General features: G+C 72.0%; 51 protein-coding genes (2 of these 51 only partly in view). 25 read left to right on the plus strand and 26 right to left on the minus strand.

All coding sequences use genetic code 11. The features are described from left to right. The 3 genes from AC54T1_RS01595 to AC54T1_RS01605 all read left to right on the plus strand — a co-directional run. On the plus strand, positions 1-873 hold the 3' portion of the coding sequence (locus AC54T1_RS01595; RefSeq protein ID WP_496910774.1) for a vWA domain-containing protein. The gene continues 156 nt to the left of window position 1, outside the view; 873 of the gene's 1,029 nt are visible here — the last part of the coding sequence; the start codon falls outside the window, past its left edge; it ends in the stop codon at positions 871-873. Then, complete coding sequence (locus AC54T1_RS01600; RefSeq protein WP_496910775.1) at positions 866-1,951, plus strand: hypothetical protein; 1,086 nt, start codon at positions 866-868, stop codon at positions 1,949-1,951. Before AC54T1_RS01595 ends, AC54T1_RS01600 begins: the two co-directional genes overlap by 8 nt. 72 nt (positions 1,952-2,023) lie before the next feature. After that, complete coding sequence (locus AC54T1_RS01605; protein WP_496910776.1) at positions 2,024-3,412, plus strand: D-arabinono-1,4-lactone oxidase; 1,389 nt, start codon at positions 2,024-2,026, stop codon at positions 3,410-3,412. Positions 3,413-3,492: 80 nt separating this feature from the next. Here AC54T1_RS01605 and AC54T1_RS01610 read toward each other — a convergent pair whose 3' ends face one another. Further along, positions 3,493-4,248, minus strand: coding sequence for a ZIP family metal transporter (locus tag AC54T1_RS01610; RefSeq protein WP_496910777.1), 756 nt, complete (start codon positions 4,246-4,248; stop codon positions 3,493-3,495). A 200-nt stretch (positions 4,249-4,448) separates the two neighbouring features. On the opposite strand from AC54T1_RS01610, the gene AC54T1_RS01615 reads away from it, so the two are divergent. Beyond that, positions 4,449-6,092, plus strand: coding sequence for a methyl-accepting chemotaxis protein (locus AC54T1_RS01615; protein ID WP_496910778.1), 1,644 nt, complete (start codon positions 4,449-4,451; stop codon positions 6,090-6,092). A 23-nt stretch (positions 6,093-6,115) separates the two neighbouring features. Next, positions 6,116-6,637: a GNAT family N-acetyltransferase gene (locus tag AC54T1_RS01620; protein WP_496910779.1), complete on the plus strand. Its 522-nt coding sequence runs from the start codon at positions 6,116-6,118 to the stop codon at positions 6,635-6,637. 13 nt (positions 6,638-6,650) lie between these two features. Here the strand turns inward: AC54T1_RS01620 and nirD are convergent, their stop codons facing one another. The 5 genes from nirD to AC54T1_RS01645 all read right to left on the minus strand — a co-directional run bounded on the left by nirD (position 6,651) and on the right by AC54T1_RS01645 (position 15,321). Beyond that, a complete protein-coding gene (nirD, locus tag AC54T1_RS01625; protein ID WP_484343593.1) occupies positions 6,651-7,094 on the minus strand; it encodes a nitrite reductase small subunit NirD in 444 nt (147 codons plus the stop codon). After that, positions 7,091-9,682 carry a nitrite reductase large subunit NirB gene (gene nirB, locus AC54T1_RS01630; protein WP_496910780.1) on the minus strand — a complete coding sequence of 864 codons (2,592 nt, stop codon included), beginning with the start codon at positions 9,680-9,682 and terminating at the stop codon, positions 7,091-7,093. Before nirB ends, nirD begins: the two co-directional genes overlap by 4 nt. 112 nt (positions 9,683-9,794) lie before the next feature. Beyond that, positions 9,795-11,537 (minus strand): FAD-dependent oxidoreductase, encoded by a 1,743-nt coding sequence (locus tag AC54T1_RS01635; RefSeq protein WP_496910781.1) that lies wholly within the window; start codon positions 11,535-11,537, stop codon positions 9,795-9,797. Then, positions 11,534-13,912 (minus strand): molybdopterin oxidoreductase family protein, encoded by a 2,379-nt coding sequence (locus tag AC54T1_RS01640; RefSeq protein WP_496910782.1) that lies wholly within the window; start codon positions 13,910-13,912, stop codon positions 11,534-11,536. Before AC54T1_RS01640 ends, AC54T1_RS01635 begins: the two co-directional genes overlap by 4 nt. An 11-nt stretch (positions 13,913-13,923) precedes the next feature. After that, positions 13,924-15,321, minus strand: a complete 1,398-nt coding sequence (locus tag AC54T1_RS01645) for an MFS transporter (RefSeq protein WP_496910783.1) — start codon at positions 15,319-15,321, stop codon at positions 13,924-13,926. 317 nt (positions 15,322-15,638) lie between these two features. Here AC54T1_RS01645 and AC54T1_RS01650 point away from each other — a divergent pair, with 317 nt between their 5' ends. Both AC54T1_RS01650 and AC54T1_RS01655 read left to right on the plus strand, forming a co-directional pair. Further along, the gene (locus AC54T1_RS01650; RefSeq protein ID WP_496910784.1) at positions 15,639-16,304 is read left to right on the plus strand and encodes a hypothetical protein; all 666 of its coding nucleotides are present in this window, start codon (positions 15,639-15,641) and stop codon (positions 16,302-16,304) included. After that, on the plus strand, positions 16,301-17,302 hold the full coding sequence (locus AC54T1_RS01655; protein ID WP_496910785.1) for a hypothetical protein: 1,002 nt from the start codon (positions 16,301-16,303) through the stop codon (positions 17,300-17,302). Before AC54T1_RS01650 ends, AC54T1_RS01655 begins: the two co-directional genes overlap by 4 nt. 20 nt (positions 17,303-17,322) lie before the next feature. Here the strand turns inward: AC54T1_RS01655 and AC54T1_RS01660 are convergent, their stop codons facing one another. From AC54T1_RS01660 to AC54T1_RS01700, 9 genes are all read right to left on the minus strand, one after another. Continuing rightward, positions 17,323-19,170 (minus strand): WXG100 family type VII secretion target, encoded by a 1,848-nt coding sequence (locus AC54T1_RS01660; RefSeq protein ID WP_496910786.1) that lies wholly within the window; start codon positions 19,168-19,170, stop codon positions 17,323-17,325. Then, on the minus strand, positions 19,146-19,472 hold the full coding sequence (locus AC54T1_RS01665) for a hypothetical protein (protein WP_484343603.1): 327 nt from the start codon (positions 19,470-19,472) through the stop codon (positions 19,146-19,148). The genes AC54T1_RS01660 and AC54T1_RS01665 overlap by 25 nt, the downstream gene beginning before the upstream one ends. 132 nt (positions 19,473-19,604) lie before the next feature. Further along, on the minus strand, positions 19,605-21,161 hold the full coding sequence (locus tag AC54T1_RS01670; protein WP_496910787.1) for a dihydrolipoamide acetyltransferase family protein: 1,557 nt from the start codon (positions 21,159-21,161) through the stop codon (positions 19,605-19,607). Between the two features lie 65 nt (positions 21,162-21,226). Then, complete coding sequence (locus AC54T1_RS01675; RefSeq protein WP_496910788.1) at positions 21,227-22,309, minus strand: alpha-ketoacid dehydrogenase subunit beta; 1,083 nt, start codon at positions 22,307-22,309, stop codon at positions 21,227-21,229. Next, positions 22,306-23,466, minus strand: coding sequence for a pyruvate dehydrogenase (acetyl-transferring) E1 component subunit alpha (pdhA, locus tag AC54T1_RS01680; protein WP_484343606.1), 1,161 nt, complete (start codon positions 23,464-23,466; stop codon positions 22,306-22,308). The genes AC54T1_RS01675 and pdhA overlap by 4 nt, the downstream gene beginning before the upstream one ends. Positions 23,467-23,673: 207 nt before the next feature. Further along, positions 23,674-24,255: a hypothetical protein gene (locus AC54T1_RS01685; protein WP_484343607.1), complete on the minus strand. Its 582-nt coding sequence runs from the start codon at positions 24,253-24,255 to the stop codon at positions 23,674-23,676. Positions 24,256-24,367: 112 nt separating this feature from the next. Continuing rightward, positions 24,368-25,474: a histidinol-phosphate transaminase gene (gene hisC / locus AC54T1_RS01690; RefSeq protein ID WP_496910789.1), complete on the minus strand. Its 1,107-nt coding sequence runs from the start codon at positions 25,472-25,474 to the stop codon at positions 24,368-24,370. Between the two features lie 57 nt (positions 25,475-25,531). Beyond that, the gene (locus AC54T1_RS01695; RefSeq protein WP_496910790.1) at positions 25,532-27,061 is read right to left on the minus strand and encodes a hypothetical protein; all 1,530 of its coding nucleotides are present in this window, start codon (positions 27,059-27,061) and stop codon (positions 25,532-25,534) included. A 25-nt stretch (positions 27,062-27,086) separates the two neighbouring features. Further along, positions 27,087-27,311, minus strand: a complete 225-nt coding sequence (locus AC54T1_RS01700) for a hypothetical protein (protein WP_496910791.1) — start codon at positions 27,309-27,311, stop codon at positions 27,087-27,089. 160 nt (positions 27,312-27,471) lie between these two features. Here AC54T1_RS01700 and purB point away from each other — a divergent pair, with 160 nt between their 5' ends. The 4 genes from purB to AC54T1_RS01720 all read left to right on the plus strand — a co-directional run bounded on the left by purB (position 27,472) and on the right by AC54T1_RS01720 (position 31,661). Further along, positions 27,472-28,938 (plus strand): adenylosuccinate lyase, encoded by a 1,467-nt coding sequence (purB, locus tag AC54T1_RS01705; protein WP_496910792.1) that lies wholly within the window; start codon positions 27,472-27,474, stop codon positions 28,936-28,938. A 73-nt stretch (positions 28,939-29,011) separates the two neighbouring features. Next, positions 29,012-30,103, plus strand: coding sequence for a trypsin-like serine peptidase (locus tag AC54T1_RS01710; RefSeq protein ID WP_496910793.1), 1,092 nt, complete (start codon positions 29,012-29,014; stop codon positions 30,101-30,103). Continuing rightward, the gene (locus tag AC54T1_RS01715) at positions 30,103-31,050 is read left to right on the plus strand and encodes a hypothetical protein (protein ID WP_484343615.1); all 948 of its coding nucleotides are present in this window, start codon (positions 30,103-30,105) and stop codon (positions 31,048-31,050) included. The genes AC54T1_RS01710 and AC54T1_RS01715 overlap by 1 nt, the downstream gene beginning before the upstream one ends. Next, positions 31,047-31,661: a DUF4333 domain-containing protein gene (locus tag AC54T1_RS01720; RefSeq protein ID WP_496910794.1), complete on the plus strand. Its 615-nt coding sequence runs from the start codon at positions 31,047-31,049 to the stop codon at positions 31,659-31,661. The genes AC54T1_RS01715 and AC54T1_RS01720 overlap by 4 nt, the downstream gene beginning before the upstream one ends. A 71-nt stretch (positions 31,662-31,732) precedes the next feature. Here AC54T1_RS01720 and AC54T1_RS01725 read toward each other — a convergent pair whose 3' ends face one another. After that, entirely contained in the window at positions 31,733-32,305 is a 573-nt protein-coding gene (locus tag AC54T1_RS01725) for a hypothetical protein (RefSeq protein ID WP_496910795.1), read from the minus strand. Between the two features lie 118 nt (positions 32,306-32,423). On the opposite strand from AC54T1_RS01725, the gene AC54T1_RS01730 reads away from it, so the two are divergent. Both AC54T1_RS01730 and AC54T1_RS01735 read left to right on the plus strand, forming a co-directional pair. Beyond that, entirely contained in the window at positions 32,424-34,805 is a 2,382-nt protein-coding gene (locus AC54T1_RS01730) for an ATP-binding cassette domain-containing protein (protein ID WP_496910796.1), read from the plus strand. 14 nt (positions 34,806-34,819) lie between these two features. Further along, on the plus strand, positions 34,820-35,467 hold the full coding sequence (locus AC54T1_RS01735; RefSeq protein ID WP_496910797.1) for a M23 family metallopeptidase: 648 nt from the start codon (positions 34,820-34,822) through the stop codon (positions 35,465-35,467). A gap of 36 nt (positions 35,468-35,503) precedes the next feature. Here the strand turns inward: AC54T1_RS01735 and AC54T1_RS01740 are convergent, their stop codons facing one another. From AC54T1_RS01740 to AC54T1_RS01750, 3 genes are all read right to left on the minus strand, one after another. Then, the gene (locus tag AC54T1_RS01740) at positions 35,504-36,427 is read right to left on the minus strand and encodes a Ppx/GppA family phosphatase (protein WP_496910798.1); all 924 of its coding nucleotides are present in this window, start codon (positions 36,425-36,427) and stop codon (positions 35,504-35,506) included. Between the two features lie 79 nt (positions 36,428-36,506). Further along, entirely contained in the window at positions 36,507-37,319 is an 813-nt protein-coding gene (locus tag AC54T1_RS01745) for an LLM class F420-dependent oxidoreductase (protein WP_496910799.1), read from the minus strand. Between the two features lie 54 nt (positions 37,320-37,373). Continuing rightward, the gene (locus AC54T1_RS01750; RefSeq protein ID WP_496910800.1) at positions 37,374-38,918 is read right to left on the minus strand and encodes a methionine--tRNA ligase; all 1,545 of its coding nucleotides are present in this window, start codon (positions 38,916-38,918) and stop codon (positions 37,374-37,376) included. Between the two features lie 205 nt (positions 38,919-39,123). Here AC54T1_RS01750 and AC54T1_RS01755 point away from each other — a divergent pair, with 205 nt between their 5' ends. Beyond that, a complete protein-coding gene (locus tag AC54T1_RS01755) occupies positions 39,124-39,327 on the plus strand; it encodes a GNAT family N-acetyltransferase (protein WP_496910801.1) in 204 nt (67 codons plus the stop codon). A 3-nt stretch (positions 39,328-39,330) separates the two neighbouring features. Here the strand turns inward: AC54T1_RS01755 and AC54T1_RS01760 are convergent, their stop codons facing one another. Continuing rightward, complete coding sequence (locus tag AC54T1_RS01760) at positions 39,331-40,725, minus strand: glutamyl-tRNA reductase (RefSeq protein ID WP_496910802.1); 1,395 nt, start codon at positions 40,723-40,725, stop codon at positions 39,331-39,333. Positions 40,726-40,782: 57 nt separating this feature from the next. Between AC54T1_RS01760 and hemE the strand changes: the two genes are divergently transcribed. The 4 genes from hemE (at position 40,783) to AC54T1_RS01780 (ending at position 45,425) form a co-directional block, all read left to right on the plus strand. Continuing rightward, the gene (hemE, locus tag AC54T1_RS01765) at positions 40,783-41,844 is read left to right on the plus strand and encodes a uroporphyrinogen decarboxylase (RefSeq protein ID WP_496910803.1); all 1,062 of its coding nucleotides are present in this window, start codon (positions 40,783-40,785) and stop codon (positions 41,842-41,844) included. A 14-nt stretch (positions 41,845-41,858) separates the two neighbouring features. Next, complete coding sequence (locus AC54T1_RS01770) at positions 41,859-43,340, plus strand: protoporphyrinogen/coproporphyrinogen oxidase (protein WP_496910804.1); 1,482 nt, start codon at positions 41,859-41,861, stop codon at positions 43,338-43,340. A gap of 101 nt (positions 43,341-43,441) precedes the next feature. Next, on the plus strand, positions 43,442-44,521 hold the full coding sequence (locus AC54T1_RS01775) for a GGDEF domain-containing protein (RefSeq protein ID WP_496910805.1): 1,080 nt from the start codon (positions 43,442-43,444) through the stop codon (positions 44,519-44,521). A 130-nt stretch (positions 44,522-44,651) separates the two neighbouring features. Then, a complete protein-coding gene (locus AC54T1_RS01780) occupies positions 44,652-45,425 on the plus strand; it encodes an alpha/beta fold hydrolase (RefSeq protein WP_496910806.1) in 774 nt (257 codons plus the stop codon). Here AC54T1_RS01780 and AC54T1_RS01785 read toward each other — a convergent pair. Beyond that, complete coding sequence (locus AC54T1_RS01785; RefSeq protein WP_484343630.1) at positions 45,412-46,089, minus strand: TetR/AcrR family transcriptional regulator; 678 nt, start codon at positions 46,087-46,089, stop codon at positions 45,412-45,414. The two genes, AC54T1_RS01780 and AC54T1_RS01785, sit on opposite strands and share 14 nt — an antisense overlap. A gap of 46 nt (positions 46,090-46,135) precedes the next feature. Between AC54T1_RS01785 and AC54T1_RS01790 the strand changes: the two genes are divergently transcribed. Continuing rightward, the gene (locus AC54T1_RS01790; RefSeq protein ID WP_484343631.1) at positions 46,136-46,966 is read left to right on the plus strand and encodes an alpha/beta fold hydrolase; all 831 of its coding nucleotides are present in this window, start codon (positions 46,136-46,138) and stop codon (positions 46,964-46,966) included. A gap of 2 nt (positions 46,967-46,968) precedes the next feature. Here AC54T1_RS01790 and AC54T1_RS01795 read toward each other — a convergent pair whose 3' ends face one another. Further along, positions 46,969-47,937 carry an NAD-dependent epimerase/dehydratase family protein gene (locus tag AC54T1_RS01795; RefSeq protein ID WP_496910807.1) on the minus strand — a complete coding sequence of 323 codons (969 nt, stop codon included), beginning with the start codon at positions 47,935-47,937 and terminating at the stop codon, positions 46,969-46,971. Between the two features lie 144 nt (positions 47,938-48,081). Here AC54T1_RS01795 and AC54T1_RS01800 point away from each other — a divergent pair, with 144 nt between their 5' ends. The 3 genes from AC54T1_RS01800 (at position 48,082) to AC54T1_RS01810 (ending at position 51,476) form a co-directional block, all read left to right on the plus strand. Then, positions 48,082-48,915, plus strand: a complete 834-nt coding sequence (locus tag AC54T1_RS01800) for an aminoglycoside phosphotransferase family protein (RefSeq protein ID WP_496910808.1) — start codon at positions 48,082-48,084, stop codon at positions 48,913-48,915. 103 nt (positions 48,916-49,018) lie between these two features. Beyond that, positions 49,019-49,921, plus strand: coding sequence for a hydroxymethylbilane synthase (gene hemC, locus AC54T1_RS01805; RefSeq protein ID WP_496911252.1), 903 nt, complete (start codon positions 49,019-49,021; stop codon positions 49,919-49,921). Between the two features lie 43 nt (positions 49,922-49,964). Beyond that, positions 49,965-51,476, plus strand: coding sequence for a SulP family inorganic anion transporter (locus tag AC54T1_RS01810; protein ID WP_496910809.1), 1,512 nt, complete (start codon positions 49,965-49,967; stop codon positions 51,474-51,476). A gap of 9 nt (positions 51,477-51,485) precedes the next feature. On the opposite strand, the gene AC54T1_RS01815 is transcribed toward AC54T1_RS01810, so the two are convergent. After that, positions 51,486-52,901, minus strand: a complete 1,416-nt coding sequence (locus AC54T1_RS01815) for an aminotransferase-like domain-containing protein (protein ID WP_496910810.1) — start codon at positions 52,899-52,901, stop codon at positions 51,486-51,488. Here AC54T1_RS01815 and AC54T1_RS01820 point away from each other — a divergent pair. Then, positions 52,900-53,889 (plus strand): DMT family transporter, encoded by a 990-nt coding sequence (locus tag AC54T1_RS01820; RefSeq protein ID WP_496910811.1) that lies wholly within the window; start codon positions 52,900-52,902, stop codon positions 53,887-53,889. The two genes, AC54T1_RS01815 and AC54T1_RS01820, sit on opposite strands and share 2 nt — an antisense overlap. On the opposite strand, the gene AC54T1_RS01825 is transcribed toward AC54T1_RS01820, so the two are convergent. The 3 genes from AC54T1_RS01825 to AC54T1_RS01835 form a co-directional block, all read right to left on the minus strand. Beyond that, positions 53,804-54,217, minus strand: a complete 414-nt coding sequence (locus AC54T1_RS01825; protein ID WP_496910812.1) for a DUF4262 domain-containing protein — start codon at positions 54,215-54,217, stop codon at positions 53,804-53,806. The genes AC54T1_RS01820 and AC54T1_RS01825 overlap by 86 nt on opposite strands. Positions 54,218-54,416: 199 nt before the next feature. Continuing rightward, a complete protein-coding gene (locus AC54T1_RS01830; protein ID WP_496910813.1) occupies positions 54,417-54,977 on the minus strand; it encodes a GNAT family N-acetyltransferase in 561 nt (186 codons plus the stop codon). Between the two features lie 58 nt (positions 54,978-55,035). Further along, entirely contained in the window at positions 55,036-55,875 is an 840-nt protein-coding gene (locus AC54T1_RS01835) for an SMP-30/gluconolactonase/LRE family protein (protein ID WP_496910814.1), read from the minus strand. A 93-nt stretch (positions 55,876-55,968) separates the two neighbouring features. On the opposite strand from AC54T1_RS01835, the gene AC54T1_RS01840 reads away from it, so the two are divergent. Both AC54T1_RS01840 and AC54T1_RS01845 read left to right on the plus strand, forming a co-directional pair. Beyond that, the gene (locus tag AC54T1_RS01840; protein WP_496910815.1) at positions 55,969-56,160 is read left to right on the plus strand and encodes a hypothetical protein; all 192 of its coding nucleotides are present in this window, start codon (positions 55,969-55,971) and stop codon (positions 56,158-56,160) included. Between the two features lie 49 nt (positions 56,161-56,209). After that, a protein-coding gene (locus AC54T1_RS01845; protein ID WP_496910816.1) for a hypothetical protein crosses the window boundary here: on the plus strand, positions 56,210-56,379 show its beginning. The gene runs 259 nt beyond the window's last position; only the first 170 of its 429 coding nucleotides appear in the window; it begins with the start codon at positions 56,210-56,212; its stop codon lies off the right edge, out of view.

Below are 56,379 nucleotides of genomic sequence, written 5' to 3' on the forward strand. Positions count from 1 at the left end.
GCCGTCCTCGCGTGCATCGGGCTCGCGCCGAGCGTCCCGAGGTCGGGCGTGGACACGTCCGTCACCGCGGTCGACGTCTTCTTCGTCGTCGACCGCACCGGGTCCATGGCCGCCGAGGACTACAACGGCACGGAGCAGCGCCTCGACGGGGTGCGTGCCGACATCCAGAGCCTCACCGCGGACATCCCCGGCGCCCGGTACTCGATCATCTCGTTCGACTCCCAGGCGAGCCGGCAGCTGCCGCTCACCACGGACGCCCGCGCCGTCGTGTCCTGGACCCAGACGCTCGAGCGCGAGGTGACGATCTACTCGCAGGGCTCGCTCATCGACCGGCCCCTCGACGAGCTCTCCCGCGCACTGACCGGCGCCGCCGAGCAGCACCCCTCCAACGTCCGCCTCGTGTTCTTCATGACAGACGGCGAGAACACCGCGGAGGGCAGCCGCCGCTCGTTCGCGGACCTCGAGCCCCTCGTCGACGGAGGCGCCGTGCTCGGGTACGGCACCGAGGAAGGTGGCCGTATGAAGGAGTACGACCCGATCTTCAACAACGGCCAGAGCCCCGAGGGCGACTACATCGTCGACTCCACGCAGCCCGGCGAGCCCGACGCGCTGTCTGTGCTCGACCCGGAAGAGCTGCAGGCCGTGGCGGACGAGCTGGGCGTCGAGTACCTCCAGCGGACGGCGCCGGGCGAGACGGCGGAGATGGTCGCCGACATCGACCCGCAGCAGATCGCGTCAGACGGACGCCGGACGCTCACCTCCTACCAGATGGTCCTCTGGCCGTTCGGCATCGCGCTCGCGCTCCTCCTCGCCCTCGAGGCATGGGCCGCCGGACGGCGGATCGGGCACTCCGTGGGGGTGGAGCATGTCTGAGCAGACCGACCTTCCGTCGAAGGTGTCCCAGCGCGCAGCACAGCGCCCTGACCGCAAGGCTGCGCGCCGTGCCGAGCTCGAGCACCGTGCCGAGGAACGCCGCCGCGTCCTCGAGTACGACCGCGTCGCCCGGCTGCGGGCGGAGCGGCTGCGGCGTCGCAAGCGCCTGTTCTGGTGGACCCTGCCTCTCGTGCTCGTGCTCCTCGGCGGCGCCTGGAAGGCTTTCTCCGTGCCGATCGTCTCGGGCTCGGCGAAGGACGAGTACAGCGCCGGGACGTTCGCCGAGTCGGCGGCGTCGTACCACTGGTTGCAGACGCTCAACGTGGCCGAGCAGTGGAAGGTGCACTTCGCGGAAGGGACCGCGCTGCTGCGCGACAACCAGCTCGAACCCGCGATCGAGGAGCTGTTCCGCGCGCACGACGCCGCGCCCGACGCCCCGGCGGACGTCGCCGAGATCGCGGACGACGAGCAGGTGCCCGTGTGCATCGTCCAGGTCAACCTCGCTGTCGCGCACGAGCTCCAGGGCGACGTGGCGCAAGGGGTGGGCGACGGGCACGTCGACCGGATGAAGCGTGAGCAGCAGGCGCTCGACGCGCTGGGCGACGACGTGCCGGACGACGGGACCGCGCCGGACCCCGAGACGTACAAGGACCTCGCGATCGAGAGCTACACGGAGGCCGAGGAGCTCTACGCCGACGCCAACGAGATGCGGGTCTGGAACGAGTGCCCGGACGACGACGAGGCACGTGACCGGGTGACGGAGAAGGAGACGAGCGCACGGGACAAGCGCGAGGCGCTGGAGAACCCGCCGCCCCCGCCGCAGGACCCCCAGGATCCTCAGGACCCGCAAGAACCCGAGGATCCCCAGGACCCGCAGGACCCGCAGGACCCGCAAGAACCCCAGGACCCGCAGGACCCCCAGGACCCGCAAGAACCCCAGGAGCCGCAGGAGCCACTGACCCCGGAGGAGCGTCGAGCCCGGGAGCTCGAGGAGCGCAACCGTCAGGGTGAGGAGGAGCGGCGGGAGACCGAGGGCTGGCTCGACGACGACGCCGAGTCGCCGCCCCAGCAGTGGTGAGCAGCGCCGCACGGGCGGACGATGACGGGTGACGGGCGACGGCGCCCGTCGAGCGAGGAGGAAGAGGACCTAGTGACGGACACGAGCATGCCCACGGGGACGACGGGGAACGGACCCAGCGGGGACGGCGCCCCCACGGACGGGGCACCGCGGGGCGCGGCTGCGGAGCCCGTCGGTGGGTACAACTGGTCACGGAACCTCGCGTACCGCGCAGCGGCCATCGAGTACCCGACGACGACCGAGCAGGTGCAGGAGATCGTCACCCGTGCGGACAAGGTCCGGGCGCTGGGCAGCCGGCACTGCTTCAACGACATCGCGGACACGACCGGCACGCTGCTGTCCATGGCGAAGTTCGTCTCCGGCGGGGACGGCGGGCTCGACGTCCGCACGACGGACGACGGCCGCACGACTGTCACCGTGGGGGCGGGCGTCAGGTACGGCGACCTCGCGGCGGCTCTGCTCACGCGTGGCCTCGCCGTCCACAACCTCGCGTCCTTGCCGCACATCTCCGTCGGCGGCGCGATCGCCACGGGTACCCACGGGTCGGGTGACGGCAACACGGCCCTCGCCGGCGCGGTCGTCGGGATCGAGCTCGTCACGGGGACGGGCGACGTCATCGCGGTCCGCGAGGGTGACACGGACCTCCCGCTCGAGGCCGCCGTCGTGCACCTCGGTGCGCTCGGCGTCATCACCCGCGTCACCCTCGCCGTCGAGCCCGCGTACGACGTGCGGCAGGACCTCTTCGAAGGGCTGGCGTGGTCGACGCTCGAGCAGGACTTCGACGCGATCACGAGCGCGGCGTACTCCGTGAGCCTGTTCACCCGGTGGGGCGACGAGGGGATCGACCAGGTGTGGCTGAAGTCCCGCACCGACCGACCGTCGCAGGCTCCCCTCGACGCCGGTACGGACTTCCATGGTGCCCGGCCGGCTGTCACCGACCTCCACCCGCTGCCGGGTATCTCCGCCGAGAGCTGCACGCAGCAGCTCGGTGTCCCCGGGCCGTCGCACGAGCGCCTGCCGCACTTCCGGATGGAGTTCACACCCAGCAACGGTGAGGAGCTCCAGACGGAGTACCTCGTCCCCCGGCAGCACGCCCTCGCCGCGATCGCCGCGGTCCGTGGGCTGCGGGAGCACGTCGTGCCGCTCCTGCAGATCACGGAGATCAGGACGATGGCACCGGACGGGCTGTGGCTCAGCCCGTCCGGCCAGCAGGACACCGTCGCCCTGCACTTCACGTGGCTGGACCGCCAGCCCGAGGTCGAGGCCGTCCTGCCTCTCATCGAGGAGGCGCTCGCGCCGTACGACGCCCGCCCGCACTGGGGCAAGCTCTTCACGACGAGCGCCGAGCGTCTCGCCGAGCTGTATCCCCGGCTGGGGGACTTCACCGACCTTGCTGCACGCCTCGACCCCCGCGGTGTGTTCCGCAACGACTACCTCGACCGGCTCCTCCCCCGTCGCTGAGGGACGCCGCGCCGTCGCGACCTGCGGCCCGCGGTCCGGGGACCCGCGACCTGCGACCCGCGGTCCGGGGACCCGCGACCTCAGGTCGCCGGTCCCTGGATCGCGAAGGCGACGAGGAACCCGCAGCTGGCGAGGAGCCCTGTGCTCAGGTGGGTCTCCTCGACGGCCTCCGGCACCATCGTGTCGACGACCATCGTGAGGATCGCGCCCGCCGCGATCGACGTGATGACCGCGATCGTCGTCCCGGAGGCGTTGCCGAGCGCAAGGCTGCCGACGAGGGCGGCTGCGCCGCTGGCGAGCGTGATCCCGCCCCACACGCCGAACACGTAGCGGGCGCTGCGGCCCGACTCCTTCATGCCCGCAGCGCTGGAGAGTCCCTCGGGGAGGTTGGAGATGGCGATGGCGACGAAGACCCCGACGCTCACGCCGTCGCCGTCGAGGAGAGAGATCCCCAGCACGATGGACTCGGGGACGCCGTCGATGAGCGCGCCGATCGCGATCGCGAGCCCGCTGCCGAGCTTCTGGCTCTCCGACGGCTGGAGGGTGCCCGCCCGGTTCCGGTTCTCCGCCCCGCGCCGGGCGAGCACGACGTTGAGCGCGACGAAGGCGACGGCCCCGCCGAGGAACCCGACCGAGGTGGGCAGCAGCCCGCCGTCGATGTCGGCCTTGTCGACGAGGTCGAACGCGACGGCCGAGATGAGGACGCCGGCCCCGAACGCCATGACTCCGGCGACGACACGCTCGGGGATGCGGACCACCCACGCGACGACGGCGCCGAGGAGGAGCGTGGATCCTGCGAGCAGCGCCCAGAGGCCCGATTCCACCCAGACCGGCACGGGACCCCCCTTTCCCGACACACTCTTGCGACCAACGGTGGCCCTGCTCGAGCACTCACGCCACATCTGACGCGGCCGACGCCGCGGCGTTCACCCGCTGAGCCTCCTCAGCCACGCTCCAAAGCCGCCGATAACCCCTGAGAACGACCTCGGACGCCCGCCTCTCCGCGTCGACGACTCCCGCGTACAAGGACATCAGCATGAGCGAGCCCAGATGCACGTCAGTCACCAGAAGTCACCGAGCGAGATCGTGGCGCGACCTGAGCATCGGGAGCCGGATCGGTCTGGCTGTCGGCACACTCGGAGCGGGCCTCGTCGTCGTCAGCGCCATCGCGCTCACGTCGCAGGCGCGCGTGTCTGCCCTCGATGATGCCGTGACCGCAGCCGTCCACACGCAGAACGCCGTCACCGACGCGAAGTACCAGCTGCTGTGGGCGACGAACTGGCAGAACATCACCGCATGGAACGCCCGGGTCGTCGGCGGCGCACAGGCCGCTGCCGAGGCCGGGGACAACGTCACGACGTACCGGGCGGCTGTCGCCGCGTTCGAGAAGGTCTTCCAGATCGACAGGTCCCTCCTCGCCGAGGAGGGCCTGCAGAGCCTCGCCGCCGTCGAGGACCACTGGCCCGCCATGGTGGCCTACAACGATCAGGTCCTCGACCTGTGGGAAGCGGAAGAGCTCGACTCCGGCGACGCCGTCTCGACCGGTGCGAAGTGGGACATCCACGACGTCGTCACCGTCGAGATGGACGAGCTCGTCGCCTCGGTCGAGGACCGTGTCCGGGAGATCACCGCGCAGCGAGACGAGCTGCAGGCCGCGAGCCGCACGACGACCCTCGCTGTCACCGTCGTCGCCCTGCTCGTCGGGTTGGGACTCGCACTCGTCACGGTCCGCGCGATCGTGTCGGGCATCTGGCGGGTCCGGGACGGCCTCCAGCGCATGGCAGCCAACGACCTGAGCGTGCGGGTCGAGGTCACCGGGCATGACGAGACCGGGCAGATGGCCCTGGCGCTCAACGATGCGGCGGCGACCATCGGCGGCACGCTCGCGTCCGTGGCGTCGTCGGCCGCAGCCGTGGCGGCGGCGTCCACCGAGCTGGCGGTGACGTCTGAGCGGATCGCCGATGCAGCCGAGTCCGCATCCGTGCGCTCCAGCGTCGTCTCTGCCGCGGCCCACGACGTGTCGGGGAACGTCGCGACCGTCGCCACGGGTGCGGAGCAGATGGGCGCGTCCATCCTCGCGATCGCGAGGAACACGAACGAGGCGGCCCGCGTCGCGACGCAGGCGGTCACGAGTGCCGCGACCGCGACGTCGATGGTGCGGAAGCTGGGCGAGTCCTCCGCGGAGATCGCTGACGTCATCAAGGTCATCACGTCGATCGCGCAACAGACCAACCTCCTCGCGCTCAACGCGACGATCGAGGCTGCCCGGGCGGGTGAGGCGGGCAAGGGGTTCGCTGCGGTCGCCAACGAGGTCAAGGAGTTCGCCCAGGAGACGGCTCGCGCATCGGAGGACATCTCACGCCGGGTCGCGACCATCACCTCGGACACCGCAGGTGCGGTCTCCGCGATCGACGAGATCTCGTCCACGATCGCGAGCATCGACGACTACCAGGCGACGATCTCCGCCGCCGTGGACGAGCAGACGGCCACGACCACCGCGATGTCCCGCGTCGTCGCGGAGGCGGCCGGTGCGTCCTCGGAGATCGCGCTGACCATCACGGGCGTCTTCGACGCCACGGCCTCGACGACCGAGGCGCTGAGCCACACGCAGGACTCGATCACCGAGCTCGCGGCCCTCGCGACCGGGCTCCGCACCCAGGTCGAGCAGTTCACCTACTGACGCCGCTGGGCTACCGTGGCGCGATGCAGCAGCACCCGCCGCCCGTGACCGTCGTGCGTGCCGGCGAGGACCGCTGGGACGTCGTGCGGGGCGTGCGGCTCGCGGCCCTCGCCGACGCTCCGGACGTCTTCCGGTCGACTCTCGAGGACGAGACGGCGTACGTCGAGGAGCGGTGGCGGTCGTGGCTGCGTGCTGCCGCGATCTACCTCGCACTCTCGGACGGCCGGCCCGTCGGTATGGCTGCCGGGACCGTCGTGGACGGTCGGGCGCACGTCGCCGCCATGTGGGTGGAGCCGCAGTGGCGGGGCGGCGCGGCCGGTGAGGGATTGCTGCGTGCCGTGATCGACTGGGCCCGGACCGGTGGGCACACCGAGCTCGAGCTCCGGGTCATGGCCGACAACCCGCGCGCCACAGGTCTCTACCTCCGGCTGGGGTTCCGCGTCGTGCGGACCCGGCCCCTCCTCGCGGACCCCTCGCGCGACGCGCACAGCATGGTGCTGTCGCTGCGCGGCGCACAGGTCCCACACCCTCAGGCGGCGTCGTAGCGGTCGGCGACCGTCATGCGTCGGACGTCGGCGCCGCCCCGACGAGGACGGTGCGGCCCTCGATGCGCACGGGCCACGTGCGCAGATGCTGGGGCTCGGCGCCGACGGCTTCGAGGCACGTGCCCGTGCGCAGGTCGAAGATCTGCTTGTACATCGGGGAGGCGACGGTGGGGATGTCTCCCCGCGTCCCGACGATCCCCCGGGCCATGATGTACGCGCCGCTGAAGGGGTCGAGCTGCTGCACGGCGTGCACGGTGTCGTCGGCGAGCCGGAACACCGCGACCTGCTCACCCCCGACGAGGGCGGCCGCGCCACGCTCGGGGGCGAGGTCGTCGAGCCGGCACACGACGACCCACGGCGAGGCTGCGGGTGCGCCGGCGATGGTCACCGTGGAGGTTGCTCGGTCATCGGCTGCGGGCGTGGTGGTCGGGTCGTCGAGCTGGGCGTCGAGCGTCATGATCGGACCTCCAGGATGGTGCCGGCGATGAGGACGGCGCCGCTCTCGCGCTCCTCGGGCGTCGCCGGGCGGGCCTGGCCGCGCTCGGGGACGTACGCGAAGGACGGGTCGGGCACGTCGGGGGCGTTGATGAAGGCGCCGAACCGGCGCAGCTTCTCGGGGTCGTCGAGGGTCGCGGCCCACTCGTCCTCGTAGTTGTCCACGTGAGCCGCCATGGCGGCGTCGAGGTCGGCGCAGATGCCGAGCGAGTCCTCCAGGATCACCTGCCGGACGCCGTCGAGACCGCCCTCGACCTCCTCCATCCACGGCGCGGTGCGCTGCAGGCGGTCGGCGGTGCGGACGTAGTACATGAGGTACCGGTCGATGGTCCGCACGAGGGCCTCGGTGTCGAGGTCCTCGGCGAGGAGCTGCGCGTGGCGCGGGGTGAACCCACCGTTGCCGCCGACGTACATGTTCCAACCCTTGTCGGTGGCGATGACGCCGACGTCCTTGCCGCGGGCTTCCGCGCACTCGCGGGCGCACCCGGAGACGCCGAGCTTGATCTTGTGGGGTGAGCGCAGCCCGCGGTACCGGTTCTCCAGCGCGACGGCGAGCCCGACGGAGTCCTGCACACCGAACCGGCACCACGTGGACCCGACGCACGACTTCACGGTCCGCAGCGACTTGCCGTACGCCTGGCCGGACTCGAACCCGGCGTCGACGAGCTTCTTCCAGATCGCGGGCAGCTGGTCCATGCGCGCCCCGAACATGTCGATGCGCTGCCCGCCCGTGATCTTCGTGTAGAGCCCGAACTCCTTCGCGACGGCGCCGATGACGATGAGCCCCTCGGGGGTGATCTCACCGCCCGCGATCCGGGGGACGACGGAGTAGGAGCCGTCCTTCTGCATGTTCGCCATGACGTGGTCGTTGGTGTCCTGCAGTGCGGCCATCTCGCCCGCGAGCACGTGCTCGTGGCCGGTCGAGGCGAGGATGCTCGCGACGACGGGCTTGCAGATGTCGCACCCACGCCCCCGGGTCCCGTGCCGGGCGATGATCTCGCTGAAGGTCCGCAGCCCGGTGACACGGACGGCGTCGAACAGCTGCGCGCGGGACAGGTCGAAGTGCTCGCACAGCGCCTTGGACACCTCGACGCCCGACTTCTCGAGCTCGGTGGTGACGATCTTCTTCACGAGCGGCAGGCAGGACCCGCAGCTCGTGCCCGCCTTGGTGCACGCCTTGACGCCCGGCAGGTCCGTGCACCCGTGCTCGGTGACGGCACCGCGGATGGTGCCGGCGGAGACGTTGTTGCAGGAGCAGACGTTGGCGTCGTCGGGCAGGTCCGCGCCCGCTGCCGGTGCGGAGCCCTCGGGGAGCAGGTAGGCGCCGGGGTCGCCGGCGAGCTCGCGGCCGACGAGCGGGCGCAGGCCCGCGAAGGCGGACGCGTCGCCGACGAACACGCCACCGAGGAGGGTGCGGGCGTCGTCGGACAGCACGAGCTTCTTGTACAGGCCGGCGACGGGGTCGGCGTAGACGAGCTCCATGGCGCCTGCGGTGCGGGCGAACGCGTCACCGAAGCTCGCGACGTCGACGCCCTGGAGCTTGAGCTTGGTTGCCGTGTCGGCGCCGGGGAACGTGGCCTGCCCGCCGAGGAGGCGGTCGGCGACGACCTCGGCCATCGCGTAGCCGGGGGCGACGAGACCGATGCAGCGGCCCTCGATGCACGCGACCTCGCCGACGGCCCAGATGTGCGGGTCCTCGGTGTGGCAGGCCAGGTCGACGACCGCGCCGCCGCGGGCCCCGATCTCGAGCCCCGCGTCGCGGGCGAGCTCGTCACGGGGCCGCACCCCGGTGGCGAGGACGACGACGTCGACGTCGAGCCGCCCGCCGTCGTTGAAGTCGAGCCGGCCGACGTGGCCGGTGCTGCGTGCGGGCTTCATCTCCTTGGTGCCGGTGCTCACCCGGACCGCGATGCCCATGCCGTTGATGAGGCGCTTGAGCGCCTCGCCACCACCGAGGTCGATCTGCGCGTCCATGAGGTGGGTGCCGAACTGGATGACGGTCGGTGCGGCGTCGAGCGCCTTGAGGGCGCCCGCGGCCTCCAGCCCGAGGAGGCCACCGCCGATGACGGCACCCCGCACGGGGCGGTTGAAGCGCTTGCGCTTCTCCTCGACCCAGCCGCGCAGGGCGGCGACGTCGTCGATGGTGCGGTAGACGAAGACGCCGGGGAGGTCGGCGCCGGGGATGGGCGGGACGGCGGCGTTGGAACCGGTGGCCAGGATGAGCTCGTCGTAGTCCCACACGCGGCCGAGGCGGTCGGTGACCTGCTGGGCGTCGCGGTCGATCGCGTCGATCTTGCAGTCGCGGACGATGGCGACGAGGGGGTCGTTCCACAGCTCCGGGTCGCCGAGGTTGAGCTCCTCGGGGTCCCGCGCCGAGAAGTACGACGTGAGTGCCACGCGGTCGTAGGGGTACCGGGGCTCCTCCGCGAAGAGCGTCACACGGTAGGCGCCCTCGGTGTCGCGGGCGCGCAACGCCTCGACGAGCCGCTGGGCGACCATTCCACCGCCGACGACGACGACGTGCTTGCTGGGTGCGAGTTCCTGGGCCATGTCGACAACGGTAGGAACCGCTGATTTCTCCCGGTCACGCCGGGAGTTTCCCTGCCGTAACGGTTCTCTCACTCGTCACGGGGGGTGGGTGTGAGGTGTGCGGCCACGAGGCTCAGGAGGGCAGGAGCTGTGACGCCGCGACGACCGCTGCCGGGTCCGTCGCGACGGGGTCCGCCGTGACGCTGGCTGGCGTCGACGCCGCGAGCCAGTCCGCGATCCCGCAGACGAGGTCGGTGCAGCCGCCGCAGCCGGTGGTCGCCCGGGTGGCCGTCGCGATGTCCTCGACGGAGCGGGCGCCGTGCTGCCAGCAGTCGACGATGTCGCCCTTGCTCACGCCGTTGCAGCGGCAGACCGTGGTGCGGTCGGGCATGTTCGTCGGGTTGGTGGCCGTGGCCGCCGCGGACGCGACGGGCTGCAGCAGCAGGTATGCCGGGTCGGAGGGAACCGGGGTGCGGCGCGTGTAGGCGGCCGTGAGGTCGGCGCCGATCTGTGGCGCACCGACGCACGTCGCACCGACGACGAACCCGTCCGCGACGACGACCTCGACGTGTCGACCTGCTGCGGGGTCGGAGAGCCGGACCGTGCGGTGCCGGGGGTCGTGGGTACGGCGCGCACCGCACACGCCCATCGTCACGACGTCGAGCCCAGCAGCCTTGAGGCGCACGACGTCGGTACCTCGGGCCGCGTCGTCGGGCACGGTGTCCGCGGCCGGGGCAGGCCGCGTCACGACGTTCATGCTCAGCCGCAGCGCCATGCTCGGACGGTCACGGCGCGCGCCGCCGAGGCGGACCCGCCCGGACCGGCTCTCGTCGACGACCCGCACGGTGAGGTGGTCGGCGAGCCGCCTGGACTGGTCCCAGCCCTGGGCGATGAGGCCCGTCGCGCCTTCGGGTGGCTGCGCGCAGTCGCCGACGGCGAAGATCCGGGGGTCGGCCGGGCTGACGAGCTCGCCCGTGACGACGACGCCCCGGTCCACCGGGAGACCGGCGGCCGACGCGATGCCCGACTCCGGGACGGTGCCGCACGCGAGCACCACGAGGCCGGCGTCGATGGTCTCCTCGCACGCTGCGCCGTCGGCGGTGGTCGTGACGACCCGGATGCCGACGACCCGACCGTCGATCACGTGCACCTCCTCGGTGCGCGCACCCGTCCGGTGGGCGACGCCCAGCGCCGCGAGGGTCTGCGCGGCGACCTCACCGGCAGCGGCGTCGAGCTGGCGGTCCATGAGGCTCACTCCCCCGTGGATGACCGTGACGTCCAGGCCCCGGCGCGCGAGCCCGCACGCGGCCTCGAGGCCGAGCACGCCCGCGCCGATGACGACCGCGCTGCGCGCGTTGACGGTCGCCGCGACGATCTCCCGCGCGTCGTCGAGCGTGCGCAGGGCGTGCACCCCGGCGGGGAGAGCACCGAGCGGGTCGAGCCCGGCGATCGCGGGGATCCGCGCCGCCGAACCGGTCGCGAGGACGAGCGCGTCGTAGGGGTGGACGGACCCGTCGGCAGCCAGGACGCAGCGTCCGGCGCGGTCGATGTGCACCGCCTCCGCACCGCGGTGGACCGTCGCGCGCTCGTGCGTGAGGGCGGGCAGCGCGAGGGACGCGACGTCGATCTTGCCCGCGACCACCTCGCTGAGCAGCACCCTGTTGTACGGCTCGTACTCTTCGGCGCCGAGCACGGTGACCCGGAACCGTGCCTCCTCCCCCACGCCGTCCTTCGCGAGCAGGTCCTCGACGAACCGGGACCCGACCATCCCGTTGCCGATGACGACCACGCGGCTGAGCGGTCGGCCCGGCGCGGCGGCCGTGCCGGGCACGGTGCCGGTCTCGGCGACGCCGGGCGCGGGGGTCGGAACGGTCATGAGGGCACCTTCTCGAGGTCGGGGAGAGGTCCGTCGGCCAGGACAGGCGTGCCGGCGGCGCTGACGTCCACGGCGCACACCTTGAACTCGGGCATGCCGGAGATCGGGTCGGTCGCGTCGGTGGTGATCCGGTTGACGCTGCCCGTGCCGCTCCAGTGGAAGGGCATGAACACAGTGTCGGGGCGGATCGTCGTCGTGAGGCGGGCCGCCGCGGTGATGACCCCGCGGGACGACGCGAGACGCACGGACGTGCCGTCGTCGATGCCGAGGCGCTGGGCGAGAACGGGGTGGATCTCGACGAACGCGTCGGGCACCGCGCGGTGCAGCTCGGCCACCCGGTGGGTCTGTGCGCCCGACTGGTAGTGCTGCAGCACGCGCCCGGTGACGAGATAGATCGGGGCGCCGGGTCGCACGTCGTCGCTCGGCCCGACGTGGTCGACGGCGACCATCCGGGCGCGACCGTCCGGCGTCGGGAAGCGCTCGAGGAACAGGCGCGGGGTGCCCGGGTGCAGTGCGGGGGTCGAGCCGACGTCCGTCCGCGCAGCATGGATCGCAACCGTCGCGGAGGCGGGAGGCATCGCGGAGGCCGGAGCCTCTGCGGGGCACGGCCAGAAGAGGTCGGGCTCGGCGTCGAGCCGGGCGTGGCTGAGGCCCGAGTAGTCGGCCGGTCCGCCAGCACTGGCGCGGGCGAGCTCGTCGAACACCTCGGCAGGGTCGGTGCCGAAATGGACGGGTGACCCCATCCGGACCGCGAGGTCGGCGAGGATGTCGAGCTCGGACCGCACGTCGCCGGGCGCGGGCAGGGCGCGGCGTCGACGGATCACCCGGCCCTCGAGCGACGTCATCGTGCCCTCCTCCTCCGCCCACTGGGTCACTGGCAGCACGACGTCGGCCAGCCGCGCGGTCTCGGACGGGACGAAGTCGCAGACGACGAGGAAGTCGAGGGCCTCGAGGTTCGCGACGACCTTCCGGGAGTTGGGCGCGCTGACGACGAGGTTGGACCCGTGGACGAACAGCATCTTCGGGCCCGCGGGCTTCCCGTCCTCCGCCGGCGCGGACAACCGCCGCAGCAGCTCGACGGCGGGCAGCCCCGGACCGGGGATCGTCGCCGGGTCCACGCCCCACACGCGGGCGACGTGCTCGCGCGCCGCCGGGTCGTCGATCTTGCGGTAGCCGGGGAGCTGGTCGGCCTTCTGCCCGTGCTCGCGCCCACCCTGTCCGTTGCCCTGACCGGTGACGGCCCCATATCCGCTGCCCACCCGCCCGGGGAGCCCGAGCGCGAGCGCGAGGTTGATGGCTGCCGTGACGGTCGCGGTGCCCTGCGTCGACTGCTCGACCCCACGGCCCGTGAGGATGTAGGCGCCGGACCCCCCGTGCAGGGGGCTGGCAGCGGCGAGCAGCCGGGCGGTCCGGCGCAGCTCGTCCGCGGCCACCCCGCACACCTGCTCCGCGCGCTCCGGCCACCAGGCCGCGGCGGACCGGCGCACAGCATCCGCCCCGGTGGTCCGCGCCGCGACGTACGCGGCGTCGGCGAGGCCCTCGGCCCACACGACGTGCAGCAGGGCGAGGAGCACGACGAGGTCCGTCCCGGGCACGGCCTGCAGGTGGATGCCGGCGCCGTCCTCGGTGAGCACGGCCGTCGCGCTGCGCCGCGGGTCGACGACGACGAGCCCGCCCCGTTCCCGGGCCCCGGCGAGGTGCTGCACCGACGGCGGCATCGTCTCGGCGAGGTTGCTGCCCAGGAGCAGCACAGCCTGCGCGCCACCGAGGTCGGCGAGCGGGAACGGCAGCCCCCGGTCGACGCCGAACGCCCGGTTGGCGCCCGCGGCCGCGCTCGCCATGCAGAACCGGCCGTTGTAGTCGATGTTCGCGGTCCGCAGGACGGTGCGGGCGAACTTGCCGAGCGCGTACGCCTTCTCGTTGGTCAGCCCCCCGCCGCCGAACACCGCGACCGAGTCCCGGCCGTGCTCCGCGGCGATCTGCTGCGCGCGGGCGGCGACGAGGTCGATCGCCTCGTCCCACGTCGCGGCGTGCAGCTCGCCGTCGGCGCCCCGGACCAGCGGGGTCGTGATCCGGTCCGGGGTGCCCAGCACGCTCGCGCTCGTCCAGCCCTTCTGGCACAGCCCGCCCCGGTTGGTCGGGAAGTCCCGCCCCTGCACGACGACCGGCAGCGGGGCCAGGGTCGCCGTCGTGCCCGGCAGAGGCGTACCCGGCGACGTCTCCGGCGTCGCCGCGCCCGCGGGCGTCGCGCCCGGGAGCGTGCCGGCACCGCCGGCGGGCCGCTCCAGGCTCATGGCGCACTGCAGGGCGCAGTACGGGCAGTGCGTGGAGGTGGGCTCAGCCGGCGGTGCCGCCAGGCGGGACTGCTGGGTCATGGACGATCCGATCAGATGCTCTGCGCCGACATCGCGGAACCGCGCCGCTGGTACACGGCCCAGACGGTGAGGCTCATGACGAGGTAGACGCCGATGAACGCCCACAGCGCCGGCACGAGGCTTCCGGCGAGGTCGTTGGAGACCGCGAACCCGCGCGGGATGAGGAACCCGCCGAACGCGCCGATCGCACCCGCGATGCCGATGCACCCGGCTGCGGCCTTGCGCGCCTTCGCCCGCGCGTCCGCGTCCGTGACACCGACCTGGAACACGGCCGGGATCATCCGGTACGTCGACCCGTTCCCGATACCCGTCGCGACGAACAGCACGAGGAACGAGGCGAGGAACAGCCCGAAGCTGTGGCTGTCCAGGGCCTGGATCGCGCCGAACGCACCGACGGCCATGACGACGAACGCCGCGATCGTCACGCGGGCCCCACCGATCTTGTCGGCGAGGATCCCGCCGTACGGCCGGGCGAGGGACCCGACGAGCGCGCCGAGGAACGCGATGGACAGCGTCACCTCGGGGAACTGGCCCTTGAGCAGCGTCGGGAACGCACCGGCGTACCCGATGAAGGAGCCGAACGTGCCGATGTAGAGGAACGAGATGATCCACGTGTGGCGGTTGCGGGTCGCAGCCGCGAACGACTTGTAGTCGGCGCGGGCCGACGTGAGGTTGTTCATGTACTTCCACGCGAGGAACGCGGCGAGGAGGATGAACGGCACCATCATGAGCCCGGCGCGCTCGAGCGCGATCCCTGCTCCGGCGACGATGACGAGCGGCACGGCGAACTGGACCGCGGCCGTGCCGAGGTTGCCGCCGGCAGCGTTGAGGCCGAGCGCCTTGCCCTTCTCCTTCTCCGGGTAGAAGAAGGAGATGTTGGCCATGGACGACGCGAAGTTGCCACCACCGACGCCGGCGAGCATCGCGATGACGAGCAGCACCCCGAACGACGTCTCCGGCCGCTGCACCGCCCACGCCAGCGAGAGCGTGGGGAGCAGCAGGAGCAGCGCCGAGATGATCGTCCAGTTGCGGCCACCGAAGAGCGGGACGGCGAACGTGTACGGGATGCGCAGCGTCGCACCGACGAGGCTCGGTACAGCGATGAGCCAGAACTGCTGGTCGAGCGTGAGGGCGAAGCCGGCGGCCGCGAGCTGCGGGACGACGATGCTCCACGTCGCCCACACCGCGAACCCGAGGAACTCCGCGAACACCGAGATCCAGAGGTTCCGGGTGGCGATCTTCTTGCCGCCGTCGTTCCAGAACGTCGTGTCTTCCGGGTCCCAGTTGTCGATCCACCGCCCCTTGCGCACGTGCGCGACCGACGTCGTGTGCTGCGGCTCGGACGATACGTCCGTGGCGCTCCGGGTGTCCGACGCCGAGCCCGGCGTGGTCGAGGTGGGAACAGTCATAGCGGCCTCCTGTGAGCGCGGCCCGAGTCGTCGAGCGCTCCCAGCAGGCTATGAAGTGCGTGTTTCGCCCCGATGCGTCGGGGAGTTAATCGACCGTAACCTTCTCGGCACACACCGGAGGCAGGCGTTGTGAGAACGGGACGGTCGTGCCAGGAGGCAGAACATCAAGGATGTCGCGCGGTTCGTGCCCGACATCGGGCCAGCCGGGCGCCGGGGCACGACGGTGCGAGCGCGGACACGATTGTGGGCAGATGTCCCCATAGCGCGGTCCGGGTGCTCATGCGAGGGTAGTGCGCCGCAGCCCGAGAGGAAGTCCCGTGACGCAGGTCCGCACCGCAGTGAAGATCGCGTCCGCCACCCTGGTGTGGGGTGTGCTGATCGCGGGCTGTTCAGGCGACGACGCGGACGACGAGCCGACGACAGTGCAGTCGGGCGGAACCGCACAGTCGCCCACGCAGGAGCCGACGACGGAGGCTCCCGTCGAACCGACGACTCCACCGCCGGTCGACGGCGTCGTCGACCTCAGCGATCCGGCAGCGGGGATCGTCTTCACGAACCTGCCCGACGCAACAGGCCCGGAGGCAGCGGCCGTGAACGCGTACCTGGCCTTCGAGGTCGCGTACTGGGAGTCCCTCAAGGCCAACGTCGTCTCGGATGCCCTCCCGGGGCTCGCGACAGCCAACGCTCTGGATGTCGTGTCCGAACGGGTGGCCTTTCAGACGACGCAGGGCTTCACGTTCGGTGGCACGGCGCGCTCTTCGGTGCGGGTCGACATCATCCAGGAGGATTACGCGTTGATCAGCGCATGCGGCAGCGACGTCGACGTCACTGCGATCTATTCCGATGGGACGGTTCGGGCGTTCGACGGGGAAGCAGCCCCGACGTTCCGCAGGAACGCCGAGCTCGCGGAGCTCGAAGGGACATGGTTCGTGCAGGAGTACTGGATCGACGAGGAAGCCTGCTCCGTCGAGGACGCAGCATGAGCAGCCGTCACCCCTCGCTGGTAGGTCTCCTCATGCTGACGATGGGCGCGGCACTGTCACTGACGTCAGCTCCTGCGGTCGCTGCTGAACCCGCAGGGTCATGTCCCTGGAACGGATGCTCCGACGGCCAGGCGGCTGAGGGTTCGGTCTCGGTCACGGTGAGTGGCACGGGCACGCGCGCGGGCTCGGGAAGCTTCACCGTCGAGACCCAGGCTGTGACCGTGCAACCGACGTGCTGGTTCCAGAAGAGTCCCTGGACAGGCGTGAAGATGGACGAGTTCGCCACGGCCACCGCGAACCATCCCGGAATGACGTACCTGCCGGACGGTGCCGTGTACGGTCCAGATCTCGCGCCGGAGCGGATCGCGGAGTTCGCGACCGACGCCGAGGGCGTCTGGTACTACGCGAAGTGCTCCGGGAGGAACTTCTCGGGGGAGTGGGATGAGTTCGATGCCGTGCGCAACGCGTACCTGGCCAGCAACGACTGGCTCTTCGTCCCCGCCGGTGTGGCGCCGCCCGTCCCCGAGGTCCCGGTCGAGACACTCATGGAGATCGCCTTCAGGCAGGTCGCGCTCCCCGATCCCGAGGTTGAGTGGAATCCGCAGCTGAGGGGCAATGCCGCGACGATCGTCAACATGGACACGTGGGTGTGGTTGGTCGATCCCGCACAAGAGCTCGAGGTCACAGCGACGGCCGGCGCGAACTCGGCGACCGTCTATGCCACCCAGCAGACCATGACGCTGAGCGCTCCGAGCGCTGACACCGCGGTGTGCCAGGGGTCTGGCGTGGAGTGGACCCCTGCCGCGCAGGGCGAGTGCTCGATCGTCTTCACCCGGTCGAGCGCGAACCAACCTGATCTGAGGACACCGCTCACGGTGAGCACAGGATGGGCCACGCGGTGGTCCGGCAACGGGGTCGACCGCGGCGCGCTGGAGCCACAGACCATGACGTCCGTGGTCGGGATCCCGGTCGCGGAGATCCAGACCACCATCACCTGACCGCCATCACCTCACCGCCATCACCTCACCGCCGTCGGCTCCAGCGTGTAGACGTGGCCCTGGGCGTCGAGGATGACTGTCTGCTGCTCCGTCCATGAGACCTCGAGGTCGTACGGCTCCTCGATGTCGCGGGTGAGGAGCTCGCTGGCGCCGTCCTGCCACGACCCGGGCTCGAACGTCTCTCCCGGCTCGATGCGGTCCGTGTACGTGTGCTCGACCTCGAGCGTCACCGCGAAGCGCCCGTCCCCGATCGGGACGACGCTCGTCGAGCCAGCATGGGTGAGATCGCCTGTGTCGTGCTCGAGGTGGGCGGAGTCGGCCGGTCCGGCGACGGCGTCGTGCGTGGGGAGCGCACCGAGCCGGTCTCCCAACGACGGCCTCGCCGCGGGCGCGTCAGCGGGCCCGGCGCTCTGCACGCCGCCGTCCGGCGTGGCGTCTGTGGTGGCCCCGCTCCCGGGCGCCCCCTCGGTCGCTGAGGCGAACTCCCCGACGCTCGCACCGGTCCGGAGGTAGGCACCGACCGCATCACGGCAGGCATCGGTCGACCCTGTCGTGACCCGGTCCTGGAACCCGGGGTCGCTGAGCATGTACTCGGTCCACCGTGCATCGTCCGTGACGGTCCACGTCCCGTCCGAGACGTCACGGACGTCCAGCTGCTCGGTCACCCACCGCGCGTCCGGTGCGGGCGTCTGTTCGCTGCTGTCGACGGATGCGCTGTCCGTCGGCTCCGCGAGCGCCACGGTCTCCGAGACGGACGTCTCGAGCGTGGGCACCTCGGCCTGGAGCTCAGGCACCTCGAGCTCCTCGAACCGCATCTCGGGGCGCGGGGGCGGGACGGATCCACCACCGGGAGCGCCGCCTCCCCCGCCACCATCGGCGGGACCACCCCGGCCCCCGCCGCCACCGACCGGGCCCCCTGGACCCCCACCACCGATGCCGCCAGGGGGCGGCCCCCCAGGTCCGGGCAGCGTCTCGTCGTCGAGCGCACCCCAGGTGCCGTCCACCGCGACGTCGAGCGCTGCGTACGCCTGCTCGGCGGTGGTCTGGAAGGCTGTGCGAGCGGTGACGGCGTCGGCGATGTGACGTTTGAGGTCACCCCTGGCCACGTTGATCGCTTCCACGTCCGCGTCGCGGGTCGCGGCGACCTCCCTCGCGAGCGCGGGGCAGCCGCAGTCGACCGGCACCGGCTCGGACAGTGTCGGCGGAGACCAGGGCGAGTCCGCGCTCTGCCGGTACATCGCTCCGGCTCCCCCGGACGAGTTCCACGGGGGCACAGCCGGTGGGTCGTCCCGGTTGGCCTTGACGTTCCAGTCGATTCCCCGGCACGTCGAGCACGAGGGCATCGGCCGGTAGGCCATGATCCCCTGGAACGTCGCCTCGTTGTTCTCTCCCACGGCCCAGCCCCCGCGACCGACACTGCTGTACTGGATCGGCGACGACGGCGAGTGCATCTGGCCCCCGCTCCGCACGTGCGCGGCAGCATCACCCGCGTCGAGCACCGAGTCGACGAGGTCCCGGATGTACGTGATCGACTGGACGAACGTCGTGTACCCGCCGACCATCGTGTCGAGTGGCGCGACGAGGCTGTGCACGGTCGCGGCGGCAGTCCGGCCCACGGTCCTGAAGGCGTCCGCATCGGTTCCCGACCAGGAGTGCACGGTGTCGTTGACCGTCGTGCGACTGTCGGTCGCGATGGTGGACAGGGTGTCCTTCAAGGACGTGAAGTTCGCAGCGACGGTCCCGATCTGTCCCAGGTCGGCCGTGATGAGGAGCTCCGAGGAGCCGCAGTCCTCGACAGCGACGTCGAGCGCGTTCCAGAGCCGCGCTCCGTCCCAGGGGTTGATCATTCCGGAGAAGAGCGAGGCCATGAGGGCCGCCCTCCTGCCGTCGAGAAGGCGCTCGCGGTCACGTGGTCCTGGTCGCTGTGCGACTGGAGGTTCCGTGTCACGTTGGTCGCGAGGTCGGTGAAGTCCGTGGCCAGCGCGGCGACCCGTGCCGCGACCTCCACCTTGAACGTCCTCGCAGCGGTCGTGGCGGCGGCGTCCCCGTAGTCGCCGACGCCGGGGTCGATGATGTGGACCGCCGCCGCCAGGTCCGTCGCGTGCGACGTGAGCCGCACGGCGGTGTTGGAGACCTCGTCGTACACGAGGCCGATGCCGCTGTCAGTCATTGCTCTGAACCTGTCTCGCGATCACACCGATGGGTATGCCGGGAGTCTAGGACTCGTGCAAATCACCACACACCCTCCGCCATGGGGACGGGTACCTCTCCCCATGGCGGACCGGCGTCGCGCGCTGGGCGCTCACCCCCAGACGAGTCCCTGCGCCGGCTCCTCGAGCACCGCGGCGACGTCCGACAGGAACCGGGCGCCGAGAGCGCCGTCGACGAGGCGGTGGTCGACGCTCAGGGCGAGCTGCGTGATGTACCGCTTCTTGATCTTGCCCTTGTGCACCCACGGCTGCTCCCGGATGGCGCCGAACGCGAGGATCGCGGCCTCGCCGGGGTTGAGGATCGGGGTCCCCGTGTCGATGCCGAAGACACCGACGTTGGTGATGGTGATGGTGCCGTCGCTCATGTTCCCGACGGTCGTCCTGCCTGCCCGCGCCGTCGCGGTGAGCTCGGCGATCGCGTGCGCGAGCGCCTTGAGCCCCAGGCGGTGCGCGTCCTTGATGTTGGGCACGACGAGCCCGCGCGGGGTCGACGCGGCGATACCGAGGTTGACGTAGTGCTTGTAGACGATCTCCTGAGCGTCCTCGTCCCAGCTCGCGTTGACCTCCGGGTGCCGGTTCACCGCGAGGAGCAGCGCCTTCGCCGTGATGAGCAGCGGCGTGACGCGCACGTCCGTGAACTCCCGGTCCTGGCGCAGCCGCTCGACGAGGCGCATCGTCTTCGTCACGTCGACGGTCTGGAAGACGGTGACGTGCGGCGCGGTGAACGCGCTCGAGACCATCGCCTCGGCCGTGCGCTTGCGGACGCTGCGCACCGGCACCCGCGTCTGGCGCCCGTCGGACGAGACCTGGCCGGACGCGAGCCACGGGGCGTCGTCGTCCACGTACGTGGCGAGCACCTTCGGCTGCGCCTGCGCGCTGTAGGCGAGGACGTCCTCGCGGGTGACGATCCCGCCGGGACCCGTCGCGTGGACGCTGGACAGGTCGATGCCCATGTCCCGGGCGAGCTTGCGGACCGGCGGTTTGGCGCGCACCGCGAGCGTGCCGGGACGCGGCGCCACCTGCGTCACGGACTGCACCTGCGTCGGGGCCGGGGCCTTCGCGACCGACGGCTCGACCGGCCCGGGTGCCAACCGTGCCGGACCAGCGGGCGCGACCGGGTGGGTCTCGGCGACAGGCTGGAGAGGTGCGGCGGGCACCGCGCCGGCGGGTGCTGCGTCGGCCGCCGCCGCGTAGGCCGGTGCGGCCTGCTGAGCGCCTGTCGCGGTGTCGGGCTTCGCGTGGCGCGGTCGCCGCTGGCTTCCGGGCGAGGAGACGCCGTACCCGACGAGGACCGCTCCCCCGCCGCTCGCGTCCGCCGCGGCTGCGTGAGCGGGAGCCGACTCCTCCGAGCCGGTGCCCCCGCTGCTCGACGCGCCCGGCTGCTCGGGTGCCGCGGCGCCGTCGGGGTCCGTGTCGATGACGATGATCGGCGCCCCGACCTCGACGACCATGCCGACCGGGGTGAGGATCTCGGAGACGACGCCGGTGTGCGGCGACGGCAGCTCGACGAGCGACTTCGCCGTCTCGATCTCGACGATCGTCTGGTTGACGATGACCCGGTCGCCGACCGCGACGTGCCACGTGACGATCTCGGCCTCGGTGAGGCCCTCGCCGGCATCCGGCATCGTGAACTGCTCGAACGTCGGCATGACACTCCTTCGGCAACGCGGGTCAGGTCAGGCTGTGGGCACACCCGTGGGGGCGTCCCGGATGCTCAGAACGCTAGGGCACGGTCGACGGCGTCGAGCACGCGGTCCAGGCCGGGCAGGTAGTCGTGCTCCACCTTCGACACCGGGTAGGGCATGTGGAACCCGCCGACCCGGAGCACCGGCGCCTCGAGGTCGTAGAAGCAGTGCTCCGTGACGCGTGCCGCGACCTCCGCCCCGGCCCCGAGGAACGTGGGTGCCTCGTGCATGACGACGCAGCGGTGGGTCTTGCGCACGGAGGCGACGAGCGTCTCGGTGTCGAGCGGGGAGATCGACCGCAGGTCCACGACCTCGATGCTCGTGCCCTCCGTCGCTGCTGCCTCCGCGACCTTGAGTGCCGTGCCGACCGTCGGGCCGTACGCGACGAGGGTGAGGTCGGTGCCCTGGCGCGCGACGACGGCGCGGTTGAGCGTCGTCAGGGCCTGGGTACCCTCCGGCGCTCCCGGGTCGGACGACCCACCCGCAGCGGCGTAGGGCCCGGCGGAGAGGTCGACGGCGCCCTTCTCCCAGTAGCGTCCCTTGGGCTCGAAGAACAGCACCGGGTCCGGGGACGCGATGGCCTCCTGGATCATGACGAACGCGTCCTGCGCCGAGCCTGGCGTGACGACCCGCAGCCCGGGGGTGTGCGCGAACAGCACCTCGGGGCTCTCGCTGTGGTGCTCGATCGCCCCGATGCCACCGCCGTACGGCACGCGGATGACGACGGGCAGCGTGAGCCGCCCCTGGGACCGGTAGTGCATCTTCGCCAGCTGCGTCGTGATCTGGTCGAACGCCGGGAAGATGAACCCGTCGAACTGGATCTCGCACACCGGGCGGTACCCGCGCAGCGCCAGGCCGATGGCCGTCCCGACGATCCCCGACTCCGCGAGCGGGGTGTCGACGACGCGGTCCTCCCCGAACTCTCGCTGGAGGCCGTCGGTCACCCGGAACACGCCGCCGAGCGGGCCGATGTCCTCGCCCATGAGCAGGACCTTGGGGTCGCCGGCGAGCGCGGCCCGGAGGCCCTCGTTGATGGCCTTCGCGAACGGCAGCGGCCGGGCGGCCCCCTGCACGCCGCTCGCGCTCGGCGCAGACTCTGTCGTCGCGGTCACCGGTGGCCTCCCTGCGCGTCGGTGAACGACGCCTCGTACTCCGCGAACCACGCCTTCTCCTCGGTGACGAGGGCATGGTCGCTGGCGTAGACGTGCTCGAACATCGAGGCGGACTCCGGCCGACCGAGCGCCTTGACGTACGTCCGGACCTGCTCGCCGAGCGCGGCGGCATCGGCGTCGAGCTGAGCAGCGGCCTCGTCGTCCCACAGCCCCTCGGACTCCAGCAGCGTCCGCATGCGGGTGATCGGGTCGCGCTCGCGCCAGTAGTCCTCCTCGGCGGAGGTGCGGTACCGGGTGGGGTCGTCGGACGTCGTGTGGGCACCCATGCGGTAGGTCACGGCCTCGATGAAGGTGGGCCCACCGCCGGACCGCGCGCGCTCGAGCGCCTCGGCGGTCGCGGCGTAGCAGGCGAGGACGTCGTTGCCGTCGACGCGGATGCTCGGCACACCGAACCCGTCGCCGCGCCGGTAGAGGGGCACCCGGGACTGCTTGGAGGTGGGGACCGAGATGGCCCACTGGTTGTTCTGGCAGAACAGCACGACGGGTGCGTTGTTCACCGCGGCGAAGCCGAGGGCCTCGCTCACGTCACCCTGCGACGTCGCTCCGTCGCCGAAGTACGCGACGACGGCCGCGTCCTTCGTCGGGTCGCCGGTGCCCACGAGACCGTCACGCTGGATGCCCATCGCGTACCCGGTGGCGTGCAGCGTGTGGGAGCCGATGACGAGGGTGTAGAGGTGGAAGTTGTGCGCCTCGGAGTCCCAGCCGCCGTGGTCGATGCCGCGGAACAGGCGAAGCAGGTGCGCCATCTCGACACCCCGGGTGAGCGCGACGCCGTGCTCGCGGTAGGACGGGAAGACCATGTCCTGCGGCGCCAGCACCCGGCCGGAGCCGATCTGCGCGGCTTCCTGCCCGAGCAGCGGCGGGTAGAGGCCGAGCTCACCCTGCCGCTGGAGCGACGTCGCCTCCGTGTCGAACGCCCGCGTGAGGACCATGTCCCGGTACAGGCCGCGCAGGGCGTCGGCGTCGAGGTGGGCGACACGGTCACGGTAGGACGCGTTCGCGTCGGAGGTCACCCGGGTGCCGTCGGGAGCGACGAGCTGGAGCGGCTCGTCCTCGAGGGTCGGTTGGTCGCTCCGGGTCTGCATGAGGTCGGTCATGCTCTCTCCTGCCGGTCCGGACGCGGTCGGCGTCCTGGTGACGGACGGCGCCGACCACTCGGCCGCGCCAACCTACGATGCCGTAGGTTACGCCAGCGTAGGGTACGGAGCCGCCCGTCGGCCAGCACGGCCCCGACAACCGAGCCCGGGGATTGTGCGAGAAACCCACAAGGCGACGACAGGGCGCCGCTGTGCACCGCCGGGACGTCAGGACCGAGGGCCGTACGGGTTGCGCGGTCCCGTGGTCGGTGAGCCCGGACCGTTCTGCCCGCCGTCGCCGTCCTTGCCGAGGTACGGGGCGACCGGCGGGTACGAGGTACCGGACTCGCCGCCGTAGCCGCTGCCGGTCGGAGCGGGACCGTAGGGACCCTGGTAGCCGCCGTCGTAGCTGCCGGCCGAGCCAGCGTCGTACCCGGCCGGGAAGGAGCCGGTGCCGCCGTACGGGTTCGTCCCGCCCGGGCCGGTCACTCCCATGTACGGGCGGGTGTACCCGCTACCTCCGTAGGTGTTCCCCCCGAGCTGGCTCGCCGGGGGGTACGGGCTGCCCGTCGCCTCGAGCAGCGCCTCGCGCGTGAGCGCGAGCTCACGCTCGACCGGCCACTCCTTGAACGCGAAGAGGCACAGGAACACGATGTTCGCGACGGGGACGAGCATGAGGAAGATGTACGGCCACGGGTACCCGGCCTTGGCGACGATCCGGCTGTACACCCAGACCATCGCGACAACGAGGCCGATGTAGAGAGCGCCGAAGAGCACGGCGATGATCGCTGGGAACTGGTCGTTCGACATGAGGTCGTCTCCGTGGGGATGGGCGGGGGTCTGGACCGTCGGCGTCGCCCGACCGGGACCCGCCGGGATCAATCTATCGCCAGGCGGCAGCCGGCACCCCACGACGGGCGATCTATCGCCAGGTGGCAGCCACCTGGAGGAAGAGGTCCGTCGCCTCCGGCTCGCCGATGCTCACACGCATGCCCTCGCCCGCGAACGGGCGGACCATGACGCCTGCGTCCGCGGCGTCGGCCGCGCGGTCCGCGGTCCGCTCACCCAGCTCGAGCCACACGAAGTTCGCCTGGGTGTCAGGCACGTCCCAGCCCTGCGCTCGCAGACCCTCGAGCATCCGCGCGCGCTCGACGACGAGCGCGTCCACCCGGGTGAGGAGCTCCGCCTTCGCGCGCAACGAGGCCAGGGCGGCGCGCTGCGCGACGTCGGACACCCCGAAGGGCGTGGAGGCCGACCGGATCCCCGTGGCCAACCGCTTGCGGGCCACCGCGTATCCCACCCGCAGGCCCGCGAGCCCGTAGGCCTTGGAGAAGGTCCGCAGCACGACGACGTTGGGGTGCGCCGCGAGGGTCGCGAGCCCGTCCACGGGGTCGTCCATGCGGACGAACTCGAGGTAGGCCTCGTCGACGACGACGAGCACGTCGGACGGCACCTGCTCGAGGAAGCGGTCCAGCTCGGACTGTGTGACGGCAGCCCCGGTCGGGTTGTTGGGCGTGCACACGAGCACGACCCGCGTCCGGGGGGTGACGGCTGCGGCCATGGCGTCGAGGTCGAGCCGGCCACCGGCGGCGAGCGGCACGGGGACGCGGGTGCCGCCGGCGACGTCCACGACGATGGGGTACGCCTCGAAGGACCGCCACGGGTAGACGACCTCGTCGCCCGCGTCGACGACGGCCTCGAGGACGTGCGCGAGGACGGCGACCGAGCCGTTGCCGACGACCACCTGGTCAGCGGTGACGGGTCCGTCGTCGGCGAGCGCCGCGTCCGAGAGCCCTGCCGTGAGGTCCCGGGCGATCGCCTCGGTGAGGTCCGTGGCGAACATGTCCGGGTACCGGTTGATGCACGACGCGGCATCGATGATCACCGCCTGCACCGACGCGAGCGGCGGGTACGGGTTCTCGTTCGACGACAGCTTGAAGGCCGCCGCCCCGACCGGAGCGCGGGCGCCGGGGACGTACGCCGGGAGGGCCTTGATGGCGGGGCGGAGGGGGACGCGTCGCGTGGTCACGCCCCACAGTCTCCCACCCCGGCACCGCGCCTCCGCGTCTCCGCAGCCTCCGCGGCGTCACCGCGCGATAAGCGGGGGCCGGGTCACCCGGCGGCCCTCGGGATCGGCTGGGCGTGCGGGTTCGGTCGTGCCCGGTCCGCTCGGGGCCGGGTCCGTGGCGGCGGGCGGTGGCGGTGGTGGCGGCGGGACCGGGGCGCCCGGGCTGAAGTACATCGTCTCGACGTCAGGCGCGGAAGGGGACACGGACCCGAACGACTGCTGCTGGTGGAGGACCGCGCTCTGCTGGTCCACGGCCCGCAGCACCCCCTCGTCGCCGCTGAGCACCGCCTCGTGGAGCACCTGGGCGTGGGTGCGTGGGCTGTGCGCCTCGACGAGGCTGAGTCCTCCCACCTGCGCGCTCACGGTGACGCGGTCGACGGCGTCCGGTGGACCGCTCGCATCGAGGCTCGTCACACCTTCGGAGGTGTTCTCCAGGTGCAGGCTCGGCACCGGCCGGGACGGTGACATGAGCGAGACGGGCGAGCCGTACGTCGTCACGGACCGCAGGTCGTACCGGCGGCGCAGGACGTCGTCGTCGGCGAGCGCCATCGCGACGATCCCGCCCTGGCTGTGCCCGTAGAGACCCACCTGCGCGCCGACGGGGATCCCGGCCTGCTGCATGGCGGACTCGACCATCTGCATGCTGTCGCTCGCGCCGCGGGACATGAGGTCGAGGTTGCCGTCGAGGTCGAACGGGAGGTTCGAGCCCGGGGCCCAGTCCTTGGTCCCAGGGATGAGCACGGCCCAGGTGACTGCGCCGCCCGGTTGGGTGATCTTCTGGATCTCGACCGTGCCGGGCGGGTGCTCACCCGACGCGAGGTCGTCCAGGGCGTACCCCACCTGCACCGGGGACATGAGGGGCGGTTCCATGACGGTCCGCTCGACGAGGTGCCCGGGGCGCAGGTCGAGAGGAGCTCGTCGGGTCCGCGTCACACCGGCGTAGAGCCAGCTCCCCACCCGCAGCACCCCCGCCGCGTCGTCCACGCCGGGGGTGGAGAACGGGTTGCGGAACGGGTTGAGCCTGCCGACGTACGCGCTCACGCCACCGGCAAGGTTGTCCGTCCACGACGTCCCGTCGGACTGCAGGTACCCGATACCCCCGGTGACGACACCCGCGCCGGGGGCCACGCCACCCCCGATGCTGAAGAGCCCGCCCAGGAGGTCGAGGAACCCGCCACCGGCCCGGGCCTCCGCGTCCCCGTAGACGGCAGCCGCGTTCAGCGTCCCCGTCGCGAGGTCGTCGAGGTCGCCCGCGTACAGCCGCAGTGCCGCGACGAGCAGCTCGACACCGTCCTGGGCGTGGGCGAGGTGCAGCGCCGTCATCGGGTCGTGGTCGGGGTCGCCGAAGGAGAAGACCGCCCGCAGCCGGCACAGGACGAGGGCCGCCGTGAGGCTCGCGCACTGCTGGAGGGCGGCGTCGAGCGACGCGGCGGCTGTCCGGACGACGCCGGCCGCGGCCTCCATGTCCGCGGTGTTCGCCGCGATCCCGGAGATGCCCCCGAACACGGTGAACCCCTGCACGTCGGCGGGTGGCGGCTTCTCGCTCATGCGCGTCCGTCCGTGCGGGGTTCCGTCAGGTCCACGCGTGGGTCAGCGACGTCCGGACGGCGTCGATCGCCGTCCCGACGGACAGCAGGTCCGCCCGGACCGTCGTGAGCAGCGCGCGGTAGGTGCTGGCCGACGTCGACTGCCAGTCCACGCCGTACGCCCCGGCGAGGGTCGTCCTCGCAGACTCCACGTCGGCCTCGATCGTGGCGAGGTAGGTCGTCAGGGAGCTGATCTCTGTCGCGAGCGTCATCTCGGGCCTCCGCAGGTGGGGTCTCGGTCATGCGCCCCGACGGTAGGGACACCCTCCAGGAGCACGCCCCGGGGCGGCCGACGATGGGGACACCTCGGGCGCTGCCGCTCGGTGTGGACGGCCTGTTTCCGCGGCTCGTCGCCGTGGAAGAATGCGAGACATGCCCAACAGCCCCCTCGCGCCCGCCTCGACGCGCGCCAGCCTCGCCGAGGTCGTCCCCGCCATCGCCCTCGGCCCGCTCGACGGCCGCTACCGCGCGACGGTCGCCCCGCTCGTCGACCACCTGTCGGAGGCGGCTCTCAACCGCGAGCGGCTGCACGTCGAGGTCGAGTGGCTCATCGCGCTCACCGACGGCACCCCGGACGGGCCCGCCGTCCCCGGCGCCCCGCGCCTCACGGACGCCGACAAGGCGTACCTGCGCGGGGTCGTCAACGACTTCGCGGCGTCCGGCATCTGCGAGATGGCCGAGATCGAGCGGGAGACGGTGCACGACGTCAAGGCCGTCGAGTACTACCTCAAGCGCCGCCTCGCCGCGGCCCCCGGCCTGCTCGGGGAGGACACCGTGCTGCCCGGCGTCGGCGAGCTCGTGCACTTCGCGTGCACGAGCGAGGACGTCAACAACCTCTCGTACGCGCTCATGGTCAAGGGCGCCGTCGAGCAGGTGTGGCTGCCCGCCGCCCGGGCCCTCGTCGAGCAGATCGCGGACATGGCCCGCGAGCACGCGGCCGTGCCGATGCTCAGCCGCACCCACGGCCAACCCGCCACGCCGACGACCCTCGGCAAGGAGCTCGCCGTCCTCGCGCACCGGCTCGGACGCCAGGTGCGCCGCATCGAGCACGCCGAGTACCTCGGCAAGATGAACGGAGCCACCGGCACGTACGGCGCGCACGTCGTCGCGGTCCCCGGCACCGACTGGCCCGCGTTCTCCAAGGCGTTCGTCGAGGGCCTCGGGCTCACCTGGAACCCCCTGACGACGCAGATCGAGTCCCACGACTGGCAGTCCGAGCTCTACGCCGACATCGCGCGGTTCAACCGGATCCTGCACAACCTCGCCACCGACGTGTGGACGTACATCTCCCTCGGGTTCTTCAAGCAGATCCCCGTCCCCGGCGCGACCGGCTCCTCGACGATGCCGCACAAGGTCAACCCCATCCGGTTCGAGAACGCCGAGGCCAACCTCGAGATCTCCTGCGCGCTCCTCGACACGCTGTCCGCGACGCTCGTCACGAGCCGCATGCAGCGCGACCTCACGGACTCCACGACGCAGCGCAACATCGGCCCCGCGTTCGGCCACTCCCTCCTCGCGATCGACAACGTGCGGCGCGGCCTCACGGCGCTCGCCGTGAGCGAGGACGTGCTCGGCGCGGACCTCGACGGCAACTGGGAGGTCCTCGGCGAGGCCATCCAGTCCGCGATGCGCGCCGCGTCGGTGGCGGGCGTCGAGGGCATGGAGAACCCGTACGAGCGCCTCAAGGAGCTCACGCGCGGCCAGCGGATCACCGGTGAGGACCTGCGCACCTTCGTCGCCGGTCTCGGGCTTCCCGACGACGTCGCCGCCCGCCTCGCAGCCATGACCCCCGGGACGTACGTCGGCCTGGCGGAGCAGCTCGTCGCCGAGTACCTGTAACCCCGCCCAGGTCGCCCCGACCGGGGACCGGTCCCCATACGCGGGGGCGGACGATGCATGGCATATTCTCCGCATGCTCACTCGACCGTCCGCGCACCGTCGCGCTCGCCGTCGGCGCCGCGGTCCGGTCGCCGTCGTCGCCGGTGCGGCTGCCCTGCTCGTCCTCGTGGGCTGCGCCGCCCCCGTCGCCGGCTCGGCCGTCCCCGGTGCGCCGTCCTCGAAGCTCGCCCCCGCGATCGACTCCGACACCGTGTCCCTGCGGCACGACTACGAGGACTCCCCGCAGGAGGTCAACGACTACTGGACGGACGACCGCAAGGACAAAGCGACGCCCAAGAACACCACCCCGGGCGACGGCGGTACCGTCGACGGCTCCCCCGACGCCGCGACAGGCGTCGTCGTGGACCCGACGAGCGGGCCCGTCAACCCGGACGGCCCGCAGCTGCCCGAGTCGGACCTGGGCGACCCGTTCGCGGCGACCGGCCTGGCGACCTCGACCCAGGGACGGCTCTACATCCAGTTCGCCGACGGGGACTACGTGTGCTCGGCGACGGTCGTCAACTCGGTCTCCCGGAGCGTCGTGGCCACCGCGGCGCACTGCCTGTGGGACTTCAGCGGCGGCACCGGGTGGGGCACCAAGGTCATGTTCGTCCCGAACGACGCGGACAACGGCGCCGTCGCACCGTACGGGATCTGGGCCGCGGAGTCCGCCCACGGCCCGCAGGAGTTCGCCGACGGCGCGACGGTCGACGACTCCGGCCGGATCTCCGGTGACGGCTGGTCCTACGACTTCGCGTTCCTGTCCATGGCGCCCGACGACCAGGGCCGGGAGATCCAGGACGTCACGGGCGGTCAGGGCATCGCGTTCGGCGTCCCCGCGGAGGAGCTCGTCGTCATCGGCTACCCCTCCGCCGACCCTTTCGACGGCCTCTCCCAGCGGTACTGCACGAGTGACGACTGGTACTCCTCGGTCCGCGGCTCCTACGGCATCGCCTGCGACATGACGCAGGGTGCGTCGGGCGGCGGATGGCTCACCAACTACGACCCCACGAGCGGCGCTGGCTACGTCGTGGCGACGACGTCGTTCCGGGGCGACTACATGATCGGGGCGATGCCTCTGGGCGAACGGGCCCTGCAGGTCTTCACCGAGGCAGGAGGCCTGTGATGCGCAACCGGACCGCGCGTACCGCGACGGTGCTCCTCGCGGTGGCGGCGCTCACGACGGCCTGCGCGGGCGAGGCCGTCCCGGGCGAGGCGTACCCGGACTGGCAGTACGTCGACGACCGCAGCATCGAGGCGTTCGACCGGCAGATGGCGTTGCTCGCGAGCTCCATCGAGGCGTCCAGCCCCTTCCGCACGGACTCCTCGACGGACGCGACAGGCGTCTCCTACACCCACGCCACGTTCGGCGACCGTGACACCGCGTCGCAGTCTGTCGTCGCCGTCACCGGCAACCCGGCGTCGATCTTCATCCAGCAGACCGACGCCGACGAGGGCTACACCATCGACACCCTGCACGTGGGCGGCGAGGCGATCGACTACCTGCTCCTCGGGGAGGCCTTCTCCTCGCTCTCCCCCACGCCGTGGGTCGCCGTCCCGACCGTCTACGGCGAGCCGGGCGAGAACCCGCTCGCCGCCGAGCTGCGGACCATGTGCTTCATCGACGGGTTCCAGAAGGTGTGCGAGATCCACGAGGTCGTCCGCCTGACGATGCAGTCCGAGCTGGCCGACGAGATGCGCCGCTCGGTGGAGGTGGACGACGACGGCTCGGTGTTCTCCGAGACGGAGGTGACGCTGCGGTCCGTCGTCGAGGTCTCGGGGCTGCTCGACATGCCCGAGGACATGACCTCCCAGTTCACCGAGGAGATGCTCGACTCCTTCATCCCCGTGAGCCTGTGGCAGGACGACGGCGGCAACCTCGTGAAGATGGAGATGAACGGCACCGTCCCCGGGACGGACGGCGTCGACGACTTCGTCGTGCAGGTCGGGTTCGAGATCACCGGGAAGGCCAGCACGGCCGACTTCCCCGCGCCCCCGCCGGCCGCTGACGTCACGACGATCCCCGAGGCGGACGAGGACACCTTCTACGACCAGCTAGGACAACTGCTATGAGCACACCGCCGCCCTACGGCCAGCAGGGGTACGGCCAGACCGGACACGTTCCTCAGCCCCCCACGCACCCGGGCGGACCGGGGCCGCAGGGTGCGCAGTCCGGCCCGCAGCACGGGACACCGCCCGCAGGTCACCAGCAGGGGTACGCAGGCGGCTATCCGTCCGGCCAGGCGCAGCCGGGCCAACAGGCTCACCAGGCGCAGCCCGGCCAGCACAGCGGGTTCGGGGCCGCCGGCGGGTACGGGGGGCCGGGAGGTTCCGGGCCGTCCAGCGCTCGTCGGCGGTCGGGGGCGGGCAGGGCGACGACGATCGTCGTCACCGCCCTCGTCACGGCCGCGGTCTCCGTGACGGTGACGCTCCTCGCGTCGGGCGCCCTCACCGGGCCTGCCCAGCTCGAGCGTGAGGCCGTCGAGGACGGCGTCGCTGGCGTCCTCAGCGAGGACTTCGACCTCTCCGGCGTCGACGACGTGTCCTGCCCGGACGGCATCGAGGCGGTCACGGGCGCTCAGTTCGAGTGCTCGTTCAGCTCGGGGGGCGAGGACCTCTCCGTCCCGGTCGAGGTGCTCAACGACGAGGGCCAGTACCGCGTCGGTGGCCCGCTCGACGAGTAGCTCCGAGACTCCCGGGGCCGGCCGCGGAGCGCACGGCGGACGCACGCCCGCTGCTGCGTCCGACCGGGCGCCTAGTGGTACGTCGGCATGACGTCGGTCGGCCTGACCTGGACGACGTCGAGCCCCGGTGCATCGAGGAGCGCGTCGATGGCGGCCTGGGTGCCGGCGATCCCCGCCCAGGTCGGGTCCACGTCGCTCGTGAAGCACCAGGCACGGTCCGCGGGCCACGCGAAGGCGGGCGGCCAGTCGCCTGCCGTCTCGACCGTCGGCCAGGCATCGATGTCCGCGACCTCGCCGCGGAACAGGCCGTAGCTGCGGTGCGGGAGGGTGACGAGCGGGCAGCCTGACGGGAGGTCGAGGTCCCCGTACCCGTCCCACCGGCAGAAGTACCCCTCGCCCGGTGTCGTGGTGAACGACGCGAGCAGGTGCAGCGCGAGCTCCGCCCGGGAGAGATCCGACGGATGGTCCTCCGGCACCGTCACGGAGTTCTCGGACTGGCCGGGATACGCGGGATCAGGGATGTATCGGAGGCGCGCGTACGCCTCGAACCCGTCCGGGCCGAGAGCGACCAGCCGGTCCCACGGGACCTGCGCGTCGACGAGCCACGATGCGGGCGAGACGTCGGTGCAGACCTCGAGTGCCATGGAGGGAACCTACAGTCGCCCCCGCGTCAGTCACTCCCCCTGGACGGGTAGGAGCCGGGTGCAGGATGCTGGGCCGGGCAGCGAGGACGACCCCCTCACGGATCGGCGGGAATCAACCATGGCCACGAGCACGGACCAGCAGGCCGCAGTGCATGCGGGCGACGCACACGACCTCATCCGCGTGCACGGGGCGCGGGAGAACAACCTCAAGGACGTGAGCATCGAGATCCCGAAGCGCCGGCTGACGGTGTTCACAGGGGTGTCAGGATCGGGCAAGAGCTCGCTCGTGTTCGACACCATCGCGGCCGAGTCGCAGCGGATGATCAACGAGACGTACAGCGCGTTCGTGCAGGGATTCATGCCGACCCTCGCACGGCCCGACGTCGACGTCCTCGAGGGTCTGACGACGGCCATCATCGTCGACCAGCAGCGCATGGGCTCGGACCCGCGCTCGACGGTCGGCACCGCCACGGACACGGGCGCGATGCTCCGGATCCTCTTCAGCCGCCTCGGGCAACCCAGCATCGGGTCACCGCAGGCGTTCTCCTTCAACGTCGCGTCCATCAGCGGTGCGGGTGCCGTGACGATCGAGCGGGGCGGGGAGACCGTCAAGGAGCGACGCAGCTTCAGCGTCACCGGTGGCATGTGCCCACGCTGCGAGGGCCGCGGCACGGTGTCCGACATCGACCTCACGGCCCTGTACGACGCCTCGAAGTCCCTCACCGAGGGTGCCCTGACGATCCCGGGGTACACGATGGACGGCTGGTACGGGCGCATCTTCACGGGCTGCGGGTTCTTCGATGCCGACAAGCCGATCGAGAAGTTCACCAAGAAGGAGCTCGACGCCCTGCTCCACAAGGAGCCAACGAAGATCAAGGTCGACGGCATCAACGTCACGTACGAGGGGCTGATCCCGAAGATCCGCAAGTCGTTCCTGTCCAAGGACGTCGACGCCATGCAGCCGCACATCCGTGCGTTCGTCGAGCGGGCCGTCGCGTTCGCGACCTGCCCGGAGTGCGACGGGACGCGCCTGAGCGCGCTCGCCCGGTCGTCGCTCATCGGGGGCGTGAACATCGCCGACGCCAGCTCGATGCAGATCACCGACCTGGCGACCTGGGTCGCGGGGCTCGACGAGCCGTCCGTCGCGCCGCTCCTCGAGTCGCTGCGCGCGACCCTCGACTCGTTCGTCGAGATCGGGCTCGGGTACCTCTCGCTCGAGCGCCCCTCGGGCACCCTGTCCGGCGGCGAGGCGCAGCGCGTGAAGATGATCCGCCAGCTCGGCTCGTCGCTCACCGACGTCACGTACGTCTTCGACGAACCGACGGTCGGCCTGCACCCGCACGACATCCAGCGGATGAACAGCCTGCTGCTGCGCCTGCGGGACAAGGGCAACACCGTCCTCGTCGTCGAGCACAAGCCGGAGGCGATCGCGATCGCCGACCACGTCGTCGACCTCGGTCCGGGGGCCGGGACAGGTGGGGGCACCGTGTGCTTCGAGGGGACCGTCGAGGGCCTGCGGGCCAGCGGCACCCTCACCGGGACGCACCTCGACGACCGCGCCACCCTCAAGCCGTCCGTGCGGACACCGACCGGTGCGCTCGAGATCCGCGGTGCGAGCACGCACAACCTCCAGGACGTCGACGTCGACATCCCGCTCGGCGTGCTCGTCGTCGTCACCGGCGTCGCCGGGTCCGGCAAGAGCTCCCTCATCCACGGCTCGATCCCGCCCGGGAGCGGCGTCGTCACCGTCGACCAGGGAGCGATCCGCGGCTCGCGCCGCAGCAACCCCGCCACCTACACGGGGCTGCTCGAGCCGATCCGCAAGGCGTTCGCCAAGGCCAACGGCGTGAAGCCGGCGCTGTTCAGCGCCAACTCCGAAGGCGCGTGCCCGACGTGCAACGGCGCGGGCGTCGTCTTCACGGACCTCGGCATGATGGCGAGCGTCGCGACGACGTGCGAGGAGTGCGAGGGCAAGCGGTTCCAGGCATCCGTCCTCGAGTACCAGTTCGGTGGCCGGGACATCAGCGAGGTCCTCGCCATGTCCGTGACGGAGGCCGAGGAGTTCTTCCGCGAGGGCGAGGCCCGCACCCCCGCAGCGCACACCATCCTGCGCCGCCTCGACGACGTCGGGCTCGGCTACCTCAGTCTCGGTCAGCCGCTCACGACGCTCTCGGGCGGCGAGCGCCAGCGCCTCAAGCTCGCGACGCGCATGGCCGAGAAGGGCGGGATCTACGTCCTCGACGAGCCGACCACCGGCCTGCACCTCGCCGACGTCGAGCACCTGCTCGGTCTGCTCGACCGGCTCGTCGACGGCGGGACGTCCGTGATCGTCGTCGAGCACCACCAGGCGGTCATGGCCCACGCGGACTGGATCATCGACCTTGGTCCCGGTGCCGGGCAGGACGGCGGGAGGGTCGTGTTCGAGGGGACGCCTGCGGACCTCGTCGCCGACCGCTCCACCCTCACGGGCCAGCACCTCGCGGCGTACGTCGGCGGCTGAGGAGCAGGCGACCGGTGGTCCGCGCAGTCGACCTGGAGTACCCCTTCCTCGGGCGGTGGCTGACGCAGAACAGTCCGGCCGACCGCGTGCCCAGCCACGGCACCACGCTGTTCGGGACGTCGTACGCGATCGACTTCGTCCCCGTGGACGACGCCGGCCGCACCGCGCCGATCTCCCTCGCGACCCTGGTGCGCCGCGAGCCGCCCGGCCGGTTCCCGGGCTTCGGGCGCCCCGTGCTGGCGCCCGTGGACGGCACCGTCACGACCGTGCACGACGAGGCACCGGACCACCCGGCGTACCGCGGGCTGCCGTCGATCGGCTACGCGCTCACCCAGGGGCGCCGTGCTGCCGCGGGCTGGCTGGACCTCGCGGGCAACCACGTGATGATCGGGCGCGACGGCATCATCGTCGCCGTGTGCCACCTGCAGCGCGGCAGCGTCGAGGTCCGGCCCGGCCAGGTCGTCCGCACCGGGGACCCACTGGGACGGTGCGGGAACTCGGGCAACAGCACCGAACCCCACGTCCACGTCCAGGCGATCCACGAGCCCGACGGCACAGCGGGGGGCGACCTCCGGGCGGCCCGCGCCGTGCCGATCACGTTCCCGGGCGGGCTCCCGCGCAACGGTCAGATCGTCGACGCCACGGGACCCCGGGTCCGCTGAACGAGGACCGTGCCCACCCCACCAGAAGCGGTGGCGTCACATGTGGTCGAGCCGCCGCAGGAGCACACCCTCGCGCAACGCCCACGGGCACACCTCGACCTCGTCGACATCGAGGGCCTTCATCGTCTGGTGCGCCACGACGGCGCCAGCCACGATCTGGTGCGTGCGCTCGGCGGTGATGCCCGGCAGGGACTCGCGCTGCCCGGCAGGGATCGCCGCCAGGCGTCCGACCCAGCCCTTGAGGTCCGCCCGCCGCATGCGCCACGCGTCCACGGGCCCGACGGTCTCGACCTCGCCGCCAGCGAGCCGCGCGAGGGACCGGAACGTCTTCGAGGTCACCACCACGTGGTCGGGCGCTGGCTGGTCGGCGAACGCCTTCCGCACGGCCTCGAGCTCGCGCTGCACCACCTCTCGGAGCTCGGACATCTCCTGGGGCCCCGGCGGGTCGTGCCGCAGGTGGGCACGGGTGAGGCGACCGGCGCCGAGCGGGAGGGACAGGGCCACCTCCGGTTCCTCGTCCGTCCCGGCGGCGACCTCGAGCGACCCTCCCCCGATGTCGAGGACGAGCAGCCTGCCCGCGCCCCACCCGTACCACCGGCGGACCGCGAGGAACGTCAGCCGGGCCTCGGACTCCCCGGGCAGGACCTGCAGGGGCGCGCCGATGATCTGCTCGAGGAGGACGAGCACCTCCGCGCCGTTCGTCGCGTCGCGCACGGCCGAGGTCGCGATCGCGATCACCTCGTCGACCGCATGGGCACGGGCCCCCTCCACGGCACTCGTCACGGCGTCCGCCAGCGCGGTGACGCCCTCGGGGCTGATCGCGCCGTCGTCGTCGAGGAACCGCATGAGGCGCACGACCGTGCGCTGCGAGGCAGCGGGCACCGGCCGGGCACCACGAACGGCATCCACGACCGCGAGGTGGATGGTGTTGGAACCGATGTCGATGACTCCCAGACGCACGACCGCACACTAACGCGCCGCGGGATCGACGGACGACGACGCCCACGGCCGCCGCTCGGACGGCCGGGTGACTCGTCGACTACCCCTCGGTGGGCTGCGCGTTCTTCGCGTCGCGCCAGGCCAGCCAGTCGCCGACGTGCGAGATGTCGTAGTCCGGGCCGGAGATGCCGATGGTGAAGAGGGTGGCACCGAGGGCGTGGTGCTCGTCCATCTCGCTGACGGACTTGCTGCCGATCTCCGTGGAGATCTCGATCTCGGAGACGTCGCGGCCGACCACGCGGCCGTGCTCGGCGAGGATGCCGAGCTTGCGCTCGAGGGTCGCGGCGTCGCTGAAGCTGTGCCAGATGTCGGCGTGCTGCGCGACGATCCGCAGGGTCTTCTTCTCGCCGCCACCGCCGATGAGGACGGGGATCTTCCGGGTGGGCGCCGGGTTGAGCTTCGACCAGCGGTCCTCGATGACGGGCATGGCCGCAGCGAGGGCATTGAGGCGGGCACCGGCGGTGCCGAACTCGTAGCCGTACTCGTCGTAGTCGCGCTCGAACCAGCCGGACCCCGTCCCGAAGATGAACCGCCCAGTGCCGCCCTTGGCGCTGATGTGGTCGATCGTCCGGGCCATGTCGGCCTGGAGGTTCGCGTTGCGGTAGCTGTTGCAGTTCACGAGCGCGCCGAGCTCGACGCGGCTCGTCTGCTCCGCGAGCGCGGCGAGCATCGTCCAGGACTCGAAGTGCAGGCCGTCCGGCTCGCCGCTGAGCGGGAAGAAGTGGTCCCAGTTGAAGAGGATGTCGACGCCGAGGTCCTCGAGCTCGCCCGCGACGTCGCGGATCTTCTCGTAGGGCGCGTGCTGGGGTGCGATCTGCACGCCGATGCGGACGGGACGGTGCGGTGCGGCCATGTGTCGGCTCCGATCGATGGTTGCGGGGGGCAGAGCGACGCCTGCCCGTGATGCTCAACAGTGGTCCGGGCCACATCCTTCCCGCCCGGGCAGCGCGTGGCGACCTGTCGTGGGAAGGATGCGTGGGAAGGCGGGAGCCGGGGTGCCCGGCGCTGCCGTCAACGCCCGGCGCAGGCGGGCCGAGCCGTCGGGGACGAACGGCTCGAGCTCGTCCGCGACCACGCGGCAGGCGTGCAGCAGCGTGTCGATGACGGCCTCGAACCTGGCAGCCGCGTCGGGATCTCCCGCGTCCGCGGCCTTCGCCAGGCGCCACGGCGCCTCGCTCTCGATGAACCGGTTGCCCTGCTCACCCAGGGTGACCACGGCCTCGCACGCAGCCCGGATGTCGTACCGGGCAAGGGCGGCGTCGACGGCGTCGGGCAGCGCAGCAGCAGCCGATCGAAGCTCGTGGCCGACGCGGGCGACCGCTCCCGGGGCCCACTGTCGGTCCCGGCCAGCGAGGGCCAGGGTGCGCGAGGCGAGGTTTCCCAGCGTGTGCGCCAGGTCCCGGTTGTAGCAGGCGACGAGGCGCTCGTCGGTGTAGTCCGTCGTCCCGACGGGGGCTGGCTCACGAAGCAACCACCAGCGCAGGGCGTCCGCACCGTAGGTGTCCACGACAGCGGCGGGGTCCGCGGCCTGTGCCCCGCTCTTCGCGATCTTGGTCCCGCCCACGGTGAGGTAGTCGTGCACGAGGACCCGTGTCGGCAGCGGGAGGCCGGCCGAGAGCAGGAAGGCGATCCAGTAGATGGCGTGGAACCGGGCGATGCCCTTCCCGACGACGTGCGTCTTCTCGACGTCGCCGACCCACCAGCGCTGATACTCGGCGTCGCTGCTGCCGTAGCCGAGGCCGGTGAGGTAGTTGACGAGGGCGTCGTACCACACGTAGACGACCTGCTCCGGGTCGCCGGGGACCGGGATGCCCCAGCCGCCGGCACGCGTGGCCGGACGGGAGACGGAGAGGTCGCGCACCTCCCCGGCGAGGAAGCCGAGGACCTCGTTGCGCCGCTGCTGGGGCTCGACGACGAGCGTCCCGGTCGTGATGAGCTCAGCGATCGTCGCGCGGTAGCGGGACAGGCGGAAGAACCAGTTGGTCTCGGTGACCTCCTGGACCGGGGCCCGGTGCTCCGCGCACAGCCCGTCGGTGAGCTCGTCCGGGGCGTAGAACTGCTCGCAGCCCGGACAGTACAGGCCGACGTAGTTCTGCTGGTAGAGGTCACCCGCATCCCTGCAGGCGTTCCACACGGCGGTGACGCCGGGCGCGTGCCGCGGGTCGCTGCTCGTCCGCAGGAAGTCGTCGGTCTTCACTCCGAGCGCTGCCGTGAGCTCGACGAACCGGTCCCCGTTCACACGGATCAGATCCGCCACGTCGACGCCCGCGCGGGCCGCGGCACTGACGTTCTTCAGGGCGTGGTCATCGGTCCCGGACTGCACGCGGACAGCACGGCCACGACGTCGACGGTGCCGGGCCAGGACGTCCACGTGGACGAGCTCGAGGGCATGGCCCAGGTGCGGGGTGCCGTTCACGTACGGGATCGAGGTGGTGATGTACAGGTCGTGCATGGTGTGTCCTCCATCAGGTGAGGTGCCACAGGGGCACCGCGGGCGCTGGCGGAGGTCCGGAAACAGAAGAGGCCCCCGCAGAGCGAGGGCCTGAGCGTCACGAGTGCGCGCGGATCAATCCCCCTGGTGGAGGGGCATCATCGACGCAGCACGCGTGGCAGTCATCCGAGGAGGGTATCGCCTCCCCCGGAGGACGACGAAGGACTTGGTCACCAGGCTCGAGGAGATCGCACGCGCCCGCGGGATCGGCACCGTCCGACTGGACACGCGTGCGGACCTCGCCGAGGCCTGCGCCCTGTACGAGCACCTCGGGTTCGTTCAGGTCGCCGCGTTCAACGACGAGCCGTACTCCGACCGCTGGTACGCCAAGGACCTCGTGGCCGAGGACCGCGGGGCGACGGCAACCTGATGGTCAGGACGCGGCGTCCGTGCGCCCCTCGCGGGCGGACCGCAGCGACACGATCTGGGCGGCCTCGAACGCGACGGCGTCGAGGGACTCCCCGCTGCGGGCGGCGTCGCGGACCCGCACGATGCCGCGGTGCAGCAGCGCTCCGGCGAGGCGGCGCAGCGACTTCTCGTGCGCGGCGGCGTCGGCAGCCGTGGAGAACATGTGGGCCGAGCGGGCGATCTCGGTGGCGAGCTCCGACTCGATGCGCTCGCGCAGGGCGACGATGACCCGGTCCGCGGACCGCATGGCCTCGCGGTCGGCGAAGTCCGCGACGGCCTCGGCGACGATCGACCGCGCCACCCGGACGGGCTGCGAGCTCGTCGAGGGGGCGTGCGCCCGGATCGTCCCGAGGTCCATGAGCAGGACGTTGTCGATGTCCCCGACCCTCGGGTCGACGTCGCGGTGCAGCGCGAGGTCGAGGATGACGAGGGGACGCTCGACGATGTCGTCGCCCATGCGCTGCGCGGCGCGCTCACGGGCGGTGACGATGGCGGCGGTGTGCAGGATGAACTCGAGCGCGGACGTGTCGCCCGGCAGGATGCCGGCCTCGGGGCCCTCGGCAACGGGCGCGTCGCCCGGAGCGCGACCGCGCCTCCCGGCACCGCTGCAGGAGACGACGAGGTCCGCAGCGCCCAGCGCCTCGACGAGGTCCGTCACCGCGTCGATGCCGCGGTCCGCGGCGAACTGCTGCGCCCGCCCGGACCCCGAGTAGACCGAGATCTCGGTGCACCCCCGGGCGCGCAGCGCAGCGACGCTCGCACCCGCGTACGCGCCGGTGCCGACGACGACGACGCTCGCCTGGCGCCAGGCGGGCAGGCTCGGCTCGGCGAGGTCGAGGCCCACCGACACCACAGACCGTCCGTCGGCACCGAGGTGCGTCTCGTGCCCGACGCGCTTGGAGGTGCGTGACGCGCGCTGGAAGAGCCGCTCGAGCCGGGGGCTGGTGATGCGCTCGTCGTGCGCGGCGTCGAGGGCGCGGCGCACCTGACCGGCGATCTCGCGTTCCCCGACGACCATCGAGTCGAGCCCGGACGCGACGGAGAAGAGGTGGGCGGCGACGTCGTTGCCGCTGCGGACCGTGAACGCGGAGGACGCTGCCTCCTTGCTCACCCCGGACTGCTCGGCGATGAGGCCGGCGATCTCGCTCGCGGCGTGCTGGAGGTCGCGCTCGGAGACCGGCTGGGAGGGTCGCTCGGCGACGTCGAGGTACACCTCGAACCGGTTGCACGTCGCGAGCACGACGGCACCGGTGATCATCTCGCAAGCCTGCACGGCTGACTTACCCATCGAGTGCGCGCCGGATGACAGCTGCTCGAGCGCCTCGAGGTCAAGCTCATGGTGGCTGGCGGTCATCGACATGAGAACCACAGCTCTTCGATTTAATCATTCGCGCCAGGCAAAGGCAGAATCAGGAGAGTGAACCTTCCCTCCTCCCACCCCCTCGTCGACGGCCGCACCACCGACGCCCCGCTCGTGCGCGCGTACCGGGGTGAGAGGCCCGAGATCACGCCGGTCTGGTTCATGCGGCAGGCCGGTCGGTCCCTGCCCGAGTACCGCGAGATCCGGCAGGGGACGGGCATGCTCGAGTCCTGCCTGGAGCCCGCTCTTGCGAGCGAGATCACACTGCAGCCGGTGCGCCGCCACGGGGTCGACGCGGGGATCTTCTTCTCCGACATCGTCATCCCGCTGCGCCTCGCCGACGTGGACGTCGACATCGTCGTCGGCGTCGGCCCCGTCCTCGGGGAAGCGGTGCGCACCCCCGAGCAGGTGGACCGCCTCGTCGAGAAGTCCCTCACCGAGGAGGCGCTCGCGCCGATCCGCGAGGCCGTCGCGCTCACCGTCGCCCAGCTGGGGTCGACGCCGCTCATCGGGTTCGCCGGTGCGCCCTTCACCCTCGCCGCGTACATGGTCGAGGGTCGTCCCTCGCGCGACCACCTCGCGGCTCGCACGATGATGCACGCCGACCCGGAGTCCTGGGAGCGTCTGACGACGTGGGCCGCGGACATCACCGGGCAGTTCCTGCGCACGCAGGTCCTCGCCGGCACGAGCGCCGCCCAGCTGTTCGACTCCTGGGCGGGCAGCCTCAGCCTCGCCGACTACGAGACGCACGTCGCGCCGTCGTCGGCCCGGGCGCTCACGCACGTCGCGGACCTGCCCGTGTCCGTCGTGCACTTCGGCACCGGCACCGGGCACCTGCTGCCCGCGATGCGCGACGTCGGCGCGGACGTCATGGGCATCGACTACCGCACCCCGCTCGACGAGGCGAACACCCTCCTCGGCGGCACCACCCCGCTGCAGGGCAACATCGACCCCGCCCTGCTCGGTGCCCCGTGGCCGGTGCTCGAGGCGCACGTGCGCGACGTCGTCGAGCGCGGACGCGCCGCCCCGGCGCACGTCGTCAACCTCGGGCACGGGGTCCCGCCCGAGACGGACCCGACGGTGCTCACCCGCGTCGTCGAGCTCGTCCACTCGCTGTAGATCGCTCCGCTCCCGTGACCACGCCGCCCCCCGCTGACTCGTCCACCGGCCCGGACGCCGTCGTCGTCGGTGGCGGTGTCGCGGGGCTCGTCGCCGCACACGCCCTCCTCGCACGCGGCCTGCGCCCGCTCGTCCTCGAGGCTGGCAAGCGGTGCGGCGGGTACCTCGCGGGCGGGACGCTGTCCGTCGAGTCCCCCACGGACGCCCCGACGGACGCAGCGGGCACCAGCGGGCGGGCGACGTCCCGCTCCGTCACGGTCGACGTCGGCGCCGAGTCGTTCGCGGTCCGCGGCGGGACGGTGGCAGCCCTCGTCGAGGAGCTCGGCCTCGACGTCGTGCCGCCCAGCGACCGCAGCGCGTGGGGGTACGCGGCGGGTCGCGCCTACCCCTTGCCGCGCGCGGGCGTCCTCGGCATCCCCGGGCACCCGTGGGCGCGTGACGCACGGCGGGCCCTCGGGCTCGGCGGGGCTGCGCGGGCCGCGCTCGACGGCGTCCTGCCCGCCTCCCGCGTGGACCGGTCGAACCTCGCCGCCCTCGTGCGGTCCCGGCTCGGTCGGCGGGTGCTCGACCGCCTCGTGTCCCCCGTCGCTGGCGGCGTGCACTCCACGGATCCCGCCCTGCTCGCCGTCGACTCCGTCGCCCCCGGGTTGCTCGCGGCCTACGACCGCACCGGGTCTCTCACCGCGGCCGTGCGTGCCCTGCGCGCCCAGGCCCCGCCCGGCTCCGCGGTCGCCGGGATCGCCGGTGGCATGCACCGGCTCGTCGAGGCACTCGTGGCCGAGGTGGCCGCGGCGGGCGAGGTCCGCACCGGCTCGGCGGTCGTCGCGCTCGAGCGTGGCACCGACTGGCTCCTGCGCACGAGCGACGGCGAGGAGATCCGCACCCCCCGCGTCGTCGTCGCGACGTCGGGTGCTGCCGCCGCACGCCTGCTCGACGGCATCGTCGACGTCACCGGAGCCGCCCCGCCGCGCGGAGCTGACATCGCCCTCGTCACGCTCCTGCTCGACGCCCCAGCCCTCGACGGTGCCCCCCGGGGCACCGGGGTGCTCGCCGCGCCCGGTGCGGGAGTGGCTGCCAAGGCGACGACGCACGCCACCGCGAAGTGGCCGTGGCTGAGCGAGGCCGTCCGGGTGACGTTCGGCGCCGGCCACCACGTGGTGCGGCTGAGCTACGGCCGCACGACCACTGACGATGCCGGCCGCACGGACCGGCTGGACGACGGCGCCCTCGTCGCTCAGGCCGTAGCCGACTCCGCGGTCCTCTACGGCCAGCCGCTGTCCCGCGCACAGCTCCGCGCGTCGCTCGTCACCCGGTGGGACGACGCCCTCCCGCCCCCGACGCCCGCGCACCGCGAGCGCGTCCGGCGACTGCAGGACGAGGTCCGGACCCTGCCCGGGATCGCGCTCACCGGTGCGTGGGTCGCCGGGACGGGGCTGGCCGCCGTCGTGCCGCACGCGCGCGCCGCCGCCGACGCGCTGGCCCGACCGGCCGGTTGACCAGGCCGCACCGGCTGGTCGACGTGGGCGGAACGCCCGGTCGTACCCAGATTCACCCGCCGTCGCCGTCATGGGCGGCGTGTCTGCGCCGATGAACAGCCATGGGACATGACCGGGCCGGCAACCGAATCGGCAGCACGGAGACGCGAGCGGGCCTCAGTGCACGCCGCCCCGGCCTGCTGGGCGCTCTCGTCCTCATGTTCCTCGGCATCTCGTGCGTGTCCGTCCTGCTGTTCGCCACCCCGGGATCCGGTGCCTACGGGTCGGTCGCGATCCTCCCCGGAGCCATCTCCGGCTTCTTCGTCGGGGTCATGCTCTGGCGCCTCACCCCCGAGATCAGCGCCCGCGCCGCGCACGTGCTGCTGGCCTCAGGGACGCTCTCGATCACTGCGGGCCTCGTGTCCGTCGACGGCGAGCACTTCTTCGCGACGGCCGGCACCACGTACATCTGGCCCGTGGTGCTCGCTGCGGCGTACATGGCGCGCTGGTCCCGGAACGCCCACATGGCCTTCGTGTTCCTCTGCTACCTCGCCGCCGTGCTCCCGCACCAGGACGGGGCCCTCCTCATCGGCTGGGCGTCCACGATGGTGACGTGCCTCGTCGTGGCCGGCGTGGTCCGCAACCTCCTCGAGTCCGTGGACCAGATCGCCGTGAGCGACCCGCTCACGGGGTGCGCCAACCGGCGGGCGCTGGAGAGCGACCTCGCGACGCTCGGTCGGACGACCGCCCGGACCAAGGTCGGCGGCTCGATCATCGTGCTCGACCTCGACGACTTCAAGGTCCTCAACGACACCCTCGGCCACAGTGCCGGCGACGCCGCGCTCGTGCGGTGCGCTCGACGGTGGCGCGCGGAGCTGCGCCTCGAGGACGTGCTCGCCCGGATCGGCGGCGACGAGTTCGCCGTGGTGCTCCCCGCGACCGACCCGACAGCGGCCCGCAAGGTCGCGGCCCGGCTCGTGGAGGGGGTGTCGGGCGTGTGCTCGGTGTCGTACGGCGTCGCTGCCCTGCCCGCGGGATCGGACGGTGCCGCGGCGCTCGTCGAGGCCGATGAGGACCTCTACAAGATGAAGCGGTCGCGCGGGCTGCGCGAGCAGGCGGAGGACGACGTGAACGTGCACGTCCCGCGGCGGAACCGGCTCACGATGGTGCCCTCCGACGACCGGGAGCGCGTCGTCGGCTGACGGCCGTGGGCCGGGTCGGACGTGGGCGCTGATCGACGACTGACATCGGCCGTGGTCCGCAGATGATCGTCTGTCGGGCGCTCACTTCTGCCGCTGTACAGTCCCCCAGGTGAGTGAGACGCGGCGCGCGGTGACGGTCGAGGACGGCACGACGATCGCGTACGTGGTCGTTGACGGGGTAGGCCCGGCGGTCGTCATCCTGCACGGGCTGGCCGGCAGCGGCCGCGAGCTCGTCCCGAGCGCCCGTGCGCTGGCTCCACGGAGGGCGATCCTCATCGATCAGCGCGGCCACGGGTCCAGTACGCGCGTGCCGGCGGACACGTCGCGCGCGGCGTTCGTGAACGACGTGGCCCGGGTCATCGAAGCGGAAGAATCGCAGCCGGTGGACCTCGTCGGCCAGTCGATGGGCGCCCACACCGCGATGCTCGTCGCGGCCGCACGTCCGGATCTCGTGCGCCGCCTCGTGCTCCTCGAAGGCAACGAAGGCAACGGGTCGGCGGAAGACCACGCCGCTCTCGGTGACTTCTTCCGGTCCTGGGCGGTCCCGTTCGCCAGCCGGAAGGAGGCACGCGAATCGCTGGGCGACGGCCCGCTGGCGCAGGCGTGGGTGGCCGACCTGGAGGAGCGCGAGGACGGGCTGTACCCGCGATTCGACGCCGACGTGATGGTGCGCGCCATCTCCGAGGTGGCGGTGCCGCGCTGGAGCGAGTGGGAGAGCATCACCGCGCCGACGCTGGTGGTCTACGCCGACGGCGGCATGTTCACCGACGAACAGAAGGCCGAGTTCGTCGGTCGCGGCAAGAACGCCACCCGGGTCGACCTCACGGACGCATCGCACGACGCACACCTGGACGCGTTCGAGCAGTGGTCCGCCGCGCTACGCGGATTCCTCACCGCGCGCTGACACGGGTCCCCTCCGGACCCTCTTCGCTCATCGGTGGAGGCGCAGCGGGCGCCGTCTTCTGCATGAGGCCCGTGATGAGCGCGACGGCGAGGTCGGCGGCACGGGTGAGCTGCTCCCTGGAAGCGCCCAGATCGGCCCGGGTGGACAGGCCCTGCCAGAGTGTCTGCACGAGCTCGGCCACCTGCGAGGGTGGGGCCTCCCCCGGGAGAGTGCCATCGCGCGCGGCCTGTTCGAGGCGACCGCGTAGGCGAGCCTCGTCTGATCTCTGGAGCTCGGCGACAAACGTCCGGACGTCGAGGGTGGAAGAGGTATCGGCCATGACTGCGCTGCTCGTCAGGCAGCCCGGCTGTCCCTCGTCGGTGCGCGTGAACTCCGCCACTGAGTCATGCAGCAGCCGCTCGATCACGCCGCACACCGTCGGCTCCCGCAGCGCCCGGTCGTAGATCGCGCTGTAGCGCAGCGCGTAGGTCCGGACCGCCTCGTCGAAGAGCCCCGCCTTCGTGCCGAACGCGGCGTAGAGGCTCGAGCTCGAGACCCCGAGCGCGGCAGTGAGCATGCGGGTCGAGGTCCCCGAGAAGCCGTGTCTCCAGAACAAGTGAGCCGCCTGCCGGACAGCGGTGTCGCGGTCGAACGTGCGTGGGCGGCCGACGGGTCTGGGTGCCATGTTGACAATTCTAGAGCGCCCGCTCCAGTATTCAATTGTGGAGCAGATGATGCAGAAACGAGTCGAGGTCGACGGCAGCTGGATCACCGTGGATGTGTGGGGGGAGGCCGACGGACCGGCGATCGTGATCATCCCGGGAGCTATGGCGAATGCTGCGGACTGGTCCGGGGTGGCACAGCGCCTGGAAGGCTGGGAGACCGTCGCCGTCGTCAACCGGCGCGGACGGGAGCCCTCCGGCCCGTTGACGAGCACGTACGACCTTCAGACCGAGGTGCGTGACGCTGAAGCGGTCGTGAGTCAGTTCTCCGATGTGCGCACCCTGCTCGGTTGGAGCTATGGCGGACTGATCTCCATGCACCTCGCCGACCAGATCACCGTTCCGCACCTCATCGCCTACGAACCCGTCATGGCTCCTTTCGGGGCAACGGCGCTGCCCGCACTCAAGGCCGCTCAGGACGCCGGTGACCTCGACCGGAGCGTCGCGGTCGCGCTCGGGCGCGTGGCCCGCATGCCCGACGAGGCCATCGCGTCGCTGCGATCTCACAGCGAGGTCTGGGCCGGACTACGAGAGGTCGCCTCCCCCCTCTACGACGAGACGCGCGCGATCAACGCAGCACCCGATCTCGAGGAGCTCGCACGAGCAGCCGCACGGATCGACCTCATCGTGGGTGAACGGCATCGCCATCAAGCTCCGTACGGCACCACCTTCGACGACGTGGCTCGCCGCACCCCGCGCGGCGTCGTGCACGAGCTGGCCGGGCAGGCGCACCTGGCACACCTCGAAGCCCCTGGCCGGCTCGCCAGCCTCGTGAATCACCTAGGCGGTGGGGTTGCGGCACAGGAGCGCGGTGGTCTCGCAGGTCCCACACCGCGATAGCCTCAGCACGACGACAGCGCCTCCAGGACGAGGGCTTCTTCGACCGCCGTGAGGCCGGAGCGCCGCTGGCGATCGATGCCCCGGTTCCGTTCGTCGTCGAGCATCCTGGTCACGGTCTCGTGGAGGGGGCGCAGGGTTCCGCCTGACGCAAGGAAAGCGGACCCGGACCGCTGTGCGAACGCGACATCCTGCATGGGTAGCCAGAGCGGGAGGGACCTCGGTCCGGCCCAGTACCGAACATCGTGAGCGCGGAGAACCTCGTCGTCCGCAGCGACGAGCTTCCCGTCGTACCCCGTCGCCGCAGCAACGACTCGGAAGAAGTCCTCCATCGTGTGAACGTCCCCGACCGCGTTGACCGCACCCGTCACTCCTGCGCGGCCAGCTGCTTCGACCCAGGTGGCCAGGTCAGCGACGTCGATGACCTGGACGAAGCGTCCAGTCGGCGTGGGGGTCAGTGCCGGGCCGCCTCGGTCCAGTCGCGCCGGCCAGTAACCGAATCGGTCGCTCGGGTCTCCAGGGCCGACGATGAGGCCGGGGCGCGTCGTCAGGAGACGCTGCCCGAGCCGGGCCGATGTGGTGCGCTCTGCCGCGACCTTCGCGTCGGGATACTCGGCCAGGTCTGTCGGTTCCAGCAGGGCCGCTGTTTCGTCCGCTCCGGGTTCGTCATTGTGGCTGTAGACAGAGACGCTGGAGATGAGAGTCCAGTGCTCGGCTCTCTCGGCGAGTGCATCGAGCGCCGGTTCTACGAGATCGGGTTCGTAGGCGAGCTCGATCACCTCGTCCCAGTCGCTCAGCACGTCGTCGTAGGCGGTCGGGGACCGACGGTCAGCCGGCACAAGACGAGCACCGTCGGGAACCTGTCCCGATTCTCCCCGCGCCAAGCACACGACCTCAGCGCCCTCCGCGACCACTCGTCGCACGATCTCTCGTCCCAGCCATCCTGTCCCACCCAGCACCAAGACACGTCGCATGCCGTCAGTGAATCAGCAGAGTCCGAGCGTGGTCCTCGTGATCCACTGACAGCGCGCGTTTCATCTGTCCCGACCGCCCACGTCATCGTGCCGATGGGCGAGGATGGAGGCCCGTCGACCGACGGTGAGGACCAGGGAGACCACGTGAACGCCGACAGTCGCACCGACCCGTCACACACACCGCCCCCACCCCCGACGGGCCCGCTCGACGAGGAGCAGCTGACCGGTGGCAACAGCACCGACGTCGTCCGCGTCGGTGAGACCGTCCGCCGCACCGCCGGCCCGTGGACCCCGACCATCCACGCGCTGCTCCGCGCCCTGCGGGAGCGCGGCGTGCTCGAGGTCCCCGAGCCGCACGGGCTCGACGACGCCGGCCGGGAGGTCCTGTCGTTCATCGCGGGGGACGTCGCGAACTACCCGTTGCCCGCGTGGCTGTGGTCGGACACCGTCCTGCACGACGCCGCCGCGCTCCTGCGCCGCATCCACGACGCGAGCGTCGGCCTCGACCTGGCGGGCGCCGTCTGGCAGGTGCCCGCCCACGAGCCCGCCGAGGTCGTGTGCCACAACGACTTCGCGCCCTACAACCTCGTGTTCGACGACGGCCGGCTCGTGGGTGTCATCGACCTCGACACCGCCTCCCCCGGGCCACGGGTGTGGGACCTCGCCTACCTCGCCTACCGGCTCGTGCCGTACGGCGAGGACACCGGAGACGACGCCCCGGGCCCGGCCGCCCGCGCGGCGCGGCTCGGGGCGCTGGTGAGCGCGTACGGCGTCGGCCTGCCCGACGCGCCGACGCCCACCGAGGTGCTCGCGACGATGGTCGAGCGCCTCGAGGACCTCGCCCGGTACAGCGACCGGCGCGCAGCCCTCAGCGGACGGGCTGACCTCGCCGAGCACGCCGCGATGTACCGGCGCGACGCACGACGGGTGGCACGCACCGTCGCGGAACCCACGGGGCACGGCCGCACGGTCGACTGACCGCGGGCCGGCGGGAGACACTGGGACGGTGACCGCCACCTCCTCCTCCGCACCGCTCCGCATCGGCACGCGCGGCAGCGCGCTCGCCCTCACGCAGACCGGCATGGTCGCCGACCAGCTCGCCGCTCTCACCGGTCGCGAGATCGAGATCGTGCGCGTGCGCACCGACGGCGACGTCCTCACCGGCTCGCTCTCCCAGATGGGCGGCACGGGCGTGTTCGTCACCGCGCTGCGCGACGCGCTGCTCGACGGCCGGTGCGACGTCGCCGTGCACTCCCTCAAGGACCTCCCGACGGCCCCGTTCGAGGGCCTCACCTACGTCACCCCGACGCGCGAGGACCCCCGCGACGCCCTGTGCTCGCGTGACGGTTCGCTCCTCGCCCACCTCCCGCACGGAGCTCGTGTGGGTACCGGGTCGCCGCGACGGGCAGCCCAGCTGCGCCTCGCCCGGCCCGACCTCGAGATCCTCGACATCCGCGGCAACGTCGACACCCGTCTCGCCCGGATCGGGGCCGGGAACGACAACGACCACAGCGACCCCACGCGCACCGGCGACCTCGACGCCGTGGTCCTCGCGGCCGCCGGCCTCAACCGCCTCGGCCGCAGCTCCGCGATCACCGAGCTCATCGACGTCTCCGTCATGGCCCCCGCACCCGGGCAGGGCTCGCTCGCCGTCGAGTGCCGCACGGGTGACCTCGACACCGACGAGGGCCTGCGGGAGGCGTTCGAGGCGCTCGACGACAGCGCCACGCACCTCGCCGTCACCGCCGAGCGTGCCCTCCTGGCGCGCCTCGAGGCCGGGTGCGCGGCCCCGGTGGGCACGTACGCGACAGTGTCCGACGGCATGCTCACCCTCCGCGCGGTCGTCGCCCGCCCGGACGGCAGCGAGCAGCTGCGGCACGCGGCTGCCATCGAGGTGACGGACACGTCCCTCGACCTCGCCCGGCAGCTCGGGGTGGACGTCGCCGACCACTTCCTCGCGCTCGGGGCCGCAGACTTCGTCTGAGCGCGGACCCCCGCATCCCCCTCGCCCTTCCGAAGGAACACCCATGCCCACGCACGTCGCACCGCCCGAGGCCGACGAGGCAGATTCCGTCCTGCGTGCCCTGCGCTCCCCGCGCCGGCTGCGTACGGAGGTGCTCGGCGGGCTCGTCGTAGCCCTCGCCCTCATCCCCGAGGCCATCTCGTTCTCGATCATCGCGGGCGTCGACCCGCGGGTGGGCCTCTTCGCGTCGGTGACGATGGCCATCTCCATCGCGTTCCTCGGAGGGCGGCCCGCGATGATCTCGGCCGCGACGGGAGCGGTCGCGCTCGTCGTCGCGCCCGTCGTCGCCCAGCACGGCGACAAGGGACTCGACTACCTCATCGCGACCGTGATCCTCGGTGGGCTCATCCAGGTGGCGCTCGCCGTCACGGGGGTCGCCCGGCTCATGCGGTTCATCCCGCGGTCGGTCATGGTCGGGTTCGTCAACGCCCTGGCGATCCTCGTCGTCGTCGCGCAGGTGCCCCACCTCGTCGATGTGCCGTGGCTCGTCTACCCGCTCGTGGTCGTCGCGATCGTGCTGCTCGCGTGGCTGCCGCGGCTGACGACGGCGGTGCCCGCGCCGCTCGTCGTCATCGTGCTCCTCACCGCCGTGACCGCGCTCGCGCACCTCAACGTGCCGACGGTCGGTGACGAGGGCGAGCTGCCGTCCTCGCTGCCCACGCTCATGCTGCCCGACGTCCCGTTCACGCTCGAGACCCTGCAGGCCATCGCTCCGTACGCGGTCGCGATGGCGCTCGTCGGGCTGCTCGAGTCGCTCATGACCGCCAAGCTCGTCGACGACGTCACCGACACGCACTCGAACAAGACGCGCGAGGCGTGGGGCCAGGGTGGGGCGAACATCATCACCGGGCTCTTCGGCGGCATGGGTGGCTGCGCGATGATCGGTCAGACGATGGTCAACGTCAAGGTGTCCGGGGCGCGCACCCGGATCTCGACGTTCCTCGCCGGGGCGTTCCTCCTCGTGCTCGTCATGGTCCTCGGCGACCTCGTCGGGATCATCCCCATGGCTGCGCTCGTCGCGGTGATGATCATGGTGTCCGTCGCGACGTTCGACTGGCACTCGGTCCGCCCCTCGACCCTGCGGCGGATGCCCCGCTCGGAGACGGCCGTGATGGTGACGACCGTCGTCGTGGTCGTCGCCACCCACAACCTCGCGATCGGCGTCATCGCCGGGGTGCTGCTCGCCACCGTGCTCTTCGCCCGCCGCGTCGCGCACCTCACCGAGGTGACGTGCCTCGACACCTCGGACGGGGTGCGCACGTACGCCGTGACGGGCGCCCTGTTCTTCGCGTCGTCGAACGACCTCGTCTTCCAGTTCGACTACGCGGGCGACCCGGACGAGGTGGTCATCGACCTCTCGGGCGCGCAGGTGTGGGACGCCTCCACCGTCGCGGCGCTCGACGCCATCACGACGAAGTACGCCTCCAAGGGCAAGACGGCGACGATCGTCGGGCTCGACCCGGTGAGCGCCGGTCGCCACGAGCGGCTCAGCGGGAAGCTCGGCGCCGACGGCTGAGCCGCCGAGTCAGGTGCTCGTCTGCTGGGCGAGCGCACGGCCGAGGATGCGGGCGCCGTCCGGGAACGCGGCCGGGTTCGGTCCGGCGTAGTTGAGCCGGACGAACGGCCCCGTGGGCTCGGCCGGGAACCACCCGGTGCCGGTCGCGAGGAGGACGCCGTCGTCCTCGCAGTCCCGGGTGAGCCGGTCGACGTCGGTGCCGTCGGGCAGGCGCGCCCAGAGGTTGAGGCCACCCGGGGGCACCCGGGCGAGGTGGGCCTCGGGGACGTGCTCCTGGAGGCTCGCGACGAGCAGGTCGCGACGAGCGCGCAGCTGGTGACGCAGTCCCCGCAGGTGCGTCTGCCACGCGGGCTGGGTGACGACGTCGAGGGCCGCCGCCTGCAGCAGACCGCTCACGTACATCGACTCGGACCCGTGGTCGGCGAGGATGCGCTCGCGCGCGGGCCCGCGGGCGACCACCGCGGCGACGCGGACGGCCGGGGAGACGCTCTTGGTCAGGGACCGCAGGTAGACGACATGACCGGAGTCGTCACGGGTGGCGACGGGGACGGGCGTGGTGGTGATGCCGAAGTCGTGCGCCCAGTCGTCCTCGACGAGGAACGCGCCGTACGCACGGACGATGTCGAGGACCTGCTCCGCGAGCTGCGGGCTCCACTGCGCCCCGCTGGGGTTGGCATAGCTCGGCTGGGCGTAGAACAGGCGTGCCCCGGTCTCCTCGAACGCCCGCGCCAGCCCGTCCGGGTCCGGCCCGTCGACGCCGCACGGCACGGGCACGACGACGACCCCGGCCTGCGCGGCGGCGAGGATCGCCCCCCAGTAGGTCGGCGACTCCATGAGCAGGGGGCGGCCGCTGCCGACGAGGGCCCGGAAGATCGAGCTCAGCCCGCTCTGGCTCCCGGGCTGGACGACGACGTCGCTCGCCGTCGGCGGGGTGACTCCCGCAGGCGTCGCCGTGCGCAGCTCGTCCGCGAACCACGACTGGAGATCGGGAAGGCCCTGCGCGGGCGGACGGGACAGCGCTGTCTCGCTGCGCGCCGCCCGCGTCAGGGCGGAGCGGACGAGGCGCTCCGGCAGCAGCTCGCGGTCCGGGTAGCCGGAGTGGAAGGCGACGACGTCGTTGGTGGCACTGCGCAGGGTGGGTGACGGTCGGCGGGGCGGGGTGTGGGGTGGCCGCAGGGCCGCCGACTGCCAGCCGTAGTCCGACGGCTTCGCCGTCCGCTCACCCCGGACGAAGGTGCCGGAGCCCGGTCGGCGCTCGACGAGTCCCTGTGCGGCCAGGGCGGCGAGCGCCTTCTGCACGGTCACGGGGCTCACGCGGTGCTCGGTGACGAGGGCCCGGGTCGACGGCAGCCGGGTGCCGGGTGCCGCCCCGTCGATGACGCGGCGGAGCATCTCGACCAACCGGGAACTGCTATCGTGGTTCATGACGGACAAGAGTAGCGCTACTCCCATTTCGCCCCTACCGATATCCCCCGCAGCACCCTCGGGCCTGCGGTGGGCGATGCTCGGGGTCGCGGCCTTCTCCTTCACCGTCCCGCTCACCCGCGTCGCGGTCGGTGGCATGTCCCCGCTGTTCGTCGGCGCCGGTCGCGCGGTCGTCGCCGCGTCGCTCGCCACCCTCGCGCTCACCCTCACCCGGCAACCGCTCCCCAGCGGGACGCAGTGGCGTCGGCTCGCGCTCGTCGCCGGCGGGGTCGTCGCGGGGTTCCCGCTGCTCACCTCGTTCGCGCTGACGTCGGTCCCCGCGAGCCACGGAGCCGTCGTCGTCGCGATCCTGCCCGCCGCGACCGCGACGGCCGTCGTGCTGCGCACGCACGAGCGCCCCCGGCGGGTGTTCTGGGCCCTCACCGCCGTCGGTGCGATCGCCGCGATGGGCTTCGCGTCCGCGCAGTCCGGCGGACTCGGACGGCTCGGCTGGCCCGACGCACTCCTGCTCGGCGCCGTCCTCCTCGGGGCCGTGGGCTACGCGGAGGGCGGCCTGCTCGCCCGCGAGCTCGGCCCCTGGCAGACGGTCTCGTGGGCGCTCGTCGTCGCAGCGCCGCTCATGGTCCTGCTCACGACGGTCGCCGTCGTCACGCAGACGCCGACCGCGACCGGCGCGCAGTGGACGGCCTTCGCCTACCTCGCAGCAGTGAGCATGTTCCTCGGGTTCTTCCCCTGGTACCGCGGCCTGGCGATGGGCCCCATGGCGCAGGTGAGCCAGGTCCAGCTCGTCCAGCCCGTGATGACCCTCTGCTGGGCCGCTCTCCTGCTGCACGAGCCCCTCACGTGGACGACGGCGCTCGGCGGGCTCGCCGTCATCGCCTGCGCCGGGCTGGCTGTCCGCGTCAGGCTGGCGCCTGCGGCGGGCGCACCGCGCCGGCATCGTTCGCCACGACGCGCAGGCGGTGGGCTCGCACCACCGTGCCCATGACGTCGCACGCCCGCGCGAGGTACCGCGGGTCCGGCAGGGCCTCGACGCGGACGCTGATGCCGGGGACGACGTTGACGAGGACGCCGCCGAGCGCCGGGGGGTGGCCGGCGGTCGCCCGGCCGGCGACTTCGTTGAGCACGTCCCACGACTCCTGGGGCGGCAGACCGGTGACGAAGAACTCAGGGAGGCCGCGCAGCGCGAGGCCGGCGGTGTAGGCGTAGCAGCAGGCCGAGTTGTCATCCTCGACGTACTGCAGCGCCCAGCCGTACTGGTCGATGTCCCCGCGGAGATCCTCGAGCATCCGCTCCGCGTGGTGGGTGGTGGTCACATGCACTCCTGTAAAACGACAAGAAGTGCGCCGCTCGCTGCAGCGCACTTCGGGGAGAGGAACAGATGCGGGGTGGTCGTGCCGCCCTAGGGCGGCGGGCGCAGCGAACAGACGGACGCCACCTCCGCGGTGCGCTGGCCTGGCGGGGTCACCTGCTCGATCCTCATGCTCTGGACCATAGCCCGGAACGCCGGAAAGGTCACGGGACGTCGGTCCAGGTGTAGAGCGTGCACGGCATGCCTTCGTGCACGACGACGTGCTGCGGTCGGAACCCGACCTTCTCCAGGACGCGGGCGCTCGCGGGGTTCTCCACGGCCACGTGGCTGTGGAGGGCCGCGTCGAGACGGGGGTCGGGGTGCGTGCGGTGCCACTCGACGAGGGCACCTGCGACCTCGGTCGCCATGCCCTGGCCCCACACGTCCCTGCTGAGCGTGTAAGCGAGCTCACGGTGCCCCGGCTCGTGAGCAAGGCCGGACAGCTCGCCGAACCCGGCGCGGCCGACGAGCCGTCCGGCGTGGTCGGCCAGCCGCCACTTGGTCCACCCCCGCGTCTGCTGCTCACCGATGTACGTCCCGACGAGCGCGGTCGTCTCCTCGAGCGACTCCGGGCGTCCGTTGCGCACGAACCGCATCGTCGTGGCGTCGGCGTGCACCGCGTGCAGGTCGACGGCGTCGCCCGGCAGCCAGGTGGTCACGGTCAGACGCTGCGTCGACAGCACGGTCGACCGGGAGGAGTGCCCAAGATCTGGTGAAACGCTCATCTGCCCCACACTGCCCCGCCCCACGACGGCGCGCGACTCCTGCTCGCCGGCAGGCGGGTCAGCCCGCGAAGGGGCGCACCGGCAGGCCGGGGACGTCCACCCGCACCCGGAACAGGGCCCCGGCGGCGGGCTCGGGGTCGTCGAGGTTCTCGCGGGATGTCGTGATGTAGAGGTCTCGCAGGTCCGGCCCGCCGAGGGCGCACGCCGTCGTCTGGGCCGCCGGGACCTCGATCTCGGTGAGGACGGAGCCGTCGGGCGCGACGCACACGACGCGCCCGGCGCCGTGCACCGCGACCCACACGTTGCCCGCGGAGTCGACCGTGAGGCCGTCGGGGTGCTGGTCGCCCCAGTCGCGGAAGGTACGGCGGTTGGTCAGCTGCTGGTCGACGACGTCGAACACGTCGGTGCGGTTCGTGGGGGTGTCGTTGTAGTAGGCGAGCGTCTCGTCCGGGCTGAACTCGAAGCCGTTGGAGATCGTCGCGTCGTCGAGGACGACGCGGACCTGGCCGTCCGGGGTGACGCGGTAGAAGGACGCGGCGCCGGGCGCCGCGTCGTACGCCATGGAGCCGGCGTAGAGGTTGCCCCAAGGGTCGCAGCCGCCGTCGTTCATGCGGACACCCTCGTCACTCCACAGCTCCGCCCACGGGGTCGGGGCGTCGTGCGGTGTGGCGGACAGCGCGAGGCCACGCTCGGTGGCGACGACGTAGCCACCACCCGTGCGGGGACGGTGGAAGGCCGCGACCTTGCCGACGTGCAGGCGGTCGACCCGGCCGTCGTCGCGCAGCGTGAGGAGGTCGCCGGCGAGCATGTCCACCCAACGCATGCCGCCCCACGTGGGCGACCACACGGGCCCCTCACCGTGGTACGCGATGGGGTCCGTGACCTGCTCGACCGTCATGATGCTCCTCGTGCTCGGGGGTGCGGGACTGCTCCAGCCTCGTGTGCTGGGCTGATCGTCGCATCTCCGGGCGGGCTCTGGCAGGGTGGATCCATGAGCCGACGACGCACCGTATTCGTCATCGCGGCCAGCGCGCTGACCGCGTTCCTCCTCAACCTCGTGCTCGACGTCACGACCGACCTGCCGCTGGTGGTCCGGTGGGGCGCTGCGATCTGTGGGGCGATGCTGGTGACCGTGCTCCTCGCACCTCGTCGCGCCCCAGGGGGTCGGGAGCGCACGGACTGAGCCTCCACAGTAGTTGCCGCCCTGGAAACCATCACCTATTGTTTCCAGCATGGAAACGAACCAGCCCTCACCCGACCGCGCCGAGGCGGCCGCCGCGCTCGCAGCGATCACCACCTCCCAGAAAGCCGTCCGGGACACGCCCTGGCCCGTGTGGATCTACCCCGTCAACGCCCTGCTGCTCGGCGCGGCGGCGCTGGCACCCCTCGTGGACACCTCGGG

This window comes from Sanguibacter sp. Z41_6 (assembly GCF_059621145.1).

Bases quoted from the DNA above. Each gene is read 5' to 3' on its own strand.
- AC54T1_RS01600 (WP_496910775.1), top strand. From the start codon at position 866: ATGTCTGAGCAGACCGACCTTCCGTCGAAGGTGTCCCAGCGCGCAGCA.
- AC54T1_RS01615 (WP_496910778.1), top strand. From the start codon at position 4,449: ATGAGCGAGCCCAGATGCACGTCAGTCACCAGAAGTCACCGAGCGAGA.
- AC54T1_RS01620 (WP_496910779.1), top strand. From the start codon at position 6,116: ATGCAGCAGCACCCGCCGCCCGTGACCGTCGTGCGTGCCGGCGAGGAC.
- nirD (WP_484343593.1), bottom strand. From the start codon at position 7,094: ATGACGCTCGACGCCCAGCTCGACGACCCGACCACCACGCCCGCAGCC.
- nirB (WP_496910780.1), bottom strand. From the start codon at position 9,682: ATGGCCCAGGAACTCGCACCCAGCAAGCACGTCGTCGTCGTCGGCGGT.
- AC54T1_RS01635 (WP_496910781.1), bottom strand. From the start codon at position 11,537: ATGACCGTTCCGACCCCCGCGCCCGGCGTCGCCGAGACCGGCACCGTG.
- AC54T1_RS01640 (WP_496910782.1), bottom strand. From the start codon at position 13,912: ATGACCCAGCAGTCCCGCCTGGCGGCACCGCCGGCTGAGCCCACCTCC.
- AC54T1_RS01645 (WP_496910783.1), bottom strand. From the start codon at position 15,321: ATGACTGTTCCCACCTCGACCACGCCGGGCTCGGCGTCGGACACCCGG.
- AC54T1_RS01655 (WP_496910785.1), top strand. From the start codon at position 16,301: ATGAGCAGCCGTCACCCCTCGCTGGTAGGTCTCCTCATGCTGACGATG.
- AC54T1_RS01660 (WP_496910786.1), bottom strand. From the start codon at position 19,170: ATGGCCTCGCTCTTCTCCGGAATGATCAACCCCTGGGACGGAGCGCGG.
- AC54T1_RS01665 (WP_484343603.1), bottom strand. From the start codon at position 19,472: ATGACTGACAGCGGCATCGGCCTCGTGTACGACGAGGTCTCCAACACC.
- AC54T1_RS01670 (WP_496910787.1), bottom strand. From the start codon at position 21,161: ATGCCGACGTTCGAGCAGTTCACGATGCCGGATGCCGGCGAGGGCCTC.
- pdhA (WP_484343606.1), bottom strand. From the start codon at position 23,466: ATGACCGACCTCATGCAGACCCGGAGCGACCAACCGACCCTCGAGGAC.
- AC54T1_RS01685 (WP_484343607.1), bottom strand. From the start codon at position 24,255: ATGTCGAACGACCAGTTCCCAGCGATCATCGCCGTGCTCTTCGGCGCT.
- AC54T1_RS01695 (WP_496910790.1), bottom strand. From the start codon at position 27,061: ATGAGCGAGAAGCCGCCACCCGCCGACGTGCAGGGGTTCACCGTGTTC.
- AC54T1_RS01700 (WP_496910791.1), bottom strand. From the start codon at position 27,311: ATGACGCTCGCGACAGAGATCAGCTCCCTGACGACCTACCTCGCCACG.
- purB (WP_496910792.1), top strand. From the start codon at position 27,472: ATGCCCAACAGCCCCCTCGCGCCCGCCTCGACGCGCGCCAGCCTCGCC.
- AC54T1_RS01710 (WP_496910793.1), top strand. From the start codon at position 29,012: ATGCTCACTCGACCGTCCGCGCACCGTCGCGCTCGCCGTCGGCGCCGC.
- AC54T1_RS01715 (WP_484343615.1), top strand. From the start codon at position 30,103: ATGCGCAACCGGACCGCGCGTACCGCGACGGTGCTCCTCGCGGTGGCG.
- AC54T1_RS01720 (WP_496910794.1), top strand. From the start codon at position 31,047: ATGAGCACACCGCCGCCCTACGGCCAGCAGGGGTACGGCCAGACCGGA.
- AC54T1_RS01725 (WP_496910795.1), bottom strand. From the start codon at position 32,305: ATGGCACTCGAGGTCTGCACCGACGTCTCGCCCGCATCGTGGCTCGTC.
- AC54T1_RS01730 (WP_496910796.1), top strand. From the start codon at position 32,424: ATGGCCACGAGCACGGACCAGCAGGCCGCAGTGCATGCGGGCGACGCA.
- AC54T1_RS01745 (WP_496910799.1), bottom strand. From the start codon at position 37,319: ATGGCCGCACCGCACCGTCCCGTCCGCATCGGCGTGCAGATCGCACCC.
- AC54T1_RS01750 (WP_496910800.1), bottom strand. From the start codon at position 38,918: ATGCACGACCTGTACATCACCACCTCGATCCCGTACGTGAACGGCACC.
- AC54T1_RS01760 (WP_496910802.1), bottom strand. From the start codon at position 40,725: ATGTCGATGACCGCCAGCCACCATGAGCTTGACCTCGAGGCGCTCGAG.
- AC54T1_RS01775 (WP_496910805.1), top strand. From the start codon at position 43,442: ATGGGACATGACCGGGCCGGCAACCGAATCGGCAGCACGGAGACGCGA.
- AC54T1_RS01785 (WP_484343630.1), bottom strand. From the start codon at position 46,089: ATGGCACCCAGACCCGTCGGCCGCCCACGCACGTTCGACCGCGACACC.
- AC54T1_RS01790 (WP_484343631.1), top strand. From the start codon at position 46,136: ATGATGCAGAAACGAGTCGAGGTCGACGGCAGCTGGATCACCGTGGAT.
- AC54T1_RS01795 (WP_496910807.1), bottom strand. From the start codon at position 47,937: ATGCGACGTGTCTTGGTGCTGGGTGGGACAGGATGGCTGGGACGAGAG.
- hemC (WP_496911252.1), top strand. From the start codon at position 49,019: ATGGTCGCCGACCAGCTCGCCGCTCTCACCGGTCGCGAGATCGAGATC.
- AC54T1_RS01810 (WP_496910809.1), top strand. From the start codon at position 49,965: ATGCCCACGCACGTCGCACCGCCCGAGGCCGACGAGGCAGATTCCGTC.
- AC54T1_RS01820 (WP_496910811.1), top strand. From the start codon at position 52,900: ATGACGGACAAGAGTAGCGCTACTCCCATTTCGCCCCTACCGATATCC.
- AC54T1_RS01815 (WP_496910810.1), bottom strand. From the start codon at position 52,901: ATGAACCACGATAGCAGTTCCCGGTTGGTCGAGATGCTCCGCCGCGTC.
- AC54T1_RS01830 (WP_496910813.1), bottom strand. From the start codon at position 54,977: ATGAGCGTTTCACCAGATCTTGGGCACTCCTCCCGGTCGACCGTGCTG.
- AC54T1_RS01835 (WP_496910814.1), bottom strand. From the start codon at position 55,875: ATGACGGTCGAGCAGGTCACGGACCCCATCGCGTACCACGGTGAGGGG.
- AC54T1_RS01840 (WP_496910815.1), top strand. From the start codon at position 55,969: ATGAGCCGACGACGCACCGTATTCGTCATCGCGGCCAGCGCGCTGACC.